61 protein-coding genes, 1 riboswitch and 1 other annotated feature (2 of these 63 cut by a window edge) are annotated in these 57671 nt (G+C 45.7%); of the genes, 40 read left to right on the forward strand and 21 right to left on the reverse strand.

Features of this window, described 5'->3' with window-relative positions:
• From G9G57_RS13575 to yunB, 5 genes are all read left to right on the forward strand, one after another.
• Window positions 1-477, forward strand: the 3' portion of a protein-coding gene (locus tag G9G57_RS13575; RefSeq protein WP_164965068.1) for an ABC transporter substrate-binding protein. Its footprint begins 885 nt before the window's first position; the window shows 477 of its 1362 coding nt (coding positions 886-1362); its start codon lies off the left edge, out of view; its stop codon occupies window positions 475-477.
• A gap of 32 nt (window positions 478-509) precedes the next feature.
• Window positions 510-1412 (forward strand): carbohydrate ABC transporter permease, encoded by a 903-nt coding sequence (locus tag G9G57_RS13580; protein WP_025674174.1) that lies wholly within the window; start codon window positions 510-512, stop codon window positions 1410-1412.
• 2 nt (window positions 1413-1414) lie between these two features.
• Window positions 1415-2251, forward strand: a complete 837-nt coding sequence (locus G9G57_RS13585; protein WP_058830380.1) for a carbohydrate ABC transporter permease — start codon at window positions 1415-1417, stop codon at window positions 2249-2251.
• 83 nt (window positions 2252-2334) lie between these two features.
• A complete protein-coding gene (locus G9G57_RS13590) occupies window positions 2335-3267 on the forward strand; it encodes an aldo/keto reductase (RefSeq protein WP_064963478.1) in 933 nt (310 codons plus the stop codon).
• Window positions 3268-3463: 196 nt separating this feature from the next.
• Window positions 3464-4213, forward strand: coding sequence for a sporulation protein YunB (yunB, locus tag G9G57_RS13595; RefSeq protein WP_013372947.1), 750 nt, complete (start codon window positions 3464-3466; stop codon window positions 4211-4213).
• Between the two features lie 51 nt (window positions 4214-4264).
• Here the strand turns inward: yunB and G9G57_RS13600 are convergent, their stop codons facing one another.
• Window positions 4265-5371 carry a M23 family metallopeptidase gene (locus G9G57_RS13600; protein ID WP_013372946.1) on the reverse strand — a complete coding sequence of 369 codons (1107 nt, stop codon included), beginning with the start codon at window positions 5369-5371 and terminating at the stop codon, window positions 4265-4267.
• Window positions 5372-5614: 243 nt separating this feature from the next.
• On the opposite strand from G9G57_RS13600, the gene lipA reads away from it, so the two are divergent.
• Window positions 5615-6517: a lipoyl synthase gene (gene lipA / locus G9G57_RS13605; protein ID WP_016324696.1), complete on the forward strand. Its 903-nt coding sequence runs from the start codon at window positions 5615-5617 to the stop codon at window positions 6515-6517.
• A gap of 24 nt (window positions 6518-6541) precedes the next feature.
• The gene (locus G9G57_RS13610; RefSeq protein ID WP_013372944.1) at window positions 6542-7405 is read left to right on the forward strand and encodes a YutD family protein; all 864 of its coding nucleotides are present in this window, start codon (window positions 6542-6544) and stop codon (window positions 7403-7405) included.
• A 133-nt stretch (window positions 7406-7538) separates the two neighbouring features.
• Here the strand turns inward: G9G57_RS13610 and G9G57_RS13615 are convergent, their stop codons facing one another.
• On the reverse strand, window positions 7539-8342 hold the full coding sequence (locus G9G57_RS13615; RefSeq protein WP_013372943.1) for an NAD kinase: 804 nt from the start codon (window positions 8340-8342) through the stop codon (window positions 7539-7541).
• 66 nt (window positions 8343-8408) lie between these two features.
• Window positions 8409-9707 carry a sporulation integral membrane protein YlbJ gene (ylbJ, locus tag G9G57_RS13620; protein ID WP_064963476.1) on the reverse strand — a complete coding sequence of 433 codons (1299 nt, stop codon included), beginning with the start codon at window positions 9705-9707 and terminating at the stop codon, window positions 8409-8411.
• Window positions 9708-10118: 411 nt separating this feature from the next.
• On the opposite strand from ylbJ, the gene G9G57_RS13625 reads away from it, so the two are divergent.
• A complete protein-coding gene (locus G9G57_RS13625; protein ID WP_013372940.1) occupies window positions 10119-10496 on the forward strand; it encodes a globin domain-containing protein in 378 nt (125 codons plus the stop codon).
• Window positions 10497-10538: 42 nt separating this feature from the next.
• Window positions 10539-11249 carry a DUF2225 domain-containing protein gene (locus G9G57_RS13630; protein ID WP_185156689.1) on the forward strand — a complete coding sequence of 237 codons (711 nt, stop codon included), beginning with the start codon at window positions 10539-10541 and terminating at the stop codon, window positions 11247-11249.
• A gap of 92 nt (window positions 11250-11341) precedes the next feature.
• Here the strand turns inward: G9G57_RS13630 and G9G57_RS13635 are convergent, their stop codons facing one another.
• Both G9G57_RS13635 and G9G57_RS13640 read right to left on the reverse strand, forming a co-directional pair.
• Entirely contained in the window at window positions 11342-11578 is a 237-nt protein-coding gene (locus G9G57_RS13635) for a hypothetical protein (protein ID WP_013372938.1), read from the reverse strand.
• On the reverse strand, window positions 11575-11745 hold the full coding sequence (locus tag G9G57_RS13640; protein ID WP_013372937.1) for a YycC family protein: 171 nt from the start codon (window positions 11743-11745) through the stop codon (window positions 11575-11577). Before G9G57_RS13640 ends, G9G57_RS13635 begins: the two co-directional genes overlap by 4 nt.
• A 98-nt stretch (window positions 11746-11843) precedes the next feature.
• Between G9G57_RS13640 and G9G57_RS13645 the strand changes: the two genes are divergently transcribed.
• Window positions 11844-13631, forward strand: coding sequence for a M3 family oligoendopeptidase (locus G9G57_RS13645; RefSeq protein ID WP_129549950.1), 1788 nt, complete (start codon window positions 11844-11846; stop codon window positions 13629-13631).
• A 257-nt stretch (window positions 13632-13888) separates the two neighbouring features.
• Window positions 13889-14290 carry a hypothetical protein gene (locus G9G57_RS13650; protein ID WP_058830384.1) on the forward strand — a complete coding sequence of 134 codons (402 nt, stop codon included), beginning with the start codon at window positions 13889-13891 and terminating at the stop codon, window positions 14288-14290.
• Between the two features lie 124 nt (window positions 14291-14414).
• Here G9G57_RS13650 and G9G57_RS13655 read toward each other — a convergent pair whose 3' ends face one another.
• Entirely contained in the window at window positions 14415-14651 is a 237-nt protein-coding gene (locus tag G9G57_RS13655) for an alpha/beta-type small acid-soluble spore protein (protein WP_013372934.1), read from the reverse strand.
• A 90-nt stretch (window positions 14652-14741) separates the two neighbouring features.
• Entirely contained in the window at window positions 14742-15707 is a 966-nt protein-coding gene (locus G9G57_RS13660) for an aldose 1-epimerase (protein WP_164965070.1), read from the reverse strand.
• A gap of 141 nt (window positions 15708-15848) precedes the next feature.
• Window positions 15849-16106, forward strand: a binding site (T-box leader).
• A gap of 55 nt (window positions 16107-16161) precedes the next feature.
• Here G9G57_RS13660 and trpS point away from each other — a divergent pair.
• Window positions 16162-17151 carry a tryptophan--tRNA ligase gene (gene trpS, locus G9G57_RS13665; RefSeq protein WP_164965071.1) on the forward strand — a complete coding sequence of 330 codons (990 nt, stop codon included), beginning with the start codon at window positions 16162-16164 and terminating at the stop codon, window positions 17149-17151.
• A 43-nt stretch (window positions 17152-17194) separates the two neighbouring features.
• On the opposite strand, the gene G9G57_RS13670 is transcribed toward trpS, so the two are convergent.
• On the reverse strand, window positions 17195-17362 hold the full coding sequence (locus G9G57_RS13670) for a hypothetical protein (RefSeq protein WP_016324694.1): 168 nt from the start codon (window positions 17360-17362) through the stop codon (window positions 17195-17197).
• Between the two features lie 120 nt (window positions 17363-17482).
• On the opposite strand from G9G57_RS13670, the gene G9G57_RS13675 reads away from it, so the two are divergent.
• Window positions 17483-17704, forward strand: a complete 222-nt coding sequence (locus G9G57_RS13675; RefSeq protein WP_013311857.1) for an alpha/beta-type small acid-soluble spore protein — start codon at window positions 17483-17485, stop codon at window positions 17702-17704.
• Window positions 17705-17954: 250 nt separating this feature from the next.
• Here the strand turns inward: G9G57_RS13675 and G9G57_RS13680 are convergent, their stop codons facing one another.
• Complete coding sequence (locus G9G57_RS13680) at window positions 17955-18938, reverse strand: metal-dependent hydrolase (protein WP_025674151.1); 984 nt, start codon at window positions 18936-18938, stop codon at window positions 17955-17957.
• A gap of 203 nt (window positions 18939-19141) precedes the next feature.
• Here G9G57_RS13680 and cyoE point away from each other — a divergent pair, with 203 nt between their 5' ends.
• The gene (cyoE, locus tag G9G57_RS13685) at window positions 19142-20086 is read left to right on the forward strand and encodes a heme o synthase (protein WP_013372928.1); all 945 of its coding nucleotides are present in this window, start codon (window positions 19142-19144) and stop codon (window positions 20084-20086) included.
• Window positions 20087-20176: 90 nt separating this feature from the next.
• Here the strand turns inward: cyoE and G9G57_RS13690 are convergent, their stop codons facing one another.
• A complete protein-coding gene (locus G9G57_RS13690) occupies window positions 20177-20518 on the reverse strand; it encodes a toprim domain-containing protein (RefSeq protein ID WP_040102932.1) in 342 nt (113 codons plus the stop codon).
• 415 nt (window positions 20519-20933) lie between these two features.
• A complete protein-coding gene (locus G9G57_RS13695; protein WP_064963471.1) occupies window positions 20934-22103 on the reverse strand; it encodes an MFS transporter in 1170 nt (389 codons plus the stop codon).
• A gap of 222 nt (window positions 22104-22325) precedes the next feature.
• Between G9G57_RS13695 and G9G57_RS13700 the strand changes: the two genes are divergently transcribed.
• The 7 genes from G9G57_RS13700 to G9G57_RS13730 all read left to right on the forward strand — a co-directional run bounded on the left by G9G57_RS13700 (window position 22326) and on the right by G9G57_RS13730 (window position 31466).
• Window positions 22326-22808, forward strand: a complete 483-nt coding sequence (locus tag G9G57_RS13700; protein WP_013372925.1) for a hypothetical protein — start codon at window positions 22326-22328, stop codon at window positions 22806-22808.
• A 16-nt stretch (window positions 22809-22824) separates the two neighbouring features.
• Window positions 22825-23976 carry a transglutaminase domain-containing protein gene (locus G9G57_RS13705; protein ID WP_040102935.1) on the forward strand — a complete coding sequence of 384 codons (1152 nt, stop codon included), beginning with the start codon at window positions 22825-22827 and terminating at the stop codon, window positions 23974-23976.
• A gap of 20 nt (window positions 23977-23996) precedes the next feature.
• On the forward strand, window positions 23997-26078 hold the full coding sequence (locus tag G9G57_RS13710; protein ID WP_164965072.1) for a peptidoglycan D,D-transpeptidase FtsI family protein: 2082 nt from the start codon (window positions 23997-23999) through the stop codon (window positions 26076-26078).
• A gap of 182 nt (window positions 26079-26260) precedes the next feature.
• Window positions 26261-28339, forward strand: coding sequence for a peptidoglycan D,D-transpeptidase FtsI family protein (locus G9G57_RS13715; protein WP_164965073.1), 2079 nt, complete (start codon window positions 26261-26263; stop codon window positions 28337-28339).
• Between the two features lie 81 nt (window positions 28340-28420).
• Window positions 28421-29170: a Cof-type HAD-IIB family hydrolase gene (locus G9G57_RS13720; protein ID WP_013372921.1), complete on the forward strand. Its 750-nt coding sequence runs from the start codon at window positions 28421-28423 to the stop codon at window positions 29168-29170.
• Window positions 29171-29219: 49 nt separating this feature from the next.
• Entirely contained in the window at window positions 29220-29699 is a 480-nt protein-coding gene (locus G9G57_RS13725; protein ID WP_058830393.1) for a DUF456 domain-containing protein, read from the forward strand.
• Window positions 29700-29831: 132 nt separating this feature from the next.
• A complete protein-coding gene (locus G9G57_RS13730; RefSeq protein ID WP_164965074.1) occupies window positions 29832-31466 on the forward strand; it encodes a putative polysaccharide biosynthesis protein in 1635 nt (544 codons plus the stop codon).
• Window positions 31467-31484: 18 nt separating this feature from the next.
• Here G9G57_RS13730 and G9G57_RS13735 read toward each other — a convergent pair whose 3' ends face one another.
• Window positions 31485-32774, reverse strand: a complete 1290-nt coding sequence (locus tag G9G57_RS13735) for a DUF2515 family protein (RefSeq protein ID WP_164965075.1) — start codon at window positions 32772-32774, stop codon at window positions 31485-31487.
• A 235-nt stretch (window positions 32775-33009) separates the two neighbouring features.
• Here G9G57_RS13735 and G9G57_RS13740 point away from each other — a divergent pair, with 235 nt between their 5' ends.
• From G9G57_RS13740 to G9G57_RS13775, 8 genes are all read left to right on the forward strand, one after another.
• Window positions 33010-33354 carry a thioredoxin family protein gene (locus tag G9G57_RS13740; protein WP_164965076.1) on the forward strand — a complete coding sequence of 115 codons (345 nt, stop codon included), beginning with the start codon at window positions 33010-33012 and terminating at the stop codon, window positions 33352-33354.
• Between the two features lie 215 nt (window positions 33355-33569).
• Window positions 33570-34502: a COX15/CtaA family protein gene (locus G9G57_RS13745; RefSeq protein ID WP_013372916.1), complete on the forward strand. Its 933-nt coding sequence runs from the start codon at window positions 33570-33572 to the stop codon at window positions 34500-34502.
• 130 nt (window positions 34503-34632) lie between these two features.
• Complete coding sequence (locus G9G57_RS13750; RefSeq protein WP_017427280.1) at window positions 34633-36399, forward strand: UbiD family decarboxylase; 1767 nt, start codon at window positions 34633-34635, stop codon at window positions 36397-36399.
• Between the two features lie 55 nt (window positions 36400-36454).
• Window positions 36455-37174, forward strand: a complete 720-nt coding sequence (locus G9G57_RS13755) for a Cthe_2314 family HEPN domain-containing protein (RefSeq protein WP_016820004.1) — start codon at window positions 36455-36457, stop codon at window positions 37172-37174.
• A gap of 130 nt (window positions 37175-37304) precedes the next feature.
• Window positions 37305-37443, forward strand: a riboswitch (SAM riboswitch).
• 136 nt (window positions 37444-37579) lie between these two features.
• Window positions 37580-38602, forward strand: coding sequence for a methionine ABC transporter ATP-binding protein (locus G9G57_RS13760; protein WP_164965077.1), 1023 nt, complete (start codon window positions 37580-37582; stop codon window positions 38600-38602).
• Window positions 38599-39267: a methionine ABC transporter permease gene (locus tag G9G57_RS13765; protein ID WP_017427283.1), complete on the forward strand. Its 669-nt coding sequence runs from the start codon at window positions 38599-38601 to the stop codon at window positions 39265-39267. Before G9G57_RS13760 ends, G9G57_RS13765 begins: the two co-directional genes overlap by 4 nt.
• Window positions 39268-39341: 74 nt before the next feature.
• A complete protein-coding gene (locus tag G9G57_RS13770) occupies window positions 39342-40184 on the forward strand; it encodes a MetQ/NlpA family ABC transporter substrate-binding protein (RefSeq protein WP_017427284.1) in 843 nt (280 codons plus the stop codon).
• 144 nt (window positions 40185-40328) lie between these two features.
• The gene (locus tag G9G57_RS13775; protein ID WP_016820009.1) at window positions 40329-41093 is read left to right on the forward strand and encodes an SDR family oxidoreductase; all 765 of its coding nucleotides are present in this window, start codon (window positions 40329-40331) and stop codon (window positions 41091-41093) included.
• Between the two features lie 91 nt (window positions 41094-41184).
• Here G9G57_RS13775 and G9G57_RS13780 read toward each other — a convergent pair whose 3' ends face one another.
• Entirely contained in the window at window positions 41185-41430 is a 246-nt protein-coding gene (locus tag G9G57_RS13780; RefSeq protein WP_013372910.1) for a NifU family protein, read from the reverse strand.
• Window positions 41431-41518: 88 nt separating this feature from the next.
• Between G9G57_RS13780 and G9G57_RS13785 the strand changes: the two genes are divergently transcribed.
• On the forward strand, window positions 41519-41776 hold the full coding sequence (locus tag G9G57_RS13785; protein ID WP_013372909.1) for a YuzB family protein: 258 nt from the start codon (window positions 41519-41521) through the stop codon (window positions 41774-41776).
• A 75-nt stretch (window positions 41777-41851) separates the two neighbouring features.
• Here the strand turns inward: G9G57_RS13785 and G9G57_RS13790 are convergent, their stop codons facing one another.
• Window positions 41852-42919 carry an NAD(P)/FAD-dependent oxidoreductase gene (locus G9G57_RS13790; RefSeq protein WP_164965078.1) on the reverse strand — a complete coding sequence of 356 codons (1068 nt, stop codon included), beginning with the start codon at window positions 42917-42919 and terminating at the stop codon, window positions 41852-41854.
• 202 nt (window positions 42920-43121) lie between these two features.
• Entirely contained in the window at window positions 43122-44228 is a 1107-nt protein-coding gene (gene mqnE, locus G9G57_RS13795) for an aminofutalosine synthase MqnE (protein ID WP_016820012.1), read from the reverse strand.
• A gap of 371 nt (window positions 44229-44599) precedes the next feature.
• Here mqnE and G9G57_RS13800 point away from each other — a divergent pair, with 371 nt between their 5' ends.
• Together G9G57_RS13800 and G9G57_RS13805 are read left to right on the forward strand one after the other, a co-directional pair.
• Window positions 44600-44959 (forward strand): HesB/IscA family protein, encoded by a 360-nt coding sequence (locus tag G9G57_RS13800; protein ID WP_016820013.1) that lies wholly within the window; start codon window positions 44600-44602, stop codon window positions 44957-44959.
• A gap of 453 nt (window positions 44960-45412) precedes the next feature.
• Complete coding sequence (locus G9G57_RS13805; protein ID WP_164965079.1) at window positions 45413-47176, forward strand: ATP-dependent nuclease; 1764 nt, start codon at window positions 45413-45415, stop codon at window positions 47174-47176.
• 158 nt (window positions 47177-47334) lie between these two features.
• On the opposite strand, the gene G9G57_RS13810 is transcribed toward G9G57_RS13805, so the two are convergent.
• The gene (locus tag G9G57_RS13810) at window positions 47335-47559 is read right to left on the reverse strand and encodes a helix-turn-helix domain-containing protein (RefSeq protein WP_164965080.1); all 225 of its coding nucleotides are present in this window, start codon (window positions 47557-47559) and stop codon (window positions 47335-47337) included.
• Window positions 47560-47774: 215 nt separating this feature from the next.
• On the opposite strand from G9G57_RS13810, the gene G9G57_RS13815 reads away from it, so the two are divergent.
• Complete coding sequence (locus G9G57_RS13815; protein ID WP_164965081.1) at window positions 47775-48152, forward strand: hypothetical protein; 378 nt, start codon at window positions 47775-47777, stop codon at window positions 48150-48152.
• 117 nt (window positions 48153-48269) lie between these two features.
• Window positions 48270-48398 (forward strand): hypothetical protein, encoded by a 129-nt coding sequence (locus G9G57_RS26230; protein ID WP_257126266.1) that lies wholly within the window; start codon window positions 48270-48272, stop codon window positions 48396-48398.
• 271 nt (window positions 48399-48669) lie between these two features.
• Here the strand turns inward: G9G57_RS26230 and G9G57_RS13820 are convergent, their stop codons facing one another.
• The gene (locus G9G57_RS13820) at window positions 48670-49548 is read right to left on the reverse strand and encodes a LysR family transcriptional regulator (protein WP_164965082.1); all 879 of its coding nucleotides are present in this window, start codon (window positions 49546-49548) and stop codon (window positions 48670-48672) included.
• Between the two features lie 146 nt (window positions 49549-49694).
• Between G9G57_RS13820 and G9G57_RS13825 the strand changes: the two genes are divergently transcribed.
• The 5 genes from G9G57_RS13825 to G9G57_RS13845 all read left to right on the forward strand — a co-directional run bounded on the left by G9G57_RS13825 (window position 49695) and on the right by G9G57_RS13845 (window position 52673).
• Window positions 49695-50597, forward strand: a complete 903-nt coding sequence (locus G9G57_RS13825) for a DMT family transporter (protein WP_164965083.1) — start codon at window positions 49695-49697, stop codon at window positions 50595-50597.
• 113 nt (window positions 50598-50710) lie between these two features.
• Window positions 50711-51325 carry a hypothetical protein gene (locus G9G57_RS13830; RefSeq protein WP_090890423.1) on the forward strand — a complete coding sequence of 205 codons (615 nt, stop codon included), beginning with the start codon at window positions 50711-50713 and terminating at the stop codon, window positions 51323-51325.
• A 78-nt stretch (window positions 51326-51403) separates the two neighbouring features.
• Window positions 51404-51730: a hypothetical protein gene (locus tag G9G57_RS13835; protein WP_016820018.1), complete on the forward strand. Its 327-nt coding sequence runs from the start codon at window positions 51404-51406 to the stop codon at window positions 51728-51730.
• Window positions 51731-51748: 18 nt separating this feature from the next.
• Entirely contained in the window at window positions 51749-52039 is a 291-nt protein-coding gene (locus G9G57_RS13840) for a hypothetical protein (RefSeq protein ID WP_019688524.1), read from the forward strand.
• A 313-nt stretch (window positions 52040-52352) separates the two neighbouring features.
• Window positions 52353-52673, forward strand: coding sequence for a hypothetical protein (locus tag G9G57_RS13845; RefSeq protein WP_013372898.1), 321 nt, complete (start codon window positions 52353-52355; stop codon window positions 52671-52673).
• Between the two features lie 157 nt (window positions 52674-52830).
• Here G9G57_RS13845 and G9G57_RS13850 read toward each other — a convergent pair whose 3' ends face one another.
• The 3 genes from G9G57_RS13850 to G9G57_RS13860 all read right to left on the reverse strand — a co-directional run bounded on the left by G9G57_RS13850 (window position 52831) and on the right by G9G57_RS13860 (window position 54796).
• Complete coding sequence (locus G9G57_RS13850) at window positions 52831-53688, reverse strand: 1,4-dihydroxy-6-naphthoate synthase (protein WP_153794595.1); 858 nt, start codon at window positions 53686-53688, stop codon at window positions 52831-52833.
• Window positions 53689-54348 carry a futalosine hydrolase gene (locus G9G57_RS13855; RefSeq protein WP_045244891.1) on the reverse strand — a complete coding sequence of 220 codons (660 nt, stop codon included), beginning with the start codon at window positions 54346-54348 and terminating at the stop codon, window positions 53689-53691. It lies immediately after the preceding gene.
• Between the two features lie 202 nt (window positions 54349-54550).
• Window positions 54551-54796 carry a hypothetical protein gene (locus tag G9G57_RS13860; protein ID WP_016820022.1) on the reverse strand — a complete coding sequence of 82 codons (246 nt, stop codon included), beginning with the start codon at window positions 54794-54796 and terminating at the stop codon, window positions 54551-54553.
• 307 nt (window positions 54797-55103) lie between these two features.
• Between G9G57_RS13860 and ppk1 the strand changes: the two genes are divergently transcribed.
• Window positions 55104-57212 (forward strand): polyphosphate kinase 1, encoded by a 2109-nt coding sequence (gene ppk1 / locus G9G57_RS13865; protein WP_164965084.1) that lies wholly within the window; start codon window positions 55104-55106, stop codon window positions 57210-57212.
• On the opposite strand, the gene G9G57_RS13870 is transcribed toward ppk1, so the two are convergent.
• A protein-coding gene (locus G9G57_RS13870; protein WP_164965085.1) for a Ppx/GppA phosphatase family protein crosses the window boundary here: on the reverse strand, window positions 57172-57671 show its 3' portion. Its footprint extends 1036 nt past the window's final position; the window shows 500 of its 1536 coding nt (coding positions 1037-1536); its start codon lies beyond the right edge, outside the window; its stop codon occupies window positions 57172-57174. The genes ppk1 and G9G57_RS13870 overlap by 41 nt on opposite strands.

The following is a 57671-nucleotide window of genomic DNA, read 5'->3' on the forward strand; positions in this document are numbered from 1 at the left end:
TTGGATCTTGGAGAATCGAAGGTGAATTTTGGTGTAGGCGTGTTACCCAAACTGAAAAGCAGTAAAACAATCCTGTTTGGTGAACCGGAAGTGATTTCTGCCAAAACCAAACATCCGAAAGAAGCGTGGATGTTTTATAAATTCTTGCTGGATGCTGAAAGCGGACTTGACATGCATTCCAGCGGATTGTGGATGCCTGTCATGAAAAAGTGGTACACCGAACCAGACTTGATTAGCAAATGGGCAGATGTCAAGCCAGGCCATGCGGATGGGTATCGTGATGCAGTCATGAACCAAACGTTGCATAACGGTGTTAATTCTTACGACTACTATCTGAAAAACTCGGAAAAAATCAATGCGATTATTAACCCGGCGCTAGATCAGGTGTGGCTGGGCAAGAAAACGGTGGAGCAAGCATTTAAGGAGGTTTCAGCCAAGGCGAACGCTGAATTTAAGGGAACATATCCGAAAAAATAAGGTGAGGGTCTTGACAGAAAGAGAGGGATAGAATGCAATCGTTATCTTCTATTCGTAAGAAGGAAAATGGGTTGGGGTGGCTTTTTGCCGCCCCTGCTATTCTGGGCTTTGTCATTTTTGTTCTGGGACCGATGATCGCTAGTCTCTGGTTCAGTCTTACCGATTACAAGGTTGCTTCACAGGCCCGTTTTATTGGTCTGGATAATTATGTACACTTATTTGACGGTACGGATCAATTTTTTTACAAATCCCTTGGGGTTACTTTTTATTATGTGTTTTTGAGTGTGCCCCTGCAAATTATAGTGGCTTTCTTTCTGGCCATATTGCTCAATCAAAAGGTAAAAGGTTTGGCTTTTTTTAGAACCGTTTTTTATCTACCCACGATTGTCCCACTCATAGCATCGTCTATGATCTGGATGTGGCTGTTTGATCCGGACCTTGGCTTGCTGAATGTGGTGTTGCGTGCGCTGCATTTGCCCGAAAGTCAATGGATTTATAGTGAAGGGTCGGTAGTTCCTACACTGGTTTTAATGAGTTTGTGGACCGTTGGGGGGACGATGATTATTTTTCTGGCTGGCTTGCAGGATATACCTAGGCATTATTATGAAGCCATTGAAATTGACGGTGGGAGCGCTCTTCATAAGCTTATCTATATCACAATTCCATTGACATCGCCTACGATTTTCTTTAATACGATTATGGGCTTCATCGGTGGATTTCAGGTGTTTGTCCAGCCTTACGTCATGACTCAGGGTGGACCTAACAATTCCAGCTTATTCTATACATTTTATTTGTTCCGCGAGGCATTTACTTTTTCGAATATGGGTTATGCCTGTGCGATTGCTTGGGTGCTCTTTATTGTAGTTTTAACATTCACTGCCTTTCTGTTCAAGACGGCCCGAAAATGGGTGTATTACGAAGGCGGGGGGGCATGAGGATGAAAAAACATGGCTTGCGTTGGAGCAGAGTTTTTCTCTACACAGTGCTCATTGTGGGGTCACTTTTTTGCATGTTTCCTTTTTACTGGCTGGTGAGAAGCTCCATGATGGATTTAAGTCAGATTTTTCTGATCCCGCCGAAATGGATTCCCGAGCCTTTTGTATTCGAAAATTTTTTACAGCCGTTTGAAGAGTTATCGTTTGGGCGCTATTTTGTGAACACATTTATCGTCGTAGCAGGTACTTTAGCGGGTGTACTTCTGTCGAGTACCATTTCTGCCTATAGCTTTGCGCGAATGAGATGGAAAGGAAGAGATAAGGTTTTTGCCGTGTTATTAAGCAGTATGATGCTGCCGTTTGCGGTCACGCTAATTCCGTCTTTTATTGGTTGGCAGGCATTAGGCATGGTTAATTCCTACGTTCCATTGGTATTACCTTCGTTTTTTGGTGGAGGTGTTTTTAATATCTTTTTGCTTAGACAATTTTACATGACTCTTCCGCGAGAGCTGGATGAAGCTGTATTTGTGGATGGGGGCAACCATTTTACGATCTTTACTCGCATTATTTTACCTTTGTCCCGGTCAGCGATTTTGGTCATCGGATTGTTTACATTTTTGAACACATGGAATGATTTTATGGGACCGCTCGTTTATCTTAATGATGAAAGCAAATTTACGTTGGCGATTGGGCTACAGCAGTTTCAGGGAATATATTCGGCGCAATGGGGTGTTTTGATGGCCGCTTCTTTAATTGTCGTGTTGCCAGCTATCATTCTTTTTGCCATAGGACAGAAGTATTTTATGGAAGGCATTGCCTTAACGGGGATCAAGGGATAAGAGCAGCAGCCAGGTACGCACTTTGCTTTTTTTGGAATTTAATAATAAAATGGAAGTAACTTTCGAAAAGGAGATGACGTGAATTGGCAGAGCAAGTGCGTATTGGCAAAACAGATTTATATGTAAAACCAATCGGTTTGGGTGCGAATAAGGTAGGAGGACATAATCTTTTTTCCGGTTTGAACAATGAAACGGGCAAAGAAGTCGTTCGCACAGCTTTGGATAACGGCATCAACTTCCTGGATACAGCTTTTATTTATGGGCCTGAGCACTCAGAGCGGTTGATCGGTGAGGTACTTAAAGAGCGCGGCAAACGTGAGGAAGCTGTCATAGCGACCAAGGGAGCACATAAGTTTGTGAACGGAGAGGTTGTTTTTGACAACTCGCCTGCTTTTTTACGTGAATCCGTCGAATCCAGTCTGAAAAGATTGCAAACAGATTATATTGATCTGTTCTATATCCATTTCCCAGATGAAGCTACACCGAAGGCAGAAGCAGTCGGAGAACTGAAGAAGCTCAAAGACGAAGGTAAAATTAAGGCTATCGGTGTATCTAACTTTACCATTGAACAACTTAAAGATGCGAATACTGACGGCTATGTAGATGTGCTTCAATCCCATTATAATCTGTTGCAACGGGAAGCTGAGAAGGATTTGCTGCCTTATACTAAGGAAAATGGCATTTCGTTTGTGCCGTATTTCCCGCTAGCTTCTGGACTGCTAGGTGGTAAGTATACGAAAGACATGACCTTCACGGACATCAGAGCGAAAGATCCATTGTTTCAGGGAGATGCATTTGCCCGTAATTTGGACAAAGTGGAGCAGGTACGTGAGATTGCCAATGCGTTGAATGCAGAGGTTGCTCATGTGGTGCTTGCATGGTATTTGACCCGCGATTCGATTGATGCCCTCATTCCAGGCGCGAAGGGACCGGAGCAGGTTCTGGCGAATCTGAAAACGCTGAATGTCCAACTGAGTCAGGCGGATATCGAAAAGATTGACCACATTTTCAAATAATAAGTTGAGTTGAACTGAATCGGATTTGAAATCATATATGTTTAACACCAGGAGGAGCTGCCGGACGGGCGGCTTCTTTTTCGTTTATTTGCGGCATATCCTTCTAAAGTAAGCTCATCGCTGCGGGGGGATCAGAATGAATAGAAAACCGCAATGGCACAGCAGACCGAGCAGACGGCGACGCGGCAGGCGCAGAATGTGGCTCATTGTGGCATTGGCGCTGCTGGTAGGAATCGTACAGGTGGCCGCTTATGTGGAACAGCATTTGAAGCCGCCCATGATGCATCTGGCTAAAGTGCGGGTCAAACAAATGGCGACGGAGGCAATTAATTCAGCAATTACTGCGCAGGTAGAGCAGGGGAAGACTGCTGATAATTTGATCGAATGGAGAACGGATACACAAGGGAGAACCTCTGGATTTGTTCTAAATTATGCGGAGCATATGAGAATTACGTCAGACACACTCAAAGCAGTCAAGGCAACGATGGACAGTATGAGTCATTTTGACGAGAGCGTTCCGATTGGTCAGGCATTGGGGAGTCCGCTCCTGGCAGCTTATGGACCCAAGGTCCCTCTAAAGGTGGAGCCGCATGGAGCAATCAAGGTGGATTTAAATACACGTCAGCAGGATGCGGGCATAAACATGATCTTGGTGGAAGTGTACATTCGAATTACGACGGAAGTGTCTGTGGTTATACCGTTTGAGATGCAACCTCAGATTGTGGAGACGGAAATCCCGGTTTCTTATTTGTTGGTAGTGGGCAACGTCCCGATGTACTACTATGACAATCAGGGTAAACCCGTCGGTAAAAATGGTGCAACCGCTCCGCAGTTGGCACTGCCTTCCCATTCTATAGAGAGTAGCGGCGCTGTAGATTCCAGCATAGAAAGTGTTCCAGAGATACAGGAAGAACCCAATTCCCTCAGGCAGTCTCCAACGCCATAAACAAAAAAAAGAGGGGATTGGTGCGAGATACTCAGGAAAAACCAAAGGGACCTATGAGGAGGTCCCTTTGGTTTTTCCTGATTTGAGCGCTTTACGTTCGCTCTGCTCCCACTGTCTCAATAACGGATATGGGTCAAAGGACCAGTCTGTCCAGCCATTGTCCCGGTATATACCATAGTGCAGATGTGGTGGAAACTTGCCTTGGGTACCCGGTTTTCCATAGCCCGAGCTTCCGACCCAGCCAACCGTCTGACCAGGCTTGACGATGTCTCCGTTATGAACGGTTTTATCAAAGCCGGAAAGGTGTGCATAGTAGTGATAGCGGTTGTTGAGATCACGAATACCGATTCGCCAGCCTCCGAAGGGATTCCAACCTTTCATTTCAACTACACCGTAGCAAGTGCTGCGAACCGGAACTCCGTAGCCTGCAAACAGGTCCGTCCCTTCGTGTATACGGTAGCCGCCCCAGCTGCGACGGCTTCCCCAAGTGCTGCGGTAGCTATAAATGCTGCCTAGAGGCAGCGGAAAAGCTTGACTGACCAGATCAAGCTTGCCATACGTCTGATACAACTTGGCAAACTGCTGAACTCTTTGAACCGAGCGGCTGTTATGGTAATATTCCCACACGGCAATACCAAATTCATCCTCGCTATTTCCATACTTTCCGAGATAAGAAGCGATGCTGAACAGCAAATCCTTGTCATTATTGCGGTCAGCGATTCCATCGCCTGAGCCGTCTTGTCCCAGCCCGGAAAATAGTTCAATGGAACGCGGATTTTGATCCTCGGAATCAGGGTTCAACAGACCGGACCATACTGGTCCTGTCACAAAAATACCTATGATCCGTTCCGCATGCTTGCGATCCTTGGGATGGGCCACCGTAAGTGTGCGTTCGTACTGGTCGATGGCAGCCAGTCTGTACCAAGGGACTCCTGTCAGGGCTTCGATGGAGTGATATAAAGCAAGTCTGGACGTATACAATGAAGACGAAGCGTGTGAAGCATCGATATTTGCTGTCAGGTTATTTCCGGCTGACGAGGACTTTGTGTGCTCTGCAGAGGCATGAGCAGGAAGCGGACAAGCCGTTGTCAGTGTAGTAGCACACAACAGCAGCGATAACAGACGAACAGCGCGGACTGCCCGCGTAGGGTAAGGCACGTGAACCGACCTCCTATAAAAGGGCTTAACCGCCCGGTAAATTCTTGGCCCGTATTCGCGTAAATAGGGCGCTTTTGATTAGATTGAGCCATATCCGCCGCTTTTATCCATCTCATGAGTTTACTTTTTCCGGCATCAATGTCATATCAAAAAGGGAACAATGAATGGAGGTTTTTCCATGGCTTTCATGCTATAATGTATGGCAATGACAGCTTAAGCACATCAGAAAGAAGGTCTATGCCATTGTCTAAAAAAGTGAAGGAAGCTAAGCCCGACTGGATTCGTATTAAACTTACGACAGGCGATAACTATCAGGAAATCAAGAGCATGATGCGTTCCAAGACATTACATACCGTATGTGAGGAGGCACGGTGCCCTAATATATATGAATGCTGGGCCAACAGGACAGCTACATTTATGATTTTGGGTGATATTTGTACGCGTGCGTGTCGTTTTTGCGCAGTAAATACGGGAATGCCTACGGAACTGGACTTGCAGGAGCCTGAACGCGTCGCAGAAGCGGCTGAGAACATGAATCTAAAGCACTGTGTCGTAACTAGTGTGGCACGTGATGATTTAAAAGATGGGGGCGCTACAATATTTGCAGAAACGGTTCGTGCGATTCGTCGCCGATTGCCTTTTTGCAGTGTAGAAGTATTGATTCCCGATTTTATGGGCGATATTGAGTCGCTGCGAATTGTCATGGATGCCAAGCCAGATATTCTCAATCATAATATTGAAACAGTGGAACGCATGTCCGACAAGGTTCGGGCTAAAGCGAAATACCATCGCTCTCTGGAGCTGCTTCAACGTGCAAAACAATTAAATCCGGCGATCCCAACGAAATCAAGCATCATGTTAGGTGTCGGAGAAGAGTGGGACGAGATCATACAAACCATGGATGATCTGCGCAAAGTCGATTGTGATATTATGACAATTGGTCAATACTTGCAGCCGTCCGAGAAACATTTATATGTGCAAAAATATTATCCACCGGAAGATTTTGCGAAGTTAAAGGAAGAGGGATTACAGCGAGGATTCAGCCACGTCGAATCCGGTCCGATGGTCCGCAGCTCCTACCAAGCGCATGAGCAGGTGAAGTCGGCCGCTCAGCATAAGGAAGAAAGCGCCCTTTCGCAGGTTTGATCCGGGAAAGGCGGTCAGAATAGCTTGTTTCAAATCGGTGGTAAAAACTATGAAGTGTTGCAGGATCACAAGAACGGGTGGAATCCCGAAGCCTTTCGTGATCGCTATAGTGAAGTGTTGGATCGCTATGATTACATTATTGGCGATTGGGGTTACAATCAGCTTCGCCTGAAGGGGTTTTATCGAGAGGGGCACCCCAAAGCCAATAAGGATACATCCATTGTGGTATTGGACGATTATATTAATGAATACTGCAATTTTGGCTGTGCCTATTTTGTGCTGCAAAAAAGCCGTGAAGTTGAAAATAAGAACGGCACCAGTGATGACTTCGTTCCTCCCGACATCCAGCAGTTGGTAGATGCTCAAAGGGAACAAGCGGGAACGTTAGATTCCGAAGAGCGCCAAGAGGTATCGCAGCCTTCAGCTGGACAAACGGAATGGCCGCAACCACAGCAGGATTCCGCAGCTACAGAGGAGTCACGAGTGGAACAGCCTTCAGAAGCCCGTGAACCACGCGAGTTGCAACGTAGGGAACCGAAGGATGCTCAGGAAGTACGTGAACGACAGCCACGTGAAGCTCGCGAAAGTCGGCCATCCAGAGAAGGACGTGAAGGAAATCGGCAGCGTGAAGCACGTGATTCCCGCCAGCCAAGAGAACCGCGTGAAGCAAAAGATGGGCGAAGTTCGGGGGAAGGGCAGCAAGCCCGTGAACCACGTAGGCAGCGCAATCCGCAAGGAAATTTCGATAAAAAAGAATCGCGTGGGCCACGCTATGATCGCCAGCCCAAGGAAAATCGGGAGGGACGGCAAGTTCGTGTCTCGCGTGAACCCGAGGGCCAGCGTCAAAAAAATAAAACATTCACATCTCCACAACAAAACGGTTCCTGAATTTTCAGGAGCCGTTTTGTTTGTAAGTTCCTCCAAGGCTGCCAAGTTATGACCAACTTTTTGCCTATTTAAAGTGGGGATATGTCCTCCTGATCAATTAAAAAAAGAGCCGGAGTCGGCTCTTTTACAAGTTCTAATTGAGAAAAGCGTTACGTACCCGATCCCAAAATGGGAAAGGACGGTAACGAGCGAAGCTGATCTTCTGACTTGCAACCTGACATCGAACAGAGATTAAGTCATCCACAGGAAAGTTCAGGTGATCTACTGTCAGTAGAAGACGCTGATCTTTCCGTGAAAAAATATCACAATGATGATGTTTTGGCAGTAGCAGTGGTGATCCCAGTGTCCGGTACACACGGTTATTAATGGAAGCGATCTCAGTTAATTGCAATGCTTCGATGGTAGGGTGAACCATAGCTCCGCCAAGTGCCTTATTATAGGCGGTCGTTCCTGAAGGTGTAGAAACACATATTCCGTCACCACGGAACATTTCAAAGGTGATATCGTTAATATCTACTTGGGCGACGACCGTGCCATCTACCCCTTTTAACGTAAACTCATTCAGGGCAATAAAAGAAGCATTGCCTGATTTCTTGTGAATTTCCAACTCAATCAGTGGATACTTAACGATTCTCGGGTTAAGCGGTCCCTCAGATCCGCTTTGGCTCATCAGGTGGATTAGCTCCTCCAGCTCGTCCGCACGCCAATCCGCGTAAAAGCCCAGATGACCGGTATGTACACCAACAAAGGCTATATCCGGAATGCGGTCAATGAAGGTATGAAACGCATGAAGCATCGTACCATCGCCTCCTATAGACACGACGATTTCCGGCGATTCGGCATCCAGCTTGAAATTCTTTTCTTGGGCAAGACGGTGAAATTGCTGACTCAAGTCCATGGAGTGCTGATCCCCGCGATCCAGAACATAATATCTCAAGATGAAAAGCTCCTTTGTCATGGGTATATACCGATCATAATCAATTATGAGCAAGAACACAATCGTTCATTGCCGGTGTATTCCTCTCAATCGTACGAATAAGCGATTTGTACCCACGCTTAACCAGGAGAGAGCCAGCATTCCAGTCAGTATACAAGCAAGAAGCAGCAGACTTTGCAGTAGCATAGCGGACGAGAAGCCAGGGGACCATGCGATATCATGTACCGGAGAAAAGACCGGAGAGCTTCCCTGTCCCATTAACGGGCGCCATAACACGAGAGCTAGCAGTGCGGAGATGATTCCATGCGCAGCCCGGGCCAGCAAAAATGGCATATAGCGGAGATTCGTCATATTTAAAATACTTGCAACCTGTGCATGGACCGATAGCCCGCCCCAGGAGAGAACAAAAGCTGCTGCAGCTACCTTGAACGGTAATGCCGCTGCTGCGGCTCCACCTGCAGCTTGCGCACCTAAAGTGACTTCAAAAATACCACCTACGATGGACTCTGTTAATGCAGGAGGAAGACCACAGGCAGACAATAGGCTAGCCGTAAGCAGATGTAGCCCGCTCATTAAGCCAGAGTTCGTCAAAGCTTCTAAAATGACGCAGAAGAATACAACCAGCCCTCCTACGACAATAATAAGGCGTAGGGAGGAAGCAATCGCCTGACGAAGCAACTCACCCAATGGACGTCCGTCTTCCAAACGTGCTGTATGCATAGCATATAACGCTTGGCGCAGTGGTCCAGGCTGCTTATTGCGACCTGTTGTTATTGTGTTAGCAGACTTCGACCAGGTTTTTTGAGGAGGCTGAGAACGTTCGCTGCGAATATCGTTTTTTTCTGAACGGGAACCATGAAAACGCATGAGTAGTCCGATGATGAGAACACCACCGTAATGGGCCGCTCCCAGTACGAGTGCAATTTCGGGTTGATGGAAGAAGCCAACCGAAACTGCACCGATCAGAAATATCGGATCAGAGGAAGTCGTAAACGCGACCAAACGTTCACCTTCAATGCGTGTGATCCATTTTTGCTCCCACAGCTTTGCGGTTAATTTGGCCCCTATAGGGTAGCCGGATGCACAGCTGACCGCAGCGACAAAACCCCCACAGCCAGGTACACGGAATAGAGGTTGCATCAGTGGGTCCAGTAGCGCACCTATGAAATGAACAATTCCAAAGCCGAGAAGAAGCTCGGAAATAACGAAAAATGGGAATAAGGACGGGAACAGCACATCCCACCAGATGGCAAGACCGCGAAGCCCGGCATTCAGAGAAGATTGCGGATACGCGGCCATCAGTATGAATAGAAATAACAGCATAAGGATGAGCAAAGGAAGCGAGAAACGGCGATACAGCGACATAGAGGCCCCTCCTTTGGAGTTGTACTATTATACCTATGTCGGGGATGGACAAAGAGTACAAAAAAGTAAAGAAAACGATTACATGGAATGCTGTTTTTTTGTAAAGAGTATGTTAAAATAAAAAAACAACGATTCCATAACCTTAAGGATGGAGTGATCAGGATGAGTATCGTTGCCGGTCTGTTTGTATGTGCTTTTGTGTATGTAATTCGTGCCTCTCTCGTCCATCCCGGTGAAGAGGATTGGCGGAGCTATTAGTGGTATTCATGGAATGACGAAGCGATGTGCAGCGAAGCAAACCTCTTCATATGTTAAATTGATAAAATGACGCTTATTTTTAGCGTCATTTTTTGTTTTTTGTTATAATACGAGTGTATATTTATTACCATAGCACAGAAAGTTGGAGGAAAAGTGAATCCTAGCCTGAGCATTTATGACAACCTTGGGGGTGCAGAAGGTATTCGTGCTATTATTGAGGCCTTCTACCCGAGAGTTTATAAAGATCCGTTGTTAAGTCCCCTGTTTCCTAAAGACATGGAGCCGGTAAAGGAAAAGCAGTTTATGTTCCTGAGCCAGTTTTTTGGAGGGCCGTCCCTCTTTTCTGATGCATATGGTCATCCGATGTTACGTGCCAGACATATGAAGTTCCCCGTGACGGAGGAGCGAGCAGAGGCATGGTTGTCTTGTATGGCAGATGCGTTAACGGATACGGGAATTGAGGAGCCGCTTCGTTCCATCATACTTAGTCGTTTGTCCGGTCCTGCGCATCATTTTGTAAATACCCCGTAAGCTTTCGGGGATTGCCGAATTTTGGAGAGGGTTGTAAAAACATTGGAACTTGAACCGTTATATCAGATCAAAATCGTCTGCCCGCAGTGCGAACAAGAATTTCAGACATCCCGTGTCAGACCAAGCCTAAAGAAGGCTATTCGTACCGATTCAGATTTTTGCGCTTATTATAAGAACGAAAATCCGGATTTTTATGTCGTACGGGTCTGTCCTCATTGTGGATTTACTTCGACAGAGCACTCTACCGTTCAGTTAAGCGATCAGCAAACCAAGCTATTTAAGGATAAAATCGGTAATCGCTGGCAGCCTCGCGAATATGGCGGGCATCGTAGCTGGGAAGAGGCATTAGAAACGTACAAATTGGGTTTACTCTGTGCACAGGTCATCGGAGAAAAGGAACGCGTATTAGCCAGTCTATTGCAGCATATTGCATGGATGTACAGATACCAGGGGAATGAGGAGCAGGAGCTTCGCTTTCTCAAATTTAGTTTGGATTCCTATGTTCGAGTCTATGAGCTGGAGGGCGTCGGTGCGAATAATGCCAAACTGCTTTATCTGATTGGTGAACTGCATCGACGTACGGGTAACTTTAACGAAGCAGTACGCTGGTTTTCGCGTGTCATTAATGACAAGAAAATTATGGATGCAGCAATGATTAGAGCTTCTCGTGAACAGTGGTCTGTCCTGCGTGAACAAATGCTGGCAAAAAACTTCCAGATACCTGAGGAAATGCAGAACGCAAGCTCCTCTTGAGGAAATAAAGGTGTGCACTATGAGCGATCTAGGCTCATGGTTCACACCTTGTTTGTAAAACGAGTTATCTTATCTTGCAACTGCCTCATAAGTTAATGATGGCGCAACGTGGTATCTGACAGCAAATAATCGTCGTCACAATCCACCAAAGTAACCTTGTTATGGCAGCATGGAAACACAAGCAGCTTTTTCATGCCTTCATGAATGAGCTTAAGCTCTTTGGGCTTCAGGGGTAGCAAGACGTTATCATGATTGCAAAACGGACAAGACTGTACATAAACATCTCCCATGACAATGTCATAAGGCCAGGTTTTATCAAAAGGAATCATGATTTGTCCGATTCTCCGCCGTTCGAGCCAGCGGTGTCTTCTTTAGCCAGTTCGGCCAGCTTTTGCATCAAAATGTGCTGGGGTGTATGCATAAGGTGTTCCAGCGGAATGCCGAGTTTTTCGGATAATTTCACAGCCGTTTCCGGCGAAATTTGTAAGGGTCTCATCTTGTTTTCCTCCTAATTGTAGTGATTGTATCATCACGATGTAGCTTTATTGTATATGAAACCACATGAATTCGCCAAAAAAGAAAGGTGGAACTATTATGAAAACACCGTTAAAGCAAACATGGGATCTGGAATCTATTTTTAGCGGAGGCTCTTCCTCTGCCTCATTTCATGCATTTTTGGAAGAACTGGAGAGCAAGGTCCAACAGCTGCAATCCCAGCTTAAAGTAGCCAAAGTGCCACAAACGGTGTTGGATACTGAGCGTCTGGATAGTGTTCTGAATAGCATACAGGAGCTGTTTAATGGAGCATCGCAGGCAGGTTCTTTTGTATCTTGTTTAACTGCTCAAAATCAGCATGACAAGCTGGCTGTTCAACTGGGGGCGCGTGTCAATTCATTATATGCCCAAGGGAAAAGTGCTTTAGTCGCTTTTCAGAACTTGCTGGCACAAACCAGTGAAGACATTTGGCAGAAGTGGATGGAGCGCGAAGCGATCAAGCCGATTTCTTTTGTCCTGACTGAATACCGGAACGAAGCGCGTGAAAAAATGGCTCCTGAGCTGGAGAGCCTTGCATTGGATTTGGCAGTGGATGGTTACCATGGCTGGGGTGACTTTTATGATACCATTGTCAAAAATATGACGATCCCTGTGCCTGAAAATGGTGAGATTGTAAACTTGTCTGTGGGTCAGGCAGCTAATAAGCTGGATGAAGCAGATCGCAGCGTACGTAAAGACGTATTTGCACGTTGGGAAGAGGCATGGACTCAGGTTGAGGACTATTGCGCCGATACACTGAATCATCTGGCAGGTTTCCGCCTCAAGCTATATGAAAACCGAGGCTGGACAGACGTGCTCAAGGAACCACTGGAAATCAGCCGTATGTCAGCCCAAACGTTGGACACGATGTGGCAAGTGATTAATGAAACCAAGCCTATTGTAGTTAAATACCTGGAGCGGAAAGCCAAGCTTCTAGGCTTAGAAAAACTGTCCTGGCATGACATTGAAGCTCCGCTGGGAACATCAACCACTAAAATCCCTTACGACGATGCAGCCGCAACGATTGTTGAGCAATTTGGTAAATTTAGTTCGAGAATGGCTGACTTTGCCCAGATGGCTTTTGAGAAAAGCTGGATCGAAGCAGAGGATCGTCCAGGCAAACGTCCAGGCGGGTTTTGTACATCTCTGCGTCTAAGCAAAGAAACCCGTATTTTTATGACCTATGCCGGATCACCATCCAACGTTTCGACACTGGCCCACGAGCTCGGACACGGTTATCATCAGCATGTGATGAATGAATTGCATCCATTGAATCAAAATTATGCTATGAACGTGGCTGAAACGGCATCGACGCTGGCAGAACTGATTGTATCAGATGCTTTGCTGGAAGCTGCTGAGGGTCAGGAGAAGGTAGCTTTGCTGGAGGATAAAATTCAGCGTGGTGTAGCCTTCTTCATGAATATTCATGCCCGTTTCCTATTTGAAACCCGTTTTTACGAACTGCGGAAAAAAGGTGTTGTAGGAGCACAGCAATTAAGTGAGTTGATGGAAGAAGCGCAGCGTGAAGCGTTTTGTGATGTTCTGGATGAGGCTCATCCTCATTTTTGGGCTTCCAAGTTGCACTTCTATATTACGGAAACTCCTTTCTACAACTTCCCATACACATTCGGGTATATGTTCAGTGCAGGGATTTACGCTTTTGCGAAGGAAAATTCGGATGGCTTTGCCGACCAATATGATGCTTTGCTGCGTGATACAGGTCGCATGACAGTAGAAGAACTGGCCTCCAAGCACTTGGGTACCGATTTAACACAGGCTGACTTCTGGCGTAACGCCGCACAAGTTACTGTTCAGGATATTGAGCAATTTTTGCAAATGACAAAATAACCGAGTTATTTTAGAAGGTCTCCCGTAAGGGGGGCCTTTTTTGTGATTTTTGCAGAGGATGATGAATAAAGTCGCAAAATGTCGAAGTGTAATTGACACTACCTGTTAGCGAAATTTAAAATGATGGATATACTTAGAAAATAGTTATAAATACCCAATTATGTTGAATTTGATTGTAAGCTTAAAAACCTTCGCATATAATTGAGTCGTAAGACCTATTAAATATTTTAATACAAGGTATATAGGAGGGTTTTTTGATGGATGAAGTAGGTCGATTGTCGTTGGCGAGGCAGATGGATATCGTTTTTAAAGAATTGGATAATGAACTGGCGGGTTTATCGTCAGGCATCGTATTTGTACAAATACGGAATAATGTAGTTGGTAAATTTGGGATTCGGCATAATCCAATTGCAGGCAAAGGTGGCACATTTGCAGCAGTAGAACCAGGCTTATCTGTACAGCATCGGGATCATTTTCGGCGTATGGCTCTGGAAACGCTAAATCACAAGCGTAGCTGGACTCATGGTGAGATTGCTTTCGATTTTGCCATCAGACAAGGAACAATCTTGGTAGATGCAACCTTAGAATCCAACTACAACATGGCGAATCTCATGATCCGCTATAACAAGCCTACATATCGCGCGGCTAAATCTGAATAATCATCGACATTAAAAAGAGCAAAGTAAAGAGCGGTCTTCTTATGAAGACCGCCTTTGTTATATACCCGTTATAACGTATTTTGGTAAATTACGATAACGGAATGCTCATGTGGAATAATGACGCTTATTGACCTGAACGACCGGATAATTGCTGTTCGGCCAGCTGTACTAAGCGTTTAGTGATATAGCCTCCCAGAGACCCAGCTTCACGGGACGGCATATCACCATAGTAACCGTCTGCCGGAATGGTGATGCCCAGTTCTTGCGCAGCTTCATATTTCAATTGTTGCAATGCGTTGTTGGCTTGAGGAACGACTAGAGTATTACTACGACGTCCTCTGCCTTGATTGGCTTCATACATGTGTAGTCACCTCCTTCGGCTGTGATGAGGTTAGTATGCGACAGAGTTATGAAAATATGCGCCGAAGGAAGGAAAGTGACTATAGGGAAATTACGGATATATGATATGAATCTGAGTTTTGAGGTCGATGGATTGTTGAGGCTCCAGACGGATCAACCCACCATCTCCGACTGGGTCTGGGAAATTGGGAGCATCAGATAGCCAGGTATAAGGCTCAATGCAAAGATACTGATCGCATTCCCCTTTGGTATATAGCACCCAATATTTAAAGTATTGCTCATCTGCTGTGTAGCGGATTTGATAGCCATCATCACGAGTCAAAACAGCTTCAGCAGGGCCTTCCGTTGCTCGCAGCACAGTATCCAAATTTGTTCCTTTCAGAGATAGACCTGAGGAGAGCTGTTCCAAATGATCTAAAGAAGTAATGACACCTGTAGGCAGCTGCTCACTATCCTGTTCGTATACTCCATTCACCGGTAGCTTCAGGCGCCAGCGCTCAGGCTCTCCATCCACCATAAACCAAGTGTGGTATCCCAAGCCGAATGGGGCTGTTTTTTCACCTAGATTTGTGACGCGCAGCGTTTGAATTAATACGGTGCCCTGCAAACGATACGTCATTTCCAGCCGCAAAGGAATGGGGTATTGTTCCATCCAGTGCGGATCACTTTCTGTCAGAAGCTCGGTTGTTACGCTGCAACCATCTTCATCCTCTTCAATATCGCTGCAACGCCAGGATTGATTGCGATGCAGACCGTGTATATGATTGTCGTTGGCTGTATTACGGTCAAACTGATATGGGACGCCGTCAAACTCAAATTGTCCTTTGCGAATTCGGCCAGGAGGAATCAAAATAGGTAAGCCAAAATGATATGGCTTTTGTAAATAAAATGCCAATTCTTCCTCGCCAGGTCGACGTACGATATCCCGGTTCAGCTTCAGATCACGCACGGAAATAATATTATTCCCGAGACGAGGGATCATTGTAACTTCCAATTCACCACTATGTAAAACATACGTGTCGTAACCGTTCCAGTGTTCTTTGGTCACTTGTTTCATATTCATGCTCCTTTGTCCACTATAATCGGTTGAAGCTTCGTGTCATTATGATAACAGATTTTTGGTCATATGGCACAATCGTCATTTGACAATAACAGTAAGCGGAATTATCATTAATGTAGCTTAGAAAGAAATGACATGGATAACACGATGATGAGGACAAGTAAGCTTTTGCATAAGCTCTTCAGAAAGCCGGTGGTGGATGAGAACCGGTGAGCCAGCACTGCTGAATGGACCTTGGAGTGCCGCACAGAACAGGATTTTGCTTTCCTCAGTATGACGGCCGATTGCTCCCCGTTAACGGAGCTTTAAGATTGCAGCGGCCACGGGGGATAGCTCCGACAACTAATAGGCTGACGGCAATGAATAAGGGTGGTACCACGGTCTCGCGTCCCTTGAGGATGCGGGGCCTTTTTGCGTTCTAAAATATTGAAATAAACGGAGGAGGAAGAATATGAAAATCGTACTTTCAGGTATTCAGCCTAGTGGACAACTTACTTTGGGTAATTACATCGGCGCAATGAAAAACTTTGTTAAATTGCAAGAGAATCACCAATGTTACTTTATGGTTCCAGATCTTCATGCGATTACCGTACCGCAGGAACCAGCTCAATTACGCGAGCAGTCGGAGGCGGTGGCGGCATTATTTATCGCAGCGGGTATTAACCCAGAGAAATCCAACGTCTTTTTACAATCCCATGTTCCTCAGCACGCTGAGCTGGGATGGTTGATGACGACACTGACGAATATGGGCGAGCTCGAACGTATGACTCAGTTTAAGGACAAGTCTGCTGGCAAGGATTCCGTAGGAGCAGGGCTGTTCGTATATCCGTCGTTAATGGCAGCCGACATTTTGCTCTACAATGCGGATCTTGTCCCAGTAGGTGATGACCAGAAACAGCATCTGGAGCTGACACGGGATTTGGCGGGCCGCTTTAATCACCGTTATGGAGATTATTTTACTGTTCCCGAGCCGTATATTCCTGAAGTAGGGGCGAGAATTATGTCCCTGGATGATGCATCCAAAAAAATGAGCAAGAGTAATCCGAATGCAGGCAGTTTTATTGCGCTGCTGGACGATCCGAAAGTTATACGCAAAAAAATCAGCCGCGCCACTACCGATTCGGGCAGTGAAGTTAAATATGATCCGGCCAATAAACCGGAAATTAGTAATCTAATGAGCATTTACAGCCAGTGTTCCGGTTTGTCGCTCCAAGAAGTGCAGGATCGTTATGAAGGCCAAATGTACGGGACATTTAAAAAAGAACTGGCAGAGACGGTTGTAGCTATGCTTGAACCGATTCAGCAGCGCTATCGCGATATCCGGGAATCCGGTGAAATTGGACATATTTTGGCCCAATCCGCAGAGCGTGCTCAAGAAGCTGCTGAAGTCACGCTGTCTGCGGTTAAAGAGCGTATGGGCTTTTTGCCACGTGTACGCTAGAGCCCATTGAAGACAAGACAGTTGGGGTTTTCTACAAATTGACTTAAGAGCGACGTTGTCGGGCCTTGATTACGAAGCCCCAGCCGATATTGCCGACAGATAAAAGCCCCAGTAATATAGCAAGCCATGCAGAATAGCTGATGGATATAGCGGCTGCTGTCAGCAGGACAATGGATGAAACGGCGAACCATAGGGATAGACCTTTGCTCATGGTAAAAACCTCCAGCCTTCGAATGTTGAATTTCAGGAATAAGTAGATGTAAGTGAGCCATAATAATCTTGCAAGCTTGCAATGAACCTCACTCACAAAGAACTGAAAGGAGATTCAAATATGAGCAGACGTCGTTCAAACAACCTGCAAGTACCGCAGGCCAACGCCGCTTTACAACAATTAAAATATGAGGCAGCTCAAGAACTGGGCATCACTATCCCTCAGGACGGTTACTTCGGTAATGTCGTTTCCCGCGAAACAGGTTCTCTTGGGGGATACATCACGAAAAAGCTGGTCCAACAAGCAGAACAATCCTTGTCGGGCAGCAGCCGCTTGCAGTAATACACATAAACACTCCCATCTTGGAAGCTGTATTATGAGCAGCTGTGATGAAGGAAATCCGGAGCGATCATGCTCCGGATTTTTTTGCGCATGCTTATGACCATTGTGAATCACGTCAGTCTGCTTCGTCAAGAGGGCGCTTACATGAGATGCTTTTGTACGGGAATGGTCAAAAAAACAGCAAGCCTCCGTTTAAGGGAGACTTGCTGCCTGTAAGTCACTGCGGCTTATTGTTAGCTTGTAAATATTTTTAATTCGTATGCAGGGAAAGACGTTTTTGCATTTTTTCGTCACTGAGCCATCCGATATAACTGTTGATCAGTCCGAATTGCTTATCCATCGCAACCACCGCCACGAATGGATATTGCCTCCGGTGTCGATACCTGACGTCTCCCCATCGCACAATATAACCCCACTCCAGTTCTTCCACCTCGGCGACGGCAAAGGAGGAAAAATAGCGAAATGCTTGCACATCGCGATAGGATGTAGAGGCTTCTACGGCTGGGTGTGTGGATGGAGTTGCGTGTTTCGTCCAAAATAAATGCTTACCATTTAATCCACCAATGTCATAGCTTCCATTCTGATGAGCTTTTACCACATGCCACCGGTTCCATGATACCGTGGGAATGATATAATAGGTGTCGCCTTCCTGACGCTTGTTGTCCATATCACGTACCGCTTTTCTGGTAATAAAATGACTCCAGGTTCGCCAAATGTAATACAGGCCAATAATGACGTACAGCGTAATAAATAAGGGAGCGGGCGGAACCAATCCGGTGACCCATAGCATTATCGCAGCAACATGAGTGCCGAAAATAAAGGGGTCAAAAATATGGATGATATTCCAAGATATCCACTTATTCGTGAACGGCCGAAATGCCTGGGTTCCGTACGTATTGAATAAATCTGTGAATACATGCAGGCAGACGGCAATCGTTACCCATAATGCTACATGACCCGGGGGCACATCCCTGAAGATCAGGCAAATCAGTCCCGTTATGGACAAGATCCATATCAACCAGAAGGGGATAGAATGCGACAGTCCACGGTGATTGCGAATATAGGCTGCATTATTTTTCAACCGAAGCAAGGTATCGAAATCCGGAGCTTGTGACCCTACGACTGTAGCGAGCAGTATGACTGCTGCTAGCTTGGGATCTCCGGCGACGACAGGATCAGTATAGGCCAGCCCGGCCAACCCGACTCCCATGACAAAGTGTGTGGCTGTATCCATATCTGTCGCTCCTTTTGTATTGTTTCCTGTACTTATTACTACCCAAATTTACTGTAAACGATCAACAGGGGTGATTTGCCATCTGAATTGTGAACGTTTTGTGCGTTTTCTGTCAAACTTTTTAGGGTAGGTATATGATAAAATTTATATCGGAGTTCAACTTACTCCCGAATTCATACATCTCTAAGGGGGAGTTACTCACAATGGATAATATTAGTTATAAGACTTCTTCGGATGCGGCTACCTATTCTGTAAAATCTAAACCACCCGGCAAGGCGGGCACTTGGAAAGATTTTATTACTGTTACCAAGCCAGGCATCCTTCGTACTAATCTGGTTGCAGCCTTCGGTGGTTTTTGGTTAGCATCGCAATGGGACGTTGACTATATAAAGTTAATTCTTACACTTTTAGGTACAATGCTGGTTATGGCATCTTCTTGTGTCTTTAACAACTACTTTGACCGTGAGTTGGATTTGAAGATGGAGCGGACACGTAATCGCTCACTGCCGACTGGGCGTCTGACCCCCACAACGGTGCTGTCATACGCTATTATTTTGGGCATCGTCGGATTGGCTGTTTTATTCTCCTTCTCTGGTGTGAAGGCAGGGCTACTGGGCATATTAGGTATGATTGTCTACGTTGGCATTTATACGCTCTGGTTGAAACGTTCGTCTACATGGAGTACATCCATCGGCGGTATTTCTGGGGCTATGCCTCCGGTAATTGGTTATGTGGCCGCATCGGGCCGTATTGATATGGGCGCTTGGCTCTTATTCGCACTACTGTTCTTATGGCAACCGCCTCACTTCTGGGCACTTGCCATTCGCAGAGTCGAGGAATATCGCGCAGCAGGATTTCCATTGTTGCCAGTCGTGAAAGGCATCCATCGGACTAAGATTCAGATGATTCCTTATATTGTACTGCTGATTCCGGTACCCATCCTTATGTATGCTTATGGATATGCCGGTATGATTTTTATGATCGTGTCCGTGTTATTGTCCGTGCTTTGGGCGTTTTATGCCTTTAAAGGCTTTACGATTAAGGAAGAAGAAACGGATTCTTGGGCAAAAAAAGTATTTTTCTTTTCCATTAACCATTTGACACTCAGCTTCTTGCTGATGATTGTTGATACGGTTCATAAATTCTAATACCAATCTTAGAGGGATTGGTGATGGTGCACTATAAAGCTGTCCAACAGGCATGAAATTGACCTGAGGACAGCTTTTTTATTTACAGGACTAAAGAACAGGAGGGTATATAATGTATTCCTCAAGCCCTGCCTTTTCCAACTGGGCAATCACATATTCATCCGGAGTACCTTCTACACCAGCATAGCCTTTGCGTGTATACATATGAAGTGCATCTGGAAAAGCGTCTGCAAGCACCCCTCTTATTTTTTTTCCTGAGCTGTCGTTGTCCATAAATAAATATATTTCGTCATGCTTAGTCCGCTGGCGGAGGGATTCCAATTTTATAGAGTTTAGTGTGCCGAAGGTGCATAAAATGTTGACCTCCGGATCGAGTAATCGGCGGAGTTTACTGCGGTCATTTTTTCCTTCGACGATCACGGTTATCGCCATTTTGCTCACCCCTTGCTTGATGCCTGTGCTCGAAATTCCCCGGGAAATGAAAGAATATGTGTATAGTTTAGCTCTAAAAGGGGTTCTCATGCAAAAAACAACAAAACAGCCTGCCAGAAGTGGCAGGCATGGGTACATAGCCAGCATATTAGGGCATATCAGACATCAGATCCAGCAAGTACGAAGAATGATGACGAGCAGAACATAAAGAACAAGAATGATACCAGTCGAAGTGCCGAAAACAGGGCAAGGGCTTACAGGATGACAGTGGCTCACGGGCTGCACCTCCCTTTGTAAATAAATTGTTCAGTCAAATTAGTCTATGTTGAGTAGGGGATTAGGTACTGTGCGTATGCCCTCTAGAACGTATTTTGGGCTTTAAAGGTAGAATCTCAGCATGTCCCCTTAGTTGTAACTAGGAATGGTAAGGACCCGGGGCAGACAGTGGTGGTGTAGGAGATAATCGCTGAATGGGAACGAATAGCAGGCCAGTCATCAGAATCAGAAATGCGATAAAAAAAGGAGATATGTGATCCGGAAGCTGACCCGCCAGTACAGGCCCGGCAAAGGAGCCGATAGACGTTGCAATGGATTGCAGGGCAAAGGTTTTGCCCAATCGAGCACCTCCAATCCGTATGAAGAGAGAGGCCAGCGCTGGAAAAATGATGCCTTTGGCTGTTCCCAAAATAAACAGGATAATGCCTATTATCGCTTCGGGCGTAGTGGCGAGTGCGTAGAAGCTTAAAGACATCAGAATAATGCCGCAAAGTAGCCTTACCATCGGTGAATATTTGTTCAGAAAAAGCAAACTGAGCGTACAGAGTGCTCCCAAACTAATGATGGAAAAGAGCAATCCGGTGGACATCATGGACGCAGAACCGTTATTTCGTAATGGGATCTCGTAAAATAAAATGCCTTGTGCGCACGCCAAAACAAAAGGTAGAAGCAGGTAACGCCAATTGAATGGTAACCGCGTCTGTGCTGGCGAGAGTGGAGCGGGTGTCGTATGACCATCAGATAATTGGGCCTGCGGAGCGGGTGCTTTTTTGGGTAAGGTGAAATAAGCCATAAGCCCCGTGATTACGAGAATGATACCAAGGGAACTAAATGTCTCGCTAAAGCCAAAGCTGGCAACGATAAATGCGCCTGCGGCTGGAGATAGAACAGAGGCCAACGTGTGGACGACACCATGTCCCGACATATATTTGCCCTGGGTAACCGGATGATCAGACAGTTGCGCCAGCATGGCCAGACAGGCTGGAGATAAAAAGGCCAACACATAACCACTAATCGCACGCAGAAAAAGTAATTCCCACGGTGTATGAATGTACGATTGAATGATCAGGATCAGGCCTGCAGCTGTCAGGCTGAACATAATATATCGGCGACTGCCGTGTTTGTCGACTTTGGGACCTGCCATCAAGTTACCAGGCAGGTGAGTTAGAGAGTAAATCCCCATCATCCAACCGATAAAGGTAGGGGCTGCCCCCAGAGAGATGGCGAATGGTGTCAAAATAGGATATTGTGCATGCAGATCAAAAAAGGCAATGAACAAGAAGAGATACAGCCAGAGGGCTGTTTTCATGTGAATGACCCCCTTTCCTTAATGTAAACTTCCATCTTACTTCGTATTGGCCCTTCCTAAGTTGTACGCCAGATTGGACGAACATAGACCACTTTGTATGGACAAGAATTCAATAACAAGGTATGTATAAGACCTAAGCTGACAGGACATTGCGTAATCATGTATAATTACAGAGACAATTTTGCAATTTGAATCATGTAGTTGGAAACGGGAGTGTAGCGAATGGATAAGAACGTCTGGTCAGAGTTTTTGGAACATAATTGGCAGATCGTTCAGGATAACTGGCTGTATATAGTGATTGGGCTTGTCCTATTGTTAGTCATATTGAAGATTGTAAGAACTCTCGTAAAATGGCTGATCGTCATTGTTGTGATTGCAGGCTTGCTAGTCTACAGTGGTATTTCCTTTGAACAGGTTGGCAAGGTCGTGACTCAGGCAAAGGATGATGCAATTAACAAGGTTCAGAGCGAGGCTTTGAACATGATGATAAAAGAGGGGCAAAACGCCAAATACACCTCCAACGGAGATGGTACATTTACAGTGACCAGTTCCAACCTGGAAGTAAAGGGTCCGTTTGAGGGGGACAAGGTCAAGGTATGGTTTCAGGGAATGTCGCTGGGCGAATGGAGTATGAGTGACACAGTCAAGAAATATATCGAAAGCGCGAAAGACTTGGCTGCTGTACAGCAGCCACAGTCGCCGTAGAGACAGGAGGAACACAATGAACCCATCCTGGCTGGAGTCTATTCTTCATTGGAATGGCGTGACGGTGTTTCTGATCGCCATCGTAGCATTGTCGTTGATACAGGGGTGGAGGCGAGGGGCCTCCAGATCTGTAGGTGCGCTGTTTAGTCTCATTGTGGATGGCATACTCACTGTGGCGGGTATTTTGTGCTCGCTCGGGTTAGCGATGTGGCTTTCACCAAAGGTGCAGCAATGGCTGGCAGCTTACATGGAGCATTTGCCACAGCGAAAACTAAGTGGGATTGAGCAATTTTATTATACGCTTGTGGCGGGGATAGAGGGCTTTCCGCTGCTGCGGTTTGCCGTATTGTTCATGCTCAGTTATGCTATTGCCCAGTTTATACTGCGTGCCATTTATGTGTTGATGGTAGGTGGCAAATCAGATTCCTCCCTCCATGAGCATCAAAAGAAATCGGGCTTTTTCAGCAGAGTGGCAGGGGCCGGCATAGGTACTCTTATTGGTGGAGCTCGTGCCATGATGATCATAGCCCTGCTGTTCATAGGCGTAAGTCTGTATCCAGACAGCGGGTTTAGCAGCTACGTACAAGCTTCGCCGATTTATAAGCAAGGCGCGCAATCGGTCATTGAGCCGTTGTCCGGGACTCTGATTAAGGATAAGCTGCCCGTATTTACGCAGGCTGTTACCAAGGAATTGAATGGTATCATGCAGCGCAAATATGAAATAATCGACCGGGACATTCCAAGCGATATCGTACAGGCAGCGGCCAAGATTACAGAAGGGGCTAGCGGTGACGAGCAAAAAGCCAGAGCGTTGTATGAATGGGTAGGCACCCGTATTAGCTATGATTACAGTAAGGTGGAAGCCTATGAGCAACGTGGTGACTGGCATGAACAGACTCCCAGAGATACGTTTGATACACGTAAAGGAGTGTGCATTGATTATGCCCGCCTTTACTCAATGATGGCTCGTTCGCAGGGACTACAGGTCAAGGTTGTAACAGGCCTTGGATACAACGGACAGGGAGGATACGGGTCCCATGCCTGGAATGAGGTATATTTGAGCGGACAGGATCAGTGGGTACCGCTGGACCCGACCTGGGCACAAAGTGGAGACTGGTTTAACCCGCCAGGTTTTGCCCAAACACATATCAAGGATAAAGTGATTTAAGAAGGAGTGGAAAAGGGCACATGAGAAAGATGGACAACGAGCAAGGAAAAGACAATGAGACATCCGACCGAAAAAGATTTAGCTTCCGGATCAATCTGTTCTTTTTCAGCTCGTTCATTATATTTACAGTCATTATTGTAAGATTGGCGATACTTCAATTTGTAGATGGACCTCAGCTCAAACAGCAGGAGGCCAGTAATGTTACCAAAAATGTACCACTTACGCCGATTCGCGGAACGATTTATGATTCAACCGGGCAGAACAGACTGGCGTATTCGACACCTGTACAATCGCTGTATATCACGCTCTCCAAGAACTATAGTGACAACATGGAGCAGTTGCGTAAGCCTGATAAAAAGCTGTTGCCTGAGCTGGAAAACATGACACAAAAGCTGGCAAATCGATTTGCCCAATATGGTAATAAAGATGAGCCAAAAATGACGGCAGAACAAATTATGGACGCTATGGATCGGAACTATCAGCGATTTAGCGGTTTTACGCCGCGTCTGATTAAAACGAATCTTAATAAAGATGAAGTTGCCTATTTTATGCAGCATAAAAGTGAGTTTCCGGGTGTAGATGTCGTAGAGGAAACAGTACGCCACTACGATCCTGATACGGTAGCTGTTCAAGCGGTCGGTTATATTAAAAGTTACAAAAGTGCGCGTGAAACATTGGATAAATATAAGAATATTCAAAAATCCATGTCAGCTGAAAATGATCCGGGCCTCATCTATATGGATAACGAATCTGTTGGCTTTGATGGACTGGAATATCAATATCAGGAACAGTTACGAGGGAAAAATGGCTATAAAACGGTTCCGATTGATCCGCGCAATATGCCGGAGGGCGTAGATTCTGTTACTCCTCCGCAAAAAGGGGATAATGTCTATTCCACGATTAACAAAGAAATTCAGGTGAAGACTGAAAATGCCATTATGGATCAATTGAGATGGCTCCATACACACGCTGTATCCGGCAGGACTCATCCTTATGCGAAAACAGGCTTCGCTGTAGCTATGGAAGTAGATACAGGGAATGTAGTCGCGATGGCCAGTATGCCGGATTATGATGCGAATTATTGGCAGACAGGTACGATTTCAAAAGACAAATATGAAGAAATAAAACATGTGTATCAAAACGCTACAATAAAGAACGTTGGCTCAGGCCAATCTGGACAGCACCCAGATTCTACCGTGCTTCTCGGATCAACTATTAAACCGCTGTCTGTTCTTATTGGATTGGAAGAAGGACTATTTACGACAAATACGTACTATCAAGACACAGGAGCTGCTTATTTCGGACGTAATAATTCCGCACGGGTGCGGAACTCGTCTGGTCATGTGTACGGTTCAATGGACCCGGCTACCGCTATACGTCATTCCTCCAATGCCTTTATGGTCGATATGGTTGGCAAGCGCCTATATAACAAATACAGAAATAATGCTACAGAAGACCAGGGGATAAATGTATGGGACCGTTATATGAAGGAGTTTGGATTAGGCGTTTCCACTGGAGTAGACTTGCCTGGTGAGTTCCGGGGTTGGCGAGAGTATACGAATAAATCCGAGTCGGTACTTTCTAGACTAGCGTATGCTTCCTTTGGTCAGCAAGGTAAGTATACTCCAATGCAGCTTGCCCAGTATACAACGATGATTGCAACAAAGGGCAAACGGATGGAGCCGCATTTGGTCAGTCAAATTAAAGATACCAACGGTAATGTGGTTCAAACGTTTAAGCCGAAGGTGCTGAATGAAGTGAAATTTCCGGATGCTTACTGGAATGAAGTCATACGCGGGATGGCAACAGATGTCAGCGCATTTAAAGGTTTCCCTTATGACTTTGCTCGCAAAACGGGGACATCACAGCAGAGTGTAGGCAGAGAACTAAAAGATAACGGGGTATTTATCGCCTTTGCACCACGCCAGAATCCTAAACTTGCAGTAGCAGTTGTCATTCCTGAAGGGGGCTTCGGAGCTTGGAGCGCCGGACCTGTGGCGCGTAAAATCTTTGATGCTTACGACGAAGTGTACGGTCTGGACGGTGTCCCTAAGAAAAAGGATGCAACGACAGCCGATTCCAATGCAGCCAAACAGCCATAATTATTTTTATACAGATATTATTTCAGGCAAGCTTCCCTCAGCCTTAGGGCTGAGGGAAGCTTTTTTTGTTTTTTGTATGTTTTCTTACAAAATTGTCATCTGGGAATTCATCGTTTATTGCTTTGGATATGGTAGGATCAGGAATATAAAAACCTAACTGAAAGGAGTAATGACCAGCTAATATGGACAGAGGAAGTTTGGATAAAAAGTTTTCATTTAAAAAGAAAAATGTTGAAGAGAATGAAGAGTCACGAAAAAAACGGACGGTTTTACGAACCAACCTACTGTTTTTTAGTGCTTTTGTGCTGTTTGCCCTGATCATTACCAGACTAGCTGTATTGCAGTTTATACAATCAGAGGAGCTAAAGGGCCAGCAGCAATCGATAAATACCAAAAATGTCCCGCTAACCCCGAGTCGCGGTACGATTTATGACTCCACAGGTAAGGTTAGACTGGCATATTCCACCTCGGTGCAGTCCCTGTACGTAACTTTGCCTAAGGATTATAGCAAACGTACGGAGAAAGATCGCAAGCCGGGGGAAAAGCTGCTCCCTGAGCTCAATGCTTTTGCTGCCAAGCTTGCTGCCAAATTAAACGAACTGGGTCGTCCCGAAGGAGAGCAGCTTAATGCAGAGGAAATAAAAAAGAGACTGGACCCGGACTATAATCAATATAGGGGATTTACCCCACGTTTGGTCAAATCCGACCTGAGTCGGGAGGAAATCGCTTATTTTCTGGAACATCGGACAGAGTTCCCTGGTGTAGAGGTTGTAGAAGAAAGTGTACGCCATTATGACCCGGATCGGGTGGCGGTACAAACGATTGGATATATGTACAAGTTCAAAGGAGCTCGAACGAACCGGCCCAAATATAAAGAGCTCTATGAAGCGAATTCGGAGGTTTTAAAACCGGCACAGGTGTATTCGGAAAGTGAAACGGTCGGATATGATGGCTTGGAACTTCAGTACCAGGATGAGCTGAGAGGAAAAAACGGATATAAAACGGTAGAAGTCAATCCGCGCAGCATGCCGGAGGGTATTGAATCCATTACTCCTCCGGAAAAAGGACATCATTTATACTCCACCATCAACAAGGAAATTCAGCAGAAAACCGAACAGGCCATTATGGATCAGCTTCGCTCGCTTCATACTCATGCCGTATCAGGGGAGCTTCATCAAGACGCGACCACTGGCTTCGCTGTAGCGATGGAGGTAGAGACCGGAAATGTCGTGGCAATGGCCAGCATGCCGGATTATGACTCTAATGTATGGAAAAGTGGAAGTACCTCGCCTTCGGTATATGACGAAATTCAGCATAAAATGGGAAATGGAACAATTAAATCCGTACCTAGCGGAAAAGCGGGTCCACATCCAGAATCTTCGGTGATTCTGGGTTCAACCATTAAACCGCTAACCGTGCTGATCGGTTTGAAGGAAAACCTGTTTTCTCCCGGACAGACTTATCAGGATACGGGAAGTGCGTATTACGGCAAAAATCGCTCCAGCCGAGTTGGGAACTCTAGCGGACATGTGTATGGTTCTTTGACACCTAGCAGGGCAATTGAGGTCTCGTCGAATACGTTTATGGTGGATATGATCGGCAAGCCACTGTATGCCAAATACGGAAGTAATGCAGGGATGCATCAGGGAATTGATGTATGGGACAAGTATATGAAGGAATTTGGATTAGGCGTTCCGACTGAAGTCGATCTGCCAGGCGAGTGGGCAGGCAGACTTGAGTATACGAGCAAGCATGAAAGTGCGCTGACACGTTTGGTACAGGCATCCTTTGGTCAGCAAGGGAAATATACAGCGATGCAGCTGGCCCAGTATACGACTGTGCTGGCAACCAAGGGCAAGCGAATGCAGCCTCATCTAGTCAGTAAAATTGTGGATGACCAGGGGAATCTCGTACGTGAGTTTAAGCCGAAGGTGCTGAATGAGGTCGCTTTTTCAGATACGTACTGGAATACTGTGATTCGCGGCATGGCTACCGATGTTAAAGCCTTTAACGGATTTCCCTATGATTATGCCCGCAAAACGGGGACTTCTCAGCAGGTGGTGGGACGTACGGTTAAAGATAATGGGGTGTTCATCGCTTTTGCTCCACGCCAAAATCCGAAGCTGGCTGTAGCGGTTATCATTCCTGAAGGGGGCTTTGGTGCGACGAGTGCGGGACCGGTTGCGCGTAAAATATTTGATGCGTATGACGAAGTATACGGGCTTGATGGTAATCCTAAAAAGCCTCCGGTAGCGAAATAAGGACTTGAATACTTTTGTGGGCTTCTCTTTTTCATGGTAAAATGTCGTTGGACATAAGGGACAACAGGAGGAAGAGAGACCATGGGAGAAAACCAATATAAATACAAACTGCTTGCGCTCGACATGGATGGAACTTTACTGAATGATAATCATGAAATAAGCTTGGAAACGATTAACTGGATTAATAAGGCGATTCAGGAAGGGATTCATGTATGCTTGTCCACCGGACGTGCAGCGATGCATGCTTTGCCTTACGGTCAGCAACTCGGCCTGGAGACGCCAATGGTAACTGTAAACGGCAGTGAAGTATGGAAATCACCTCACGAATTGTGGCGCCGCTATTTACTTGATAAGGAGCTTATTCGCAAGATGCACCAGATTGCCGTAGAAACAGGCTCCTGGTTCTGGGCTTACTCAACCGAGGAGCTATACAACAGAGATCGTTGGCCGGACACATTGGACACACAGGAATGGCTCAAATTCGGTTTTAATACGGAAAATGACGAAATTCGCCATCAAATTTTGCTCAAGCTTCAGGAGATGGGGGGACTTGAAATTTCCAATTCTTCGATGACGAATCTGGAAATTAATCCGGCCGGTATATCCAAAGCCAGTGGCATCGCTGAAGTGTGCGACCTGCTCGGCATTACCATGGAGCAGGTGGTTGCCGTAGGTGACAGTCTGAATGACCTGGCTGTGATTCAAGCGGCTGGACTGGGTGTAGCGATGGGGAATGCTCAGGATACGGTAAAAGAAGCCGCTAATGTGGTTGTGGCTTCGAATAATGAGGACGGCATTGTAGAAGTGATTCGAGATTATGTACTTGTGTAATAAAATGATGGTGCACAAGCAAGATGAATAGACGAGAAGGAGGAGGCCCATGGACGTTTTAGGTTGGATTGTTGTCATTGTACTGTTCATTGTGGGCATGGCGGGAGCGGTGTATCCCGTATTGCCGGGGGCGCTCGCCATTTATTTTGCATTTTTTGTATACGGCTGGTTTTTCTCGTTTGCTCCATACAATGCATTGTTTTGGATTATACAAACACTAATCGTCGTTGCCCTTTTTATTGCGGATTATGCTGTGAATGCGTGGGGAGTTAAGCGATTTGGCGGCTCGCGTTTATCAGCGATCCTTAGTACAGTAGGAATCATTATTGGCCCTTTCGTTATTCCGGCATTCGGTCTGATTTTGGGACCATTTATCGGTGCTGTGCTGGGTGAACTGATTGGCAAAGCCCCGCTGGATCGAGCTATAAAAGTGGGCTTTGGCTCCGTCTTGGGCCTATTTACTAGCACCGTGATGAAAGTAATTTTGCAGCTTGCCATGATTATTGTATTCTTGATTTGGGTGTTTTAACCAGAGATTCGTTATTATGATTTGCAGAGACAGAATCGACATGCGGCTCCGCACCGGTGATGGCTCAGGCCATGACTGTTTGTTGCGGGGCTTTTGCATGCATGTGAACAGCAAGAAAGAAGGGAACGCATTTTGTCCAATAAAGAAACATTCCTTAAAGGTACCCTTATTTTAGCCGCTGCCGCCTTGGTGGCCAGAGTGCTTGGTCTGGTACAGCGCGTTCCATTGGAGCATTTGCTCGGCTCCGTCGGGAACGCCTCGTTTACCATTGCGAACAACGCTTATTTGATGCTGCTCACGGTCGCTACGGCCGGCATTCCCAGCACACTGAGCAAAATGGTTTCGGAGCGCTACGCACTGGATCGGCCTGCGGAAGCGCGACGTGTGTATCGTGCGGCTTTGATATTCGCGGCCGTGGCCGGTGTTATCATTACGGGGCTGCTGTATTTTGGAGCGCCTTATTTTGCCGAGCATGTAGCAGGGGTTCCGCAGTCTGCTTTGGCTATTCAGGCTTTGGCACCCGCTTTGCTGTTGTTTCCTGCCATTGCGATGATGCGCGGATACTTCCAAGGACGCGGTAATATGACCGCAGGCGGTATTTCACAGATTGTCGAGCAGGTCGCACGGGTAGCCACCGCAATTCTACTCGCTTTTATTATTTTGAAGCTTGGCTATGGAGATCGTGAGGTAGCGGCGGGGGCCTCCTTTGGGGGTGTCATGGGAAGTCTTGGCGCTCTGGCAGTAATGCTGTACTACACGGTGAAATTGCGTCGTCAGGATCGCCAGGATCGTCAAGAGCAATTCCAAGAGGAAAGCTCCGCGCTACCAATGATGCGCATTTACAAAGATATTTTCAAGCTCTCTATTCCTATCGTATTGTCGTCTCTGACGGTTCCGGCGGTTAATTTTATTGATACGTCGATTGTAGTTAGACTGCTGTCTGGACAAGTGGGATTGGATCAGGCGACTACTCAGTTGGGTTATCTAGGCTCTAGGGCACAGAGTGTGGCAGGCATTCCGCCAATCTTGGCCATTGCACTCAGTCAATCGCTCATTCCGATCATTTCAGCGGCTTTTGCCCGTAAGGATGAACAGCATTTACAAAATCAGATGACGCTTGCCTTGCGCATCTCTATTCTGACTGGAATGCCGATTGTGCTGGCTTTATGTGTGACTGCCTATTCTATTAATGGCCTGCTGTTCAGCTCGCTTGGAGGCAGCGGGATTATCGCTGTTCTGACACTCGGAACGATCTTTCAGATTACGATGATGACCTCTAATTCGATATTGATCGGTATGGGCAAGCCGCGTATTTCAATGGTCAATGTGATGGTTGGGATCGTCGTGAAGTTGGCAGCGAGCTGGCTACTGGCTGGTTGGCTAGGGATTTACGGAATTATTGCCGCAACCGGATTATGTTTCCTCGTCATTACGTTGCTGAATTTGCGTGTGCTGAAAGGTATTGTTTCCTTCTCAATCATGGGCCGGCGCTGGGCAGGCTTCCTAACCGCAGTCGTTGTCTCGGGAGCTATCGGGTACGGAGTAAATGAAGCCTGCATTTTGCTGGTACATCTGATGCCTGCGCGTGTAGCCTTCTTGATTGCGTGCTGCATTGCCGGAGCGGTTGTACTGGTATGCTACTTGGTATTGCTGGTTGTACTGCGCGTATTGCGCAGGGAAGAGCTGGGTAACTATCCGCGCGTGTTGCAGAAGGTATTGCGTCCGTTAATGCGCCTACAGCGTGAGTCCACTGGACAACGAGGCTAAAAAAGCCCTCTCATCTGTTCAGTGAAAGGACCTTAAGCTGTTATGAGCATCATGGGCCATTGCTGTTTTTTGAATGCCGTGGCGATGCTCATGGCGCATAGCAAATAACAGAGGCCGTCTTGGTTCACTGATATGCCCAAGTGTAGAACCGTCCTGAAACCAGTCATAACGGGGAATCGGATCATAGGCTGTATCTGACCAGACGGCGTTCAGTTCTGGGCTGTACAGACGTTGACTTGGCGGAAGCCATTCATGTGCTAAAAGCGTTGCACTCTCTTCTGGAGAGCGCAGCGCTTTTTGTTCATTTGGAGTGAACAGTCCCGGCCAATAGTCGCTGCGAGAACCGGTATGCGGCACACTGGCAGCAAATGCGGATGCCTGATCCAGTACCTGCTGATGGCCAAATAACAAAGCGTAGAGACTTTTGCCAAAGCCGATCCGCTCGTCCAGATGGCCGAAACGCTCCATGACAAGTCCGGCAAGGCCACCGTTTAGCCCAAGCGGAAATATAACTTGGTTGAACTGAAGCCAGTCATGCAAATAAAAGCCCGGCTTGTGTGTCACAAATTTTTGAAAATACGGATCTTTCACGACACGTCCTTCAATATAGTTTTGTTCATTAATAATGAGCGCCACCGTCAAAAGAGAACTATCCCGCCAAGCCCAGAAACGTTCCCAAAAGGGCTTCATGAATGGCGAAACGTGAAAATAGGGCAACAAATGGAAGCAACTTCGTCCCAAATGACGGCTGTGCATGTAAAGCTGCAACTGTGGATAAGCGTCTTGAAAAATAAGAGCGTTACAGCGCTCAAGTAGCCGATACAGCCACTCCTTTTCCTGTTCGCCGAACAGGTTGCCAATGAGCTCCCCCTTCAGGTCAGTCATATTATAGCCGCCATTACGAGAAACCAGATGGGCCAGTAATGCCCAGTGTAATTCCGGGTAGCCACGATAGCATTCAAGGTAAGCGGCAGTGCGCGTGATGTTGCTGCGATTCTCCTGTGCTGTATCGTTCTTGATCCGCTCCAGCAGCTCACAGTCTGTTTCGCATAAGGGCATATTAAGAGAAGAGGGACGCGTAGCGGGTCCGTTCACCAGCATTAATGCTTCAACTTCATTCATGGCGGCTTGTGCCGATTGATAATCCCACGGCAGATCACGTAAGGGATAGCGTAATTTACGGGATTCGGTCCAGGCCGCACGTTTGCCCTCCCATGCCTCCTCCGCAAAACGCGGAACGGAGCCGAGTAGCTTGAGCCCTCCCTGAAGCTGTCGAGATGCCACATGGAGCCATTCAGTGAGAGACATGTTTAAATAACCTCCTTTCAAGTGCAGGCATCCCCGTATTCCACTAAGTATGTTGGGTATGCTGTTAGAATGTCGTCGCTTATGTGGATTCTTAAGTATATCTTTAGTATGCCTCAATGAGAGGGCTTCCAATCGGCATGTGAGCATAATAGGGGTGTGTGCAAAAGCTTCACTTGGCGTTACAATAGAAACTACAGGATTTCCTGCATAAAAGAAGTTCAAGGAGGAATTATGTATGCAAAAAATCGTCTCTCAAGAAGACTTTAATAAGGCAATATCCACTTCAGGTGTAACGGTAGCTGTGTTTAAGGCGAACTGGTGCGGAGATTGTCATTTTATTGATCCGTTCATGCCTGATGTGGAACAACAATATGCAGACAAGCTTACATTAATTGAAATTGATGTAGAGCAGGCCGAAAGTGTCAGTCAAGAGCAAAATGTTCTAGGGATTCCCAGCTTTATCGCTTACAGTGAAGGGCGAGAACTGGTACGTCTGGTGAACAGGCTGCGTAAATCCCGCGAGGAAATCGAGCAGTTTTTGGACCGGGCTGTAGAAGTCCATGCTAACTTGGCAAAATAAATGATAACGGTATGTATGAGGGCTCCGAAGGGAAACCTAATCATCACGCTATACAGAAAGCCGCTTCCTTTTGAAGGAGGCGGCTTTCTTACGGACACGTTCACATTTTGTCAACAAAGCTCGTATGTCAAGGAACGATATATCAGTTATAATTACTTTAAGTGATCATTTCACAACATCTAAAGTGAATAAATATTATATTTGGAAGGATACGGGTGAATTCATTGAATAACAAAATTAGAATATTAAAATGGCTGGCACTCGTAACATGTATTGTCATGTTTTTGGCTACCTTCGGTGGAGGTGTCGTGACGCGAACGGATTCGGGTCTCGGCTGTGGACGAGAATTCCCGCTTTGTAATGGTAAGCTGGTTCCGGCACATACCATCGCGTCCCTTATTGAGTTCTCTCATCGCTCCGTCAGTGCCATGGCCGGAATTCTTTCTATCGCCTCGTTTGTCGGCTTTTTGCTGTTTATGAAGCATCGGAAGGATTTACAGCTATTCTCGTTGCTTACGCTATTGTTTGTTATCATACAAGGTGCGATGGGGGCGTTGGCTGTCATCTTCTCCCAATCGGCTGCAGTCATGGGACTGCATTTTGGCTTTGCGCTTATCGCTTTTGCCAGTGCGACTATGATGACGCTGGGAGCCTGGCAGGAGCATGCGGATTCACGCTACACTCCACGTCTGATTCCTGGGCGTGTCAGTCGGGGCTATCGTAACTTTATATGGCTATCAACGATCTATACCTATATTGCTGTTTATTCAGGAGCGTTGCTTAGTCATTCGGTCATCCAGAAGGTTGTAAATATTGGGGGCTTCATATCTCCACTGCTGCTTCATCAGATTTCAGCCGGACTGCTGTTCGTCATTATTTTGGCTGTGGGTCACTACTCGTACCGTTATCACCCGAATCACCGGGATATTCGTACCCTAGGTGTCGTATCGGTCGTATTGATCATACTTCAAGTGGTGATTGGCATTATCCTGCTGTACGTCAACAGACCTGAAATTTATATGTTTATCGTGCTGGGACATATGCTGGTGATTGCATCGTTGTTCTCCATTTTGGCTTATCTGAGCTATCGTGTATGGCAATTGTCACCGGACCGCAAGCTTGTTCCGACCCAAGCACAGCGTACCTAAGCATTTCGTAGATCATAATGAAACGTATTTTTGCCCAAGAGGCGTTGGAACACGTATAATAACATCATAAGAAACAAACCAGGCCCACGAGTTTCTCGAGGGCTTGATTTGCTTAGGAGGAATCATCCAGTTGATCTACCAGAATTTGCGCCAATTTATTGAAGCGCTGCGAAAAGAAAATGATCTTAAAATTATAGAAGCACCTGTCGATCCTTATTTGGAGTTGGCTGAGATCCACCGAAGAGTCATTGAGGAAGAGGGTCCGGCACTGCTGTTTACCAATGTCAAAGGAACCCCGTTTCCTGTAGCCAGTAATTTGTTCGGCACGAATCGCCGTGTGGACATGGCTTTTGGCCCTCGTCCAGAGCAACTGATGGATGCAATTGTAGGTGCAACCAAGACGCTGCTTCCACCTACACCCAAAGCGTTGTGGAATGAACGTGGCCTGATTAAGGACATGCTAAAAGTAGGACTAAAAACAGTATCTCATAACGAAGCTCCTGTATTGGGCGTTCGCCGTACGGATGCTCCGCTGGCTCCGCTGCCTAGAGTAACCAGTTGGCACGAGGATGGAGGACCGTTCATTACGCTTCCGCTCGTGTATACCGAAAAGCCAGGTCAGTCTAAGGACCATAATTTGGGGATGTATCGCATCCAGATTTATGATGATCAGACGACAGGGATTCATTGGCAAATCCATAAAGGCGGCGGCTTCCATTATCATGAGGCAGAGCTGCGTAATGAGCCGTTGCCTACGACGATCATCATCGGTGGCCCGCCTGCTCTGATTGCGTCTGCCATTGCTCCTGCCCCGGAAAACTTGCCAGAGCTCTTGCTGGCTTCTCTGATTATGGGGGGCAAGCTGCCCATGACAGAAGACCCGCTTGGAGGCCATCGCATTCCGGCAGAAGCCGAGTTTGCGATCAGCGGCTATGTGCCGCCTCATGAACGTCGCCCGGAAGGGCCGTTTGGCGATCATTTTGGCTATTACTCATTACAACATGATTTCCCTGTGTTTCATGTCAAACATATGCATCACCGCAAAGATGCCATTTATCCGGCAACCATTGTAGGTAAGCCACGGCAGGAAGACTACTATCTCGGCGAATTTTTGCAACGTCTGTTGTCGCCCGCCTATCCGCTTGTGATGCCTTCCGTCAAGTCGTTATGGGCATATGCAGAAACAGGTGTACACGCGCTGGCAGCGGCAGTCGTACGTGAAAGCTACTCCCGTGAAGCGCTGGTATCCGGCTTTACCATTCTGGGTCAAGGTCAATTGTCGTTGACCAAATTCCTGATGCTGACGGATCGGGTGATCGATTTATCCGACTTTAACCTGTTGCTAGAAACCATTTTGGAGCGATTTAATCCAGCCAGAGATTTGTTTATTTTTAACCATACGTCTCACGATACACTCGATTACACGGGCCGCAAGCTGAATCACGGCAGCAAGGCGATTCTGATGGGGGTAGGCGAGCCTGTGCGTGAATTGCCTCGCGTTTATGAAGGCGGCGATCTGCCGGGAATTCGTGAAATCGAACCCTATTGCGGAGGTTGCCTCGTTATATCCGGCTCGTCCTTTGAGCAGGAGCCTGAACTCGCTGCGCGTGTATTGGAGCGATTAGCTGCGGGTGAGCAAGAGTGGCCGCTTGTCTTTATCGTGGACGATGCCAAAGAAGTTGTTCGCTCCCAAGCCTCGTTCCTGTGGACGGTATTCACACGCTTTAACCCGGCTACAGATATGTACGCCGACAGCGAAGTACGTTTGCATCACCTGAACTATAAGCTGCCGATTGTAGTGGATGCACGTATGAAGCCAGGCTACCCTGATGAGGTGCTACCGCGTGAGGATATAGTTAAGCTTGTAGATCAACGGTGGACGAGTTATTTCGCTTGACGCCAATTCAAGCATCTAACAGCCGGATTTTACAGATATGAAGGAGGCGTGAAGCATGATACGCAAGCTGTTGGGCGAGCCCCCACGTGAAAATCATGGCGTCCTGCTGGATGCCATGAATAGCATGTCAGACATGTTACATTTGCTGGAACGGCAAATCCAGGCCAGTGGTGATCCTACCCATGACTTTCGGAAGGCGGATATTTTAACACGTGGTCTGATGTCGTCTTTGGATGAACTGGAGCAGAGCCATCATGCTGCCGCCTTTTTCCGTATGAAAGTGAAAGCCGGATACGCTGAAGATATGAGCAAGGATGAAAAATCCGATTATGCTTTGTATGTTTTCTTTTATAAGGATGGGTTTGTGCGGGTATTCTCTATTTTGGATAAGCTTGGTAATTGGATGAATGATTTGTATGATTTAAAAACAGGGCAGTATAAGGCGCATTATTCGTATTTTACCGTGTTGAGACAGCTCAAATATCTCAAAATGCATCCTGTATTGACTGATAATTTAAATGATATCAAGGACACATACAACGATGCCATCAATCGCTTGCGTAAGCGTCGAAATACGGAAATACATTATATGAACACGGAAATGCAGGACGATCTCTGGCAACGTCACCGTGCTTTATATGGAAAAATCCAACTGGAGGATCTTGATCACCATCTGGAAGATTTGCAGCAGGGCTTGGAAATGGTATGCCAGTCGCTATCAAACGCATTTTCTTATACTGCGAAACAATGGGAGAACCGGGCAGTGCGCCCATAATTATGACAGAAAATATCCTTTGACAAAGCAATGTAAACTATCTATACTGAAACCTAGTTTCAGAAAAATGCTTGAATTATTTTTTTTATATAAACTTAACGGACAGCTAAAGCTGGAGTTTAACATATTTTTCTTATCCAGAGAGGTGGAGGGACTGGCCCGATGAAGCCCGGCAACCCGTTCTTTCCCGGTGTAATGCACCGGGAGGGAACATATGGTGCTAATTCCTACAAAACCGCTAGAGTTATAGCGATTTTGGCAGATGAGAAAAGGTTCGCAAGGTGGGGCCCTTTTCATTCTGTGAAAGGGGCTCTTTTTTGTATAAATAAATAGTGATTTTATACAATCCCGAGAGATGACAACTGGTTAACAGGGTAAGAAAGAAGTGAAGGAGGTCGCAGCACGTTGATAGAGATTAAGCAATTAACCAAGCATTATGGTAAAGGTAACCGACGCGTTAATGCGTTGTCCGGGTTGAACCTTTCTATAAAGCGTGGAGAAATATTCGGGGTGATTGGTCATTCCGGGGCGGGCAAAAGTACGTTGATCCGCTGTATTAATTTATTGGAACGCCCTACTTCAGGCGAAGTATGGGTAGATGGGGTTAACCTTGTGACTGTGAGTCAAGCCCAGTTACAGAAGCAACGCCGAAAAATCGGAATGATTTTTCAACATTTTAATTTGTTGTCTTCGGCGACAGTGTATGACAACATTGCATTTCCATTGCGGCTAGTAAATACCCCAAAGCAGGAGCTAGACAAGAAAGTTCGCGAGCTGCTGGAATTGGTGGGACTAAAAGAACACAGTGGAAAATATCCGTCACAGCTCTCAGGTGGACAGAAGCAGCGGGTAGGGATTGCACGGGCACTGGCTAGTGATCCGCATGTGCTGCTGTGTGACGAAGCGACGTCTGCGCTTGATCCGCAGACGACAGGGTCTATCCTGAAATTGCTGTTGGATATTAACCATCGCTTTAATTTGACCATCGTATTGATTACTCATGAGATGCATGTCATTCAAAGTATATGTGATCGAGTTGGCGTCATTCATCAGGGCGATATCGTGGAGCAAGGTCCGGTGGCGGAAGTGTTTTTGAAGCCACAGCACCAGGTAACTAAGGACTTTATCCAGCGGGAGGCAGAACATCCCGAGGAGTTACAAGCAGCGATTGCTGCCGCAGGAAGCGGCGAATCGGCACAGGTGGTACGTATCTCCTTCTTGGGCAGTAAAACTTATGATGCAATTCTATCGCGTACGGCTCGAAGTACAGGTGTTGATTTTGCAATCTTACAGGGCACCATCTCTACGATTAAAAACGTACCGTATGGACAGCTGATCGTTCGTTTTGAAGGAAACCATTCAGATATAGAACATACGCTGCGCGAAGTGTCAGGGCAAGGACTCGATGTGGAGGTGATCGGACAATGAGCGAACTTGATTTTTCGCAAGTGAGTTGGGAAGAGCTAGGGAATTCTACTCTGGAAACCCTTCAGATGCTCGGGGCATCTGCATTGTTCACCCTCGTTATTGGTTTGCCGCTCGGTATATTGTTGTTTCTGGCAAGCCGTTCCTCGTTGACTCTGATGAAGGTGATATACGTTGTATTATCTTTCGTCGTTAACATTTTGCGTTCCGTACCATTTATCATCTTGATCGTCGCACTTATTCCTTTTACACGATCGTTGGTAGGTACCTCGACCGGGGTGCTGGGAACCATTCCGCCATTGGTTATCGGGGCTGCTCCTTTCTTCGCACGTCTTGTCGAAACGTCACTACGTGAAGTGGACAAGGGTGTCATTGAAGCTGCACAAGCGATGGGGGCTTCGACAGGACAAATTATCCGGCGTGTGCTGTTACGTGAGGCACTGCCGGGCCTGCTCGCCGCATTAACCATTACCGTCGTTACACTCGTATCCTACACGGCAATGTCCGGTATGATCGGGGGCGGTGGACTGGGTACGCTGGCAATCAACTACGGCTATTATCGTTATGAAACGGCTGTAATGATCGTTGCGGTCGTGCTGATGATCGTATTGGTACAATTGCTGCAAATGGCGGGAGACCGTCTCGTGCGGCATTATACTCGAAAATAGGGAAAACATATAGATATCCTTATTGATCAGGACGTCTGATCCTGAATATTACAAATTATTGGAGGGGTAACAACATGAAGAAATGGGTATTGGCTGTATTGAGCTTGACATTAATTGCGGTACTGGCTGCTTGCGGTACAAAGAGCACAACATCGGATACAAACAATGCGGCCGAAAATACAGGCGGGTCACCGCGTGAAGTCGAGCTGAAAGTTGGAGCTTCTCCTGTGCCACATGCGGAAATTTTGGAAGCGATCAAGCCTCAGTTGGAAAAAGAAGGGGTTCGTCTTCAAGTCGTTCAGTTTAACGACTATGTACAGCCGAACGTACAATTGTTTGACAAGCAACTGGATGCTAACTTTTATCAACATGTACCTTACCTGAATGTGATGAATAAAGAGCGTAAAATGGATCTGGTTTCTGTTGGCGCGGTTCATCTGGAACCATTCGGTATCTACTCCCAAAAATATAAAAAGCTTGATGAACTTCCAGACGGTGCAACAGTAGCGATTCCGAACGATGCGACCAATGGAGGCCGTGCATTGTTGCTGTTGGAGAAACAAGGTCTGATCAAGCTGAAGGACGCAAGCAACATTGAAGCTACCGTAAAAGATATTACTGAAAACAAGAAAAATCTGGAATTTAAAACTTTGGAAGCAGCTATGCTGCCACGTCAGTTGCCTGAAGTGGATATTGCGTTGATCAACACGAACTACGCTTTGGAAGCCAAGCTGAATCCGACCAAGGATGCATTGGCACTGGAAGACAAAGATTCACCATATGCTAACGTACTGGTAGCACGTCCTGATAATAAAGATTCCGAAGCGATCCAAAAACTGCTTAAAGCTTTGCAATCTCCAGAAACTAAAAAATTCATTGAAGACAAATATCAAGGCGCAATTATCCCTGCATTTTAAGCAGAAACTAAGAATGCGCTGAACGTAAACCCCAGCTTCTCTTAAACAAGAGGACTGGGGTTTCCTTTTTGGTTGGAGTTGTAGGGATTGCTTAAATATTTTATACTTGGGGGTGACCGTTCTCTGTGAAGAGGAGGAAAACTGTTGAGAGACAAAGTCGCACTCATAACGGGTAGTGCCAAAGGTTTAGGTAAAATGACCGCTCTGCGTCTGGCTGATGAAGGTTGTGACATTGCCCTGAATTATGTCCATAGCCAGGCTGAAGCCGAAGCGCTTAAGCGGGTAATTGAGTCTAAGGGAGTACGCTGCCTGTCTTTACAAGCAGATATCTCGGTTCAGGAAGATATCACCAGGCTGATCGGTGAAGTGCAGGATCGGCTGGGCGGAGTCGATATTATGGTGAATAATGCTGGACCGTTCATCCGGGAACGCCGTCTGTTTGCGGATTACAGTGTGGCTGAGATTCATGCCATGATACAGGGGAATCTGGTCGGTACCATGTTGCTGGATCATTTGGTATTGCCGCACATGCGTAGCCAGCAATGGGGACGTATTATTCATTTTGGCTTTGGTCATGCTGGAGAAGCAAGGGCTTGGCCGCATCGCGCCGTCTACGCAGCTGCTAAGGTGGGGCTGGTGTCTTTTACGAAGTCACTGGCTGTAGAGGAAGCTCCCCATGGCATCACGGTCAATATGATCTGTCCCGGGGATATCCGAGGAGCGAACAAGGAAAAGTCGATTGCCGATGTCATCGGCATGCAGGATACAGAGACACCGCGTGGGCGTCCAGGAAGCGGAGAGGACATTGCGCGAGTGATCGCCTATTTGTGTGAGGAGCATTCGGATTTTATAACGGGTAATATTATGGATGTGTCCGGAGGATTGGACCCCATTCGGCCAACCATATAAGATCGAGAGATCCTTTAGACGTTGTAACACAAAAAAGAGTCTTGAGCTTCGTTACCGAAGTCAAGACTCTCTGATCATTATGCATCAAGCATTAGAATACTTGTACCACTTCTTGGACGCCTTCGACTTCTTCGAGAAGAGCGCGTTCAATCCCTGCCTTCAGCGTAATTGTAGAACTTGGGCAACTGCCGCAAGCACCTACCAGCTTCAGCTTAACGATGCCGTCTTCAACGTCAACCAGCTCAACGTCACCGCCATCGCGTTGCAGGAACGGACGGAGCTTATCCAGTACGTCTGCTACTTCATCATACATCTGAACGCTTTGTGCTTCGCTCATTAGAATTCAACTCCTTTCCTATACCTTATTTATTATATTACAAAGCGGGCCAAATTAAAATGCCCGTCATCCAAAGCAGGTGAAAAAAATGTTAAGACCTATTATTGAATTTTGCACCAGTAATATGCATTTTGGTACCGATGAGATTATGGCTAAACTGGAACAGAATCCAGATTATGATGTGATTGAATACGGCTGCCTAAGCAATTGCGGTCAGTGTAACGCTGAGCCTTATGCGATGGTTAACGGTGAAATTGTATCCGCAGATTCAGCAGAGCTTCTGTACGAAGTGATTCTAAACAAAATTAAAGAAGCCGAAGCATGGGACAACCTGGATTTGGATTGAAAATAGAAGTCATCGATGCAACAACAAAGAAGACCTGCTCTGGAAGCAGGTCTTCTTTGTTTGTTGAGTATCCAATTAGCCAAAATGGCGTTTGGACTTCCAGAGCACACCGCTCTTCAGCAGACGCGGCACTCGTCCACGCAAAGAGGTACTGCCCATAAAGCCATAACCAAACCCGGCCTTCTTGCCAAGTGCACCTAATGTACCACGTAGCTTTAAAGGATGCGGGTGAGGCGTTTGTCCTTTCCACAGGTCGCGTACAATGTGGGCAATCTGCTCACCTTGCACCTCTGCCGCCTGAGCGCTTGGAGAGTAAGGAAGGCTCGCACAGTCTCCGACGACGTACACTTCAGGATGATCCGGTATTTGATAATTTTCATTTAGCACGATGCGACCCTGAGGGTCTTTAGGAACTGCTAAATCCTGCACAATTTTAACGGGCTGAATCCCGGCTGTCCATACTACCGCATCGGTCATAATTGGCTCATCACGGTTGTAAATAGCCCCTGGCTCAATACGGGAAACCGCAACGTGATTCAGCGCATTCACTTGATGCTCCTTGAACCAGGCATGTACATAAGCAGACAAACGCTGCGGAAATGCTGATAGTACCCGCTCGCCCCGATCCATAATCGTAATATTCAAATCCGCGCGGCTTTCACGTAACTCCGCAGCAATCTCGACCCCACTTAGACCGCCACCTACAATATGGACATGTCCATAAGGCTTGATTTCATTCAAGCGCAGATACGTTTGGCGGGTATGATTAAAGGATTGGATCGTACAGCTGTATTCTTCAGCTCCCGGTGTATTATGAAAGCGGTCAGTACAACCTAGCGCGATGACAAGCTGGTCATAGGGCAAAGGCTCACCGTCTTGAAAATGGACCATTTTATTCTCAAGATCCATCGAAGTGACCTCTCCGTATTTGCGAATAAGACGTTGTTCATCCGGAAAGTGTACCCGCAAATCAAAATCAGATACGGTACCTGCCGCAAGGGCATAGTATTCTGTTTTCAGCCCCTGAAAGGGCATCCGATCCACTAAAATAACTTGAATATCGTCGGGAATGTGTTTATCCAGCAATTCTTTGGCAATGGTAAGGCCGCCATAGCCGCCCCCTAGAATAACGAAATTTTTCATCAAAATCCGCCGTCCTTTCGTTACCGTGTCCCCGGCAAATGGTCTGGTGTCTTGTCGATCTAGCACAAGTTTTGTTGTTGTAAAGCCCGGAAAGGGGCCTGCCTTTAGCAGACAGACCGACGTGTTCCGGGGCAGCTTGAGGCTGCTTGGTGTGAGTAATGGGGATAAAATGCACGCGGGAAATCTGAATCCGATGTTACACTTATTCGAAAACTTCGATTTCGTTATAGAAGGTGTCACGTTCTACAGGTATGCGTCCAGCACCTTTGACCAGCCAGATTAGCTCTTTGCGGGTCAATCCGGCAGGAGTCAACGCACCTGCGGCATGGCTGATCTGCTCGCGCACAATCGTGCCATGGACATCAGATGCGCCAAAGGTAAGAGCGACCTGCGTCAATTGCGGACCAATATTAATGAAGTAAGCTTTAACATGGTCGATATTGTCCAGCATCAAACGGCTGATCGCAATGGTTTTGAGATCCTCGTAAGCAGAGTTGCGGCGCATGATGTTGGCGTTTTTGCTTTTCGGCTGCATGGACAGTGGGATAAATACCATAAATCCATTTGTTTCATCCTGCAATTCACGAATTTGCAGCATGTGCTCAATACGATCCTGATAAGTTTCGACTGAACCGTACAGCATCGTCGTATGAGTTTTCATACCGAGATTGTGGGCCGTACGATGTACTTCAAGATAGCGGTCCACATTGGCTTTGGTAACACGCATCTTCTTCCGATATTCATCAGATAAGATTTCCGCGCCACCACCAGTCAGAGATTGAAGTCCTGCCTTTTGCAGCTCTTGAAGAACTTCTTTAACACTCAAGCCGCTTATGCGTGTGAAAAAGTCAATTTCCGCTGCAGTGTATGCTTTCAGTGTAACGTTGGGATACTTTTCATTCAGTGCCTTCAATGAATCTACATAGTATTGGAAAGGCACATGATTATTATGACCGCCGACGATATGGAATTCTCTTACGCCTGGATGGATATGTTGCTCTACATAATCAATCATTTCCTGCCCAGACAACGTATAAGAGCCTTCCTCCCCCTGATCCTTGCGGAAATTGCAGAACGCGCAGCGCGCTTCGCATACATTGGTGAAGTACAGGCTCATGTTTTCGATAAAATAAACCTTTTTACCGTTCTTGCGTAAATTAGCTTCGTTAGCCAACTGGCCCAGTGTGAGAATATCGTCAGTTTCATACAAATATATACCATCTTCGAGGTTCAAACGAATCCCGTTTTGTACCTTTTCTACAATTTCCGCCATTCTGCGGTCTGTAAAAGGTGTAACTAATGTGGACATGCCTATTCCTCCTTCAAGTTGCTCTGTGCGAGGCTGTCCGCCGAATTAGCGGCACAAGCGCTTGATGCGCACAGGATGTCCCGTTCCGTCGGTAAAATCCGGCAGCGCGGATATACGATATGTGAAAAATGTTACAATGCCAGGCTACAATGATGGATGTCTCATAATTTCGCCTTTGAAATGACAAATTTCCGACAGTTTCTTTAACACACTCTTCACCTATTATAAACCTCACACCACTGGTGTTCAATACAAACGAGTAGAAAAAGAGGTGTTTAAGCCTGTAACGGAAGGACATTCCATGACTTGAGCACCTGCAAATAAGAGAGTATACTGAAGGGGAGCATGAAGTAAAAGAGGAGGATGGAGCTATGATTAACATCACCGATTCCGCTGCTGAACGCCTGAAAGAAATGCTGGAGCAGCAGGAAACGCCGAATATGTTTTTACGTCTGGGTGTTACGCCAGGTGGATGTACTGGATTTTCGTACGCCATGGGCTTTGACGACAACGAGACGGATCAGGATATATATATGAATGTACAGGATATGAAAGTAGTCGTGGAAAAGGATAGTATCCGCTATCTGGACGGTCTGGAAATCGACTTTGAAGAGTCTGGTATGTCTGGCGGTTTCACGATTCATAATCCGAATGCTGTAGCTACATGCGGCTGCGGTTCAAGCTTCCGTACAGCTACTGATGCAGGAAAACCAAGCGAAGAACCTTGTTAATTATGTATTAGGTTTGCTTGTCCTGCTCGGGATTTCAAACTATTGATTCTAAATTTTATAAGTAAAATTAATAATCATGGCCTTTTGAAACTGTGCTTGATACTGGACACATTTCAAAAGGTTTTTTAGCTTTGGTAAAAAGCTCTTATCATACTATAGGATAGGCCTAAAAGCTTTTACAGAGTATCAAATATCAGTCGAATACATAAGGGATAACAATTGAATGTATAAAAAACTGATAACCAAGTAGGCACAAGGATCTAATATTTATTAATTGGAGAAATTATTGACTTTCACTCTACTGTAAAAGGTACTAAATATAAAAAAAGAAAAGAAAAAGTTTAACAAAAGGAAACATATTCTATTGTTTTGCAATGTATAGTATTTTAGACCTACTAGGATGAATGATTAGGTCTATTAGGTATGTCTATCAAAAAAAGGAGAGTCTTAAGTATGAAGTTGGCGGAATTAATAATTGAGAACTATCGTGGTATTGGTTCTAATGGGGTAAGAGTAAAAATTGATAATATTGTTGTTTTAATTGGCAAAAATAATGTTGGTAAGACAACAATATTATCAGCATATGAGGCATTTGCATCAACGGGCGCTGCGTTAAAAATTAAGGATTTCCATAACGAAGATATTAAAAATAAGCCTCGAATCACGGGGGTTTTCATTGACATTAATGAAGCAGATAAAATGGCTGGAAAGTGGATACATGATGATGGAGAATTAGGTTATAAAAATTGTATAAAAGCTCAATACCAATGGTCTGCGCCAGATGTAGGTGGTGAAAAGTTTTCCTATGATCCTACAACTGGTCAGTATGAAAAAGGGGGATTAGGGGGGTTAGACACCATTCTAACAAATAGAATTCCTACACCGCTTAAGATATCACCATTGGATGATCCTTCCGAACTGGAAAAGAAAATACTTGAAATACTAATAGATGCTATTAAACAGAATACAAAAAAAGATAAGTCGAAAGTTCAACAACTTCTAGGAGATATTAAAAAGTTAGCAGAAGATGTTCAAACAGAAATATCAGAAGAATTAAGTAATTCCTGTAATATGGTTTCCGAAGAAATGATGAAAGTATTCCCTGAAGCAACTGTAATTCGAATTGACCCACAAGCAAGCAAAATTGAACCTGACAAACTTATAGGTAGTGGAAGCTTTATACGTTTAGGAAATAGTGACCAACATTTAGCTCCACTTTCTAATCACGGTACTGGCTTGCAGCGAACTTTTTTGTGGTCAGCCTTAAAGATGCTTGCAGATACAGGAAGACATCAAGTAAAAAAGAAGCCAGTTGGAATAGGTACAAAAAAAATATTATTGTTAGAGGAACCTGAGGCATTTTTACATCCAAGTGCTATAAGAAGCGCTATGGAATCATTATATGCAATTGCAGAACATGAAGATTGGCAGGTAATGGTTTCAAGTCATTCCTCTGTTTTCATTGACTTAACTAAAGATCACACAACTATTATAAGAATCGAAAAATCCCAGGATACTCAGCACGCTGTTAATACGTTTTCCACAGATGAAGCACAATTTACCGCTGACGACAAAGAAAATCTCAAAATGTTAAATTACTGCAACCCTTATTTTAATGAATTCTTTTTTTCATCCCATAACTTACTTGTTGAAGGAGAAACAGAAGTTACTGTTGTTAAAGCTCTCATGCAAATGGGGAAAATCGAAAAAGATTGTATCCATGTTATTAATTGCTTGGGGAAGGCAAATATCGTTACTGTTTCCAAAATTCTAAACCACTTTAAAGTCAATTATAGTATCATTCATGATTCTGATAATCCTAAAGTACTACGAAAGGAGAAGTACATAGTTAATTCAATGTGGACGATGAATCAAAATATTATTAATGAGATTAGCGTAGGTAAAGCATATGGTTTAAGCATAAAATCATTCCTATCTGTTCCTAATTTTGAAGGAGAATATTTTGATGGTTTTACAGGAGGATCAAAACCATTCGGTGCATGGAGTATATTATTTGAAGAAGGTAATGGTGTAGCTGATAGATTGGCTCAGATAATTCATAGTGTGCTTGGGAATGAAAATAATTGTATGGTTGAGTATAGAAACATAGTGGATTTAACTAGAAAAGTAAGTAAATATGTGAAAGATAAAGGTCTAACTGGTGAACCATTATGGGTAATAGCAGACCATGACATAGAATCCGTTGTTAACGAGTAGATATATTATTAATTGAAATTTATCTGCTAGTTTAAAAACTTCATAGTGTACTTCTTTTTAATAGTAAAAGCAGAATAAATCGTAAGCAATTGAGTTTAACATAAAAAACACATAGTAAGTTATAAAAATAGCGCTACCCCAAAAGGTTAGCGCTATTTTTATATATCTAACGGTTGTTCCTCTATAAACTCTACAACCTCTTCAATTTTACAATCCAATTCCTCACATATACGTGCAATGACACTCATTGCTACAAATTCCCCATTAGACATTTTAGCCAAAGTCGATGGTGATATTCCTAATTGAGTACGAAGGTAGGTTCGTGTTTTATCTCGTTTAATTAGAGTGATTTCCATTGGTTTATAACTTGGTTTTAATCCCATAAGTAATCCTCCTCTATTATTTATTATATGTACTTAAATCTTAGAGAAGTCAAACTTAAATTACAATAATGCGTACATTTTATTTGATAAGTGTTGTGATTTATAACGAAAAGATGTATTATATGTTTAAGAAGTCGTACATTAATTACATATAAATATAATATTTGTTCTTTGTTTAACAAAAGATTAATGAAATAGGAGATGAATGATTTTTTATGACTGGATCAGTTGAATTAAAGCGAGCTGTTATGGTGTGTGGACTTGATGATGATCCTCTTATGTATGAATTATTTGAGGGAGTTCTGTATAATCGTAACTATTTTTTTTATCTTGAACATGGGATATTATGTCTGCGTCATGTACGAAAGGTTGAACAGCCAGATCATCCACAACTTTATGTAGATGGGGAAAGTGGGGGTCTCCAATTAGCGAAGAATGTGCAGCGTGAGATTATGGAAGTCGTTACAGAAATGATCGAGCGTTTGCGTAGTAAGGACGGATTGGCGTTTTTAATGGATGAATTGCTATGGTTGCATGGCCGAACCCATATTGAGCTTAACCTTGTAAAAAACAAAGTGACACCTCACGACTAATATTTTATTCTCCTTTTCTCACTCTTTATATTCCAATTTTCCTATTTATGATATAATAATTTGGACAAAATAACCGGTGGAAGATACGGCGAAGCTAGCCCGAGAGGGGGTGACGCCGTGTCATTTGATCTAATCGTGAAGATTCTTGATTTTGTGCTGAAGTTGGTCAGTATTACTACTGGTCTTAAGGCTTTGGTTCAATCCTGGAAACAATCACGAAAAGACAAGAAAAACCACCGGGAATAGGTTTGGCCTCCTAGCAATCCGGTGGTTTTTCGTACGTAGTATGAAATTCTCGCCGTGGTCGCCCACCGGCCTTTGTCAGATAGTCGCGATGGTGGTACATCGCGGCTATTCTCATTTTACCCACATGTCATAGTTTATATGACATGTGGGTAAATGATATATCTTCTGTTTCCAGTATAACATAGGGCTGTTCCCTTTTCTACAAGTGGTGATAGTTGCCACACGCAGCTTTTCCTTGTATTCGATGATTTCATAATTCTGCATATATGCTCTATTGCTTCAAATCCGTAAACAGCTCCTGTGCAGTACGCACAAATAACTGAACAGCAAGTGAAGCATTGGGCAGGGACGGTACAGCGATACCGATTTGACGCGTAATTAGAGGCGTGGTTTCCTTGACGGTCAGATCATGGGGGAACGTGGATAAGGCGAGTGAAGAGACAATTCCCATACCTAGTCCTTGTCGGACCATGCTGACTAGGGTGCTGATATTGTGAGTAATGAATTGTGCCTGCAACTGACTTTGCTCGCGTTCAAAACCTTCCATAATGGCGACCTCATGTCCACCTTTACAAAAGATCATCTCCTGTTGATTCAAGTCTCGGATGGCGATTTTGTCGTGCGATTGAAAAGGGTGACCGTCAGGCAGCAGAATAACCATGTCATCCTGACATAAGGGGATTACATCTACCTCAGAGTCTGGCAACAGGATGATTCCCGCTTCAATTTCTCTGGTATGTACCCACTCCTTGACTTCATTCGTGGAACCTTCGTGTAAATCGAAAACAAGGTTCGGATAGTGCTGACGAATATGATCAATAATCGGGGGCAGAAAATAGGCCGAGGCAGAAGGAAAGGCACCAATCGTGATCGTACCCACATCTAAGCCTTTTTCAGCGGCCACCTGCTGCTGCACTTTTTCCATGCTTTGCAGCATCATGCGAAATTGCAGTAGTACTTTGTGTCCAATATCTGTCAGGAGCACGCCTTTTTTTCGATCGCGCAGCAATAGCTGGACATCGAGCTCGTTCTCGATACTGGCGATGGCATGGCTGACCGCAGGTTGCGTCATATGCAGCTCATGGGCAGTTTGGGTAAAGTTTAGTGTTTCAGCTACGCGAACAAAGATCATAATCTGAGTAATAGTCATAAGTGAAAAGTTATCTCCCTTATTGAAAACATTCATTTTATTTATTAGTGACCACAGTATAAGCTAGTAAAGCAAAACTTTGCAAACGGCTGTTCAGATTTTAGTCGTAAGCAATGCGCAATGAAATTCTAAGGAGAGAGACATCTATGAAAAAATTAACGCCTAAAGCTACGTTGTGGCTTGTCTTGATATTAGTGATGGTATGGGGGATCAACTGGCCGTTGACCAAGCTGGCCTTGCCAGATACGCCGCCGATATTTTTTTCGGGAATCCGCACGCTGCTGGGTGGTGTGATTCTGCTGTTGTTCGCTATGCGTAATCGGAAAACCTTACGCCTTAGACAAAATGCGTGGACATATCTTGTGCTGGCTATATTTAATATTGCAGGCTACTATGGCTTGCAGACGGTAGGACTGCGTTATTTGCCTGCTGGATTATTTTCCACTTTGGTATTCCTTCAACCGATCTTGTTGGGATTATTCTCCTGGCTGTGGTTGGGAGAGCGTATGTTTCCTCTGAAGGTCATTGGACTGGTACTCGGTTTTGGCGGAGTGATCGTGATTAGCTCAGGCGGAATGGCAGGTCATTTGTCTGTGCTGGGCATTGTGTTGGGGCTAGCCTCGGGACTGTGCTGGGCGCTCGGAACGATTTATATGAAGAAAAAAAGTAAACAACTGGACTCCATTTGGGCGGTGACGATGCAACTCATTTTGGGAGGGATCATACTCAACGGGATTGGGTTTACGACCGAGAAATGGAGCGATATCCACTGGACAGCCTCCTTTATCGCGATTCTATTGTTTATTTCAGTATTCGTGATTGCGATGGGCTGGATGATTTATTTTAAGCTAATCGACAATGGGGATGCAGGAACCGTCGGCTCATATACGTTTATGATTCCGGTGCTATCCACACTCTTTAGTATGGTCATGCTCAGAGAGTCCCTCACTTTGACATTTGTAGTGGGGTTGGTGCTGATTGCAGGTAGTGTGTATTTGGTAAATACAGCTTCTCCCGGAAAGCGAGGCGAACCAAAGCTCGAAGGCTAATGAAACGAATTCCTGTACAAATGCTTAGAAAATATAGAATTAGGAAAAATATACTAGAATATCAGAGAGGGGAATAGTAAAATATGACTATATAAATAGAGAGGAAGTTTGGTATGGGAGAGTTAAGCGGTCATACTCAGTCTGTGGAGCCACAACCACAGCCTATTCGTAAGCTGGCAGTTGTAGCAACGGTCATTTCTGGAGTAGCTGTACTAGGCTGTATAGCCTTGGCGGTATGGAATTATAATCTGAATACGAAGGTTAGTTCTTTAACTATAGCGAATGCATCGCTAAAACAGACAACACAAGCCTTAACCAAGCAACAAAATGATACAGAGGCCCTACTTGGAAAAGTAAAATTAGCAGCCAACCTGTCATCCATAACGCATGTGTTAGAGCAGACATCTGTCGTTACAGATGATTTTGTATTGGAAAAAGTGACTTTTGATGTGGCAGAGGATGGCAAGTTGAAGGGTGTGCTACTGAATGTGAACAACCAACCTAATCTCGGTTTTGGCGGTGCTTATCAAGGTTATGGCAAATATAATATGTCCTCTGCTGCATTGACGAAGAAGGCCGAGGAAGTCATAAATATAGTTATGAAAGAGTACGGTACATCTGACAAGCTTCCGGTATGGGATAAGAATACGAAGGTGGAAATGACGGTTCAAAATTATCCGCTTGGTAAGCGGGAAGGCGGCACTTTTAAGCTCACTGGTCAGCAATAGGAGGAACCTAACGTTAATCCGATGCTGGACTTTACAGATTTTTGTCTTAAGTATACAAATTGAGCGGGGGGCTAGGATATGGACAGGTACACACCTACAGCGAGGGAACGCTGGCAGATGAAACAGAGTGAGCCGCAGCCGCAGGGCTGGGTGCTCGCTCTATTTGGTTGGATTTTTTCAGGTTTGGGGTTCGTATTTAGTTTTTTTGTCATTGGAGGCTTGTTTGGACTTATAGGTCTTGTTTTCGGAATTTTGACTAGAAAGATGGAACAAAGAAACACGCAAGGCATCCTGATTATCGTTATCAGCTCCGTTGCCATTGGCATTGGCCTATTGATTTTTATGATTTTTTTCGCGCATGGTTTTGTAGAAGGTCTGAGAGAAGGTTATAATGAGCATTATTAGGTCAGGGAGGTAACACCATTGAGTGTCATTATTTCACAGCAAATCTCGGCAACGGGTGTGAAGGAATATACGAAGGTGATGAAAACATTTGATTCCCCTTTTACACCTTTGGTTGGACAGAAAATCAGGGATACGGCATTTGGCGATATGCAATATTATGATGTCGAGGACGTATTTATTGATCTAGCGGAGAATGAGTACTGGGTAATTCTACCTGCGATTTTGCTGCATACAGATGATATTGAGGATATACGAGATGCTGTGCGTGAGTATCGTTCACACGGTTGGGAATGTACGAAGCCTTTATAAATGCATACTGCTTAAGCATCTACACGGAGACGTCTTTCTTTTGCGAGATAGGCGTTTTCTTGTGTATTTGTGTATAAACTATTCCTAATGATTGGCATGAAAAGAAAGAAATTATGCTGAAAATGCGCAAAATGTATCATTTTTTATCATAAAACGACAAGTTGGGAAATGAAAACGGACTTAATGTGTTATACTTAGTATATCAAAGGACAAGAGTCTAAAACGACCGGTAAGGCCCTTTCTTTGAAGAGCCTCTGAATGGTTCAACGTTTATCCAAAATAAATGGTCAAAAGGAAAAGGGGAAATGCTAACGTGAGAGTGAATTTGAAATTTACGAACAAAGGGCAAGTTGCAGTTGAGAAGTTCAACAATGAGGAGCTTATCGAAATCTTTAGCCGCTACATTAAAACGTTATGCAAGAAGTATGATATCTCGGTTACGGTACCTGAGGATCTGAATGAGCAGATTTTGGAAGAGGGCACCGTGAAGGTCGTGCTGGATAAGATTAATTGTGACATGGACGCTTTTTTCAAAGAGCTGAGTCGGGATATCAAGGTGCCGCTGGTCAAACGATTGGGTACCAAACTGGATAACGTGTTTAAGACCGAGGTCGTGGAGCAAGAACAGAGCTAAGAATAAGGATCAAGTCGAGACCCAATGAGAATTTGCATTATGAAATCATAAAACCTCCCGAATGGGGCGCATGGCTAGGCAATGTGCTCGTTCGGGAGGTTTTATATGCTTAAGCTGCTCTATTTAGGAGATAACATGCATGGCATGTCTGCACCTTTTAGCGTGTTGTTGTGGACGTAAGGCGCAGTTTGGCTAAATCAAACGGAGGCACCAGCCCTTCCTGCGCAGCGCGACCGAGCAAGGCTTCAATGGCGGCATAACCGCTGTCGCCCAAATTGGCGGTAAAATCGTTCACGTACAGGTCGATATGCGATTGGGCGACATCGGGTGATAGCTCTTGCGCATGAGACAATACATATTCACGCGAAGCTTCGGGATGTTTCCAAGCATATTCGACAGAGGCACGTATCCAGTTGGTGATCGCATCAAGATCCAGCGTACGACGGGCAATAATAGCTCCGAGCGGGATCGGCAGCCCTGTATCTTCTTCCCACCAGTTCCCTAGGTCAACTTGCTTGCTAAGTCCATAGGACGGATATGTGAAGCGTGCTTCATGAATCACCAATCCTGCATCTATCTCTCCGTCACGGACAGCAGGCATAATTTGGTCGAACGGCATCACGACGATCTCGCCGACACCTCCAGGCACATGCTTGGCCGCCCAAAGACGGAACAGCAGATAAGCGGTGGAACGTTCACTTGGAACAGCTACACACTTGCCGGATAGGGCTTCCGGACCTTCGACGGTGGAACCTTCCTTAGTCAGCACGAGCGGTCCACAGCCCCGGCCCAGTGCACCACCACAAGGCAGCAGGGCGTATTCATCCAGCACCCAAGGAAGTGCAGCGTACGAAATTTTCATGATATCAAGTCCGTCTGGTGTGATCGCCAGATTGTTGGTGATGTCGATATCGGCGAATGTAATGTCCAGCGCGGGTGCGCCCGGAATCAATCCATGCGCCAAGGCATGGAAGACAAAAGTGTCGTTAGGACAAGGTGAAAAAGCAATTTGCATCTATATAACCTCCGTTAATGTAGAAAATGCGGCTTCCAACGCTTGCAAAGCCTCTTTGATTCGCCAGGATGCACGGTCACGTGGACCAACAGCATTGGAAATCGTGCGAATCTCCATCATCGGCAGCTCGAACCTGTTGGCCGCCACGGCTACTCCGTAACCCTCCATCGCTTCGGCAGCAGCGCCGGGAACGCGTTTGGCTAGGCGTTCCGCTGTAGCCGCTGTGCCGGTGGCCGTCGAGACGGTCAGGATCGGTCCGGCGACGGCCGTCTGGCCAGCGTCACGCAACGCCTGAACGAATCGCTGCGCGGTGGCAGCGTTCACGGCGATGCGGCTGGAGCCAAAACCCAGCTCGTCCACGCTGCTGAAGCCCTCTGCCGTCTCTGCCCCTAAGTCGGCGGCAATAATCGCGTCAGCAACGACGACGCTCTCCAGTGCAGCGACCTCCACGAAGCCGCCTCCAATTCCAGCGCTAATGACCAGACGGTAGCCGCCAGTGGCCAGTGCCAGCGCGGTTGAAGCCGCTGCGGACGGAGCGCCTACACCAGCCAGCTCGACCACAAAGCGAGTGTCGCCTTTCAGGCCGCGCAGCACAGCCTCCCGTTCGCCTTCAACCGCGGTCATGACCAGGATGCGCCCATCTGATGTTGTATGCTCCATCGGTTGATTCCCCTTTAAATTTAGGTAATATGCTTTCTTATCATACTGCTTTTCCAAACGATGTTCAAAAAAAGTCGACAAAAAAAGCGCTCTATGGCGCTTTTTCGGAGAAAACTGCAAGATTCAACAGATATGAAAATTGGTAGATTAAACATATAACCATTCTAATCTGGAAGAACAGCGCAGACATAGCATATAATAATTATATCGGCTGATCCTTCGTGATTAGCTGAAACATGGTGATATTGCGGTCATAATGGCTTGGGGTCCCATCCTGATTGCGCACCCGAATCATCTCGCTACTGAACAATTCGATATAACCACAGCCTATCTCACAGTATACGCCCGCAGGGTCCTCTTGCCAGACCGAAACGAGGTGTTGAGACAGCGCCGCGGTAAAAAATTCGATGTTTTTTTGCAGTACGCGTGGCGTTTTCTTGGGTTCCATAATGTAAATCCTCCCTATATCATGCCATTTGAAAATCAGCAATTGAACGTGGCTACTAAGTGGTTATTACACATCATAATGAACTTAATCAACTGAAAAAGGTACGGTTCGTCATTCTACTCTATGAAACAGACGTAAACACTGTACCGCTTAATGCTATTTTTGTAAAGCATCCGTTTGACCTTTTCAACATCCATTGTGTGTTTACACACATTTTACATTGCGTTTACACTTCTGTGATGCTAGTGCGTTTCATCTAATAGTACAATAAAGGGTAACTATACTGCATGAAATTGATGGAGGCCATATGTTGATAGAGAGTCAGAAGAAGGATAAAGCCGGGTCAGAACGTTACTTTAACCGAGATTTAAGCTGGATTGAATTTAATCGTCGTGTGCTTCAGGAGGCTCAGGATGCAGATACACCGCTGCTGGAAAGAGCCAAATTCTTAGCAATTGTGTCCAGCAATTTGGATGAGTTTATGGCTGTTCGTGTTGCAGAGACACGCGAGAAGATCAAGGCTGGTTTTATGCAAAAGGATTTTACGGGATATACCCCCTCCGGTTTGTACAAGCGCCTGATCAAGCGTACCGTCTCGATGGTATCCGAGCAATACCGGACCTATCGTGATATTTCTCGCCTATTGACGAAAAAAGGTCTTTTGCTGCTTGAATATAATGACTTAAATACGACACAGCGCAAGTCGCTGGATGCATATTTTCATGAAATTATATTTCCGGTGCTTACACCGATGGCGGTCGATCAAAGCCGTCCTTTTCCACTGGTTCATAATAAATACGTATATTTGGCAGTTGTCTTGAAACGTCCAGGAGATACGGAGGAGGATAAGCCGCTTTTTGCCATTGTGCAGGTGCCTTCCAATATTCCGCGTGTCGTTTCGGTGCCGTTACGTTCCAATAGCAAGAAGAAATCATTTATTTTAATTGAGGAACTGATTAAGCATCATATACAAACGTTGTTTTCTGGATATATCCCCGAGGCGGTTCATGCCTTTCGGGTTACGCGTAACTCTGATTTGTCCATTAATGAAGAAGAGATCGAAGATTTGCTCGAAGAGATTGAAAAAGAACTGCGTCGAAGACGGCGGGGAGCACCGGTCAGACTGGAAGTGGAAAAAGGGATTAATCCCTTTGCCCTGATGGAACTTCAACGCGAATTCAAGCTGTTCGATCATGTATTTGAGATCGACGGGCCGTTAGATCTGACGTTTTTGTCGTCTTTTGCCGATCATTTGGAGGGGTATTCGCATCTGAAATTTCCGGCAATCAAACCATTGTATCCGGAAGAACTGCCTCCGCAAGAGGATATCTTTAACGTACTTCGCAAACGGGACGTGCTCGTGTACCATCCGTATGAATCGTTCGATGCGGTAACTGATTTTATCATTGAGGCATCAGAGGACCCGGATGTAATGGCCATTAAGATGACCCTGTACCGTGTCAATGGAGAATCGAAGCTCATTCCGGCTCTGGCACGTGCAGCCGAATCGGGCAAGCAGGTGACCGTAGTGGTCGAACTGAAGGCGCGTTTTGACGAAGAACGTAATATTGCTTGGGCGCGTACGCTTGAAAAAGCTGGCTGTCATGTAGTATACGGGTTGGTCGGCTTGAAAACACACGCCAAAATTATTCTAATAGTACGTCATGAACGTAATGTGCTCAAACGGTACGTGCATGTGGGAACTGGCAACTATAATGAAAGTACGGCACGTGTATATACGGATATCGGGTTATTCACAGCGGATCCGGTGCTGGGTGAGGATGCCTCTGAGCTGTTTAATGAAATCACGGGCTTCTCGGCGCTCAAGACCCCGCAAGCTTTCACCGTAGCTCCGACGGGAATGAAAAATAAGCTGTTCGACCTGATCCGCAGGGAAGCGGAGCAAGCACTTGCAGGCAAGCCAGCCCGTATTATTGCTAAAATTAATTCTTTATCCAATCAGGAAATGATTGATGAACTATATGCGGTTTCTCAAGCAGGTGTGAAGATTGATTTAATCATTCGAGGGGTCTGCTGTTTACGCCCTGGAGTGGAGGGCTTTAGCGAGAACATTCGGGTTATCAGTATTGTCGACCGTTTCCTAGAGCATTCCAGACTGTTTTACTTTGAAAATGCAGGTCATTCGGAGCTATTCTTGTCCAGCGCGGATTGGATGACTCGCAATCTGACTCGCCGGATTGAGTTGATGTGCCCAATTTATGACGACCGAATCAAAGAAATGCTAGTGGATATTTTACGTTTATCCTTGAAGGATAATGTAAAAGCACGCCAGCTTCTGCCGAATGGCAGCTATCAATTTGTAGCCAGAAACAACGAAGAGGCTCCCATCAGGAGCCAATTCGAAGCAATGAAGGTTAAAAACTGGAAGAAGGAAGAATGGACCACGACAACGTAAGATTCCAGGCCTTTTGAAAATCTTTTGCGACAGCCACCAGCTCCCATTGCTCCAGAATCGGTTCACTCTTGCTTTCCAGGCGAATATGCAGCGCATCGTCTCCTGTCGTGGGATGGATGCCGGAGATGATGCCGGATTCGCTACGATCCATACCGATTGCTAGCTGGAGCAGCGAGCCGAGCCGGTGTACACGTTCTTCGTCGGAAGGCTCCAAAATATCTGCATGTGTGCGCAGCAAGCGGGGGGTCCGGTTTTTGGGGTGGTAATCAGCGATCAGCGCGGCTAGCACTGTTTCCCGGTGAGATAAGCCGCCAATGCCTGCGTGCAAGATCCAGAACACGGAATGCTGGCGGAAGTGATAGTAATTCAAGGCTGCGCCTGTTTTGTAAAGAGTTGCTGCGGTCAGTAACAAGCGTTTGTCCATAGCGATTGAGGGTCCTTCAGCTAAAGTGTCATAGA

Source organism: Paenibacillus sp. EKM211P, from assembly GCF_011066175.1.
GTDB classification, from domain to species: Bacteria; Bacillota; Bacilli; order Paenibacillales; family Paenibacillaceae; genus Paenibacillus; species Paenibacillus polymyxa.

Bases quoted from the DNA above. Each gene is read 5' to 3' on its own strand.
- cyoE (WP_013372928.1), top strand. From the start codon at position 19,142: ATGGATAATATTAGTTATAAGACTTCTTCGGATGCGGCTACCTATTCT.
- G9G57_RS13855 (WP_045244891.1), bottom strand. From the start codon at position 54,348: ATGGAGCATACAACATCAGATGGGCGCATCCTGGTCATGACCGCGGTT.
- G9G57_RS13830 (WP_090890423.1), top strand. From the start codon at position 50,711: ATGGGAGAGTTAAGCGGTCATACTCAGTCTGTGGAGCCACAACCACAG.
- G9G57_RS13695 (WP_064963471.1), bottom strand. From the start codon at position 22,103: ATGAAAACAGCCCTCTGGCTGTATCTCTTCTTGTTCATTGCCTTTTTT.
- G9G57_RS13660 (WP_164965070.1), bottom strand. From the start codon at position 15,707: ATGAAACAAGTGACCAAAGAACACTGGAACGGTTACGACACGTATGTT.
- G9G57_RS13580 (WP_025674174.1), top strand. From the start codon at position 510: ATGCAATCGTTATCTTCTATTCGTAAGAAGGAAAATGGGTTGGGGTGG.
- G9G57_RS13710 (WP_164965072.1), top strand. From the start codon at position 23,997: ATGAGAAAGATGGACAACGAGCAAGGAAAAGACAATGAGACATCCGAC.
- G9G57_RS13815 (WP_164965081.1), top strand. From the start codon at position 47,775: ATGACTGGATCAGTTGAATTAAAGCGAGCTGTTATGGTGTGTGGACTT.
- G9G57_RS13860 (WP_016820022.1), bottom strand. From the start codon at position 54,796: ATGGAACCCAAGAAAACGCCACGCGTACTGCAAAAAAACATCGAATTT.
- G9G57_RS13635 (WP_013372938.1), bottom strand. From the start codon at position 11,578: ATGATTCCTTTTGATAAAACCTGGCCTTATGACATTGTCATGGGAGAT.
- G9G57_RS13725 (WP_058830393.1), top strand. From the start codon at position 29,220: ATGGACGTTTTAGGTTGGATTGTTGTCATTGTACTGTTCATTGTGGGC.
- G9G57_RS13800 (WP_016820013.1), top strand. From the start codon at position 44,600: ATGATTAACATCACCGATTCCGCTGCTGAACGCCTGAAAGAAATGCTG.
- G9G57_RS13755 (WP_016820004.1), top strand. From the start codon at position 36,455: ATGATACGCAAGCTGTTGGGCGAGCCCCCACGTGAAAATCATGGCGTC.
- G9G57_RS13765 (WP_017427283.1), top strand. From the start codon at position 38,599: ATGAGCGAACTTGATTTTTCGCAAGTGAGTTGGGAAGAGCTAGGGAAT.
- G9G57_RS13680 (WP_025674151.1), bottom strand. From the start codon at position 18,938: ATGGATACAGCCACACACTTTGTCATGGGAGTCGGGTTGGCCGGGCTG.
- G9G57_RS13735 (WP_164965075.1), bottom strand. From the start codon at position 32,774: ATGTCTCTCACTGAATGGCTCCATGTGGCATCTCGACAGCTTCAGGGA.
- mqnE (WP_016820012.1), bottom strand. From the start codon at position 44,228: ATGTCCACATTAGTTACACCTTTTACAGACCGCAGAATGGCGGAAATT.
- G9G57_RS13675 (WP_013311857.1), top strand. From the start codon at position 17,483: ATGAGCAGACGTCGTTCAAACAACCTGCAAGTACCGCAGGCCAACGCC.
- G9G57_RS13780 (WP_013372910.1), bottom strand. From the start codon at position 41,430: ATGAGCGAAGCACAAAGCGTTCAGATGTATGATGAAGTAGCAGACGTA.
- trpS (WP_164965071.1), top strand. From the start codon at position 16,162: ATGAAAATCGTACTTTCAGGTATTCAGCCTAGTGGACAACTTACTTTG.
- G9G57_RS13825 (WP_164965083.1), top strand. From the start codon at position 49,695: ATGAAAAAATTAACGCCTAAAGCTACGTTGTGGCTTGTCTTGATATTA.
- G9G57_RS13655 (WP_013372934.1), bottom strand. From the start codon at position 14,651: ATGTATGAAGCCAATCAAGGCAGAGGACGTCGTAGTAATACTCTAGTC.
- G9G57_RS13790 (WP_164965078.1), bottom strand. From the start codon at position 42,919: ATGAAAAATTTCGTTATTCTAGGGGGCGGCTATGGCGGCCTTACCATT.
- G9G57_RS13740 (WP_164965076.1), top strand. From the start codon at position 33,010: ATGCAAAAAATCGTCTCTCAAGAAGACTTTAATAAGGCAATATCCACT.
- G9G57_RS13850 (WP_153794595.1), bottom strand. From the start codon at position 53,688: ATGCAAATTGCTTTTTCACCTTGTCCTAACGACACTTTTGTCTTCCAT.
- G9G57_RS13715 (WP_164965073.1), top strand. From the start codon at position 26,261: ATGGACAGAGGAAGTTTGGATAAAAAGTTTTCATTTAAAAAGAAAAAT.
- G9G57_RS13805 (WP_164965079.1), top strand. From the start codon at position 45,413: ATGAAGTTGGCGGAATTAATAATTGAGAACTATCGTGGTATTGGTTCT.
- G9G57_RS13820 (WP_164965082.1), bottom strand. From the start codon at position 49,548: ATGACTATTACTCAGATTATGATCTTTGTTCGCGTAGCTGAAACACTA.
- ylbJ (WP_064963476.1), bottom strand. From the start codon at position 9,707: ATGTCGCTGTATCGCCGTTTCTCGCTTCCTTTGCTCATCCTTATGCTG.
- G9G57_RS13700 (WP_013372925.1), top strand. From the start codon at position 22,326: ATGGATAAGAACGTCTGGTCAGAGTTTTTGGAACATAATTGGCAGATC.
- ppk1 (WP_164965084.1), top strand. From the start codon at position 55,104: ATGTTGATAGAGAGTCAGAAGAAGGATAAAGCCGGGTCAGAACGTTAC.
- G9G57_RS13585 (WP_058830380.1), top strand. From the start codon at position 1,415: ATGAAAAAACATGGCTTGCGTTGGAGCAGAGTTTTTCTCTACACAGTG.
- yunB (WP_013372947.1), top strand. From the start codon at position 3,464: ATGTGGCTCATTGTGGCATTGGCGCTGCTGGTAGGAATCGTACAGGTG.
- G9G57_RS13835 (WP_016820018.1), top strand. From the start codon at position 51,404: ATGGACAGGTACACACCTACAGCGAGGGAACGCTGGCAGATGAAACAG.
- G9G57_RS13690 (WP_040102932.1), bottom strand. From the start codon at position 20,518: ATGGCGATAACCGTGATCGTCGAAGGAAAAAATGACCGCAGTAAACTC.
- G9G57_RS13810 (WP_164965080.1), bottom strand. From the start codon at position 47,559: ATGGGATTAAAACCAAGTTATAAACCAATGGAAATCACTCTAATTAAA.
- G9G57_RS13705 (WP_040102935.1), top strand. From the start codon at position 22,825: ATGAACCCATCCTGGCTGGAGTCTATTCTTCATTGGAATGGCGTGACG.
- G9G57_RS13720 (WP_013372921.1), top strand. From the start codon at position 28,421: ATGGGAGAAAACCAATATAAATACAAACTGCTTGCGCTCGACATGGAT.
- G9G57_RS13670 (WP_016324694.1), bottom strand. From the start codon at position 17,362: ATGAGCAAAGGTCTATCCCTATGGTTCGCCGTTTCATCCATTGTCCTG.
- G9G57_RS13785 (WP_013372909.1), top strand. From the start codon at position 41,519: ATGTTAAGACCTATTATTGAATTTTGCACCAGTAATATGCATTTTGGT.
- G9G57_RS13770 (WP_017427284.1), top strand. From the start codon at position 39,342: ATGAAGAAATGGGTATTGGCTGTATTGAGCTTGACATTAATTGCGGTA.
- G9G57_RS13650 (WP_058830384.1), top strand. From the start codon at position 13,889: ATGGATGAAGTAGGTCGATTGTCGTTGGCGAGGCAGATGGATATCGTT.
- G9G57_RS13645 (WP_129549950.1), top strand. From the start codon at position 11,844: ATGAAAACACCGTTAAAGCAAACATGGGATCTGGAATCTATTTTTAGC.
- G9G57_RS13640 (WP_013372937.1), bottom strand. From the start codon at position 11,745: ATGAGACCCTTACAAATTTCGCCGGAAACGGCTGTGAAATTATCCGAA.